Genomic DNA, 56,494 nt, shown 5'->3' on the forward strand with positions numbered 1-56,494 from the left:
CGAGCGGTAGCTCTCGAGAAAATCCAAAAGAACCCCTAAAGGCAAGAGTTCAGGAAGAAAGCGGCTCAGCAGTGGCGGAACGAAAGAGCAAATCCTTGATGGAAGAGAGGGTTAATCGCAATTCTCTCAAGGATATCCTGAAGGCGAGTTACGGCGTCATCGGGATCATCGGGGTCATCGTCCCCTGGATCGGCGGTTACGCCATCACCCTGCTCTTCGGGTTCGACCTCGCGAGCGCGATCTTCGTCGGGACGGCGCTCACGGCCACCAGTATCGCCATCACGGCAAACGTCCTCAAGGAGATCGGCATGCTCCAGACCGAGGCTGCGAAAGCGATCATCGGCGTTGCGATCATAGACGACGTCCTCTCCCTGGTTGCGCTCTCGATCACCGGCGACCTCGTGGGGGGGAACATCTCGGCGGTCTCGATCGGGATCGTGCTTGCCAAAGCGTTCGGGTTCATCATCATCGGGGGCGCCATCGGGCTCTTCGGCGTGAGCCGGCTCATCGAGCGGATGGACGCAACCGACCTTGCGAGGAAGTATCCCGAGTTCGTCTTCATCTTCGCGATGATGATCGCCTTCCTCTACGCGATGTTCGCCGACCTGATGGGGCTCTCCGGGATCGTCGGTGCGTTCATCGCCGGCGTCGCCTTCGAGGGCGTCGGCCTGCGGAACAGCAAAGACGTCAAGGAGGGCGCCGAGTACCTTCAGATCATCTTCGCGTCGATCTTCTTCGTCTCGCTCGGTATCCTTGCGGACTTCACGGCGCTCACCTCCGAGATCCTCGTCTTCCTCGTTGCGCTGACCGTCGTGGCCATCATCACCAAGGTGGTCGGCTGCGGCCTGCCGGCCCGGGCGATGGGGATGTGCCGGGAAGACTCGCTGATCGTCGGGTTCGGGATGGCGCCGCGGGGCGAGGTGGCGATGATCGTCGCGCTGATCGGGCTCGACCAGGGGCTTATCGGCCAGGGGATCTTCGTCGCCATCGTCTTGATGAGCCTCCTGACCACCGTCATCACCCCGATCGTCTACCGGAACTGGTTCTTCAAGGGCGCGTACTGCACCTACGAGTGAACTGACGGCACCCATCTTCTTTTTTATTCCTTCAGCACCGGGTGCTGGTTTTCCCGGCTCCCGAACGATACATGTCAGGGATGGAATCCGTACTCACCGGCATCTGCTCCACCGTCGCTCTTCGTCTCGTTCGGCATCATTTCAGCCATTTGCTTCGCTGAATCTGCACGAGGATGATCAGGGCGAGGATCCCATACCCGAGTACCCAGGCATAGCCTATCCCGACGATCCCGAACTGCATCATGAAGGTGTAGCTCAGACCTACCAGCAGTACGAAGGTGAGTCCGCTGATGGCAATCAGCTCCTTGATGTCCTTCTGGATCTTTTTGATGGAAAGGTAGGTCTGCTGGAACGCGACAAAGAAACTCGATATGACCATCACCTGCAGAAGATCGAGTCCCTCGACGTAGCTCTTTCCGAGCAGGGAGAGAAAGAATCCGCCGAAGACGTACAGGAGAATGACTGCGGGTGTCAGGGCTGCGAAGATGACCGCGAGCGATTTGACGGTTATCGTCTTCAGCGACTCTCCGTGGCTCCCCTCGACGAAATGGGACATCGTCACGGACTGCGGGATGATAAAGAGAACGCTGGTCATCGTGAAGGCGATATAATAGTCGGCCGCCTGTGTTGCTCCGAGGACATTCAAAACCAGGATGGGCAGGATCTGGGCCGGCAGCAGGGCGAGAAGCCCGGCGACATACGTGCCGGAGGAGTACTGGAACGACTCTTGCAGGAACGGCCTGTCGACCCTGGCGGGTCTGATTCCGAGGCGAAAGAGGAAGATGAGCGACACCGTGAACGCGAGCAGGATCGCAAGCCCGTAGGCTGAAAAGATCCCGAGAGCCGCCCCGAATGCCAATGGGAAGAGAAGGAGAATTCTCGTGCCTCCGAAGAGGTTTCGAAGGAACGTGTACTCCGACTTTCGCATGGCGAGAAATGAAAGCCCCACGTAATGCGTTGCCGATTCGACGCCGAGGATTCCGAGGAAGATCAGCGGATACAGCCTGACGATCTGCAATTCCGGTGACCAGATGTCGATGCCCATGATATAGACGACACCGAAGAACAGGGCAAACCCTGTCGATACCGCGATGGTAGTGCTGAGAATTTTATTCTTATCGCCGCTCGGGAAGAACCGGATGATGGACTGGTCGAGCCCGAACCGGGTGAGCAGGATGAGCAGTCCCGTTGAAGCGAGAAGTGCGGTGGCGACACCGACGTCCTCCTTCGGGTACAGCCTGGCTGCGACGATCCAGAAGAGGAAGCTGAAGACGGTGCCCATGATGTTGGACGCAAGGATGTAGGCCGAGTTCTTGAAGAGGGGATCGGTCAGCAGGAGCCGTACATCGTGGACGCTTCTTGGTATGAATATATTCATGGCTGTCTCAAACCTCCCCTTCCCTCTCTCAAAGCATGTATCTTACCGCTGCCGCACCGCATCCTGCGTGTCCCGTACATTCCCGGAGGTGTCCGGGAAGAACCTCCGGTTGGCGCCACCAAAGCCCGATCCGGAACCGAAAATGATGCATGCAGGTGCCTGGGCATCTGGACGGAGCAATTCCGCAGAAAGACAGATTCCTTTCTGATATCTTCCCCATCCGAACCGGCATCCCGGCGTGATTTGTCTCGTTGTAGTTCCGTTCGACTATATTAATGTTGTGTTGCGGCCTCTGCATGCCCTTCCGATTCGCCGGTCACAGATCTTCCGTTGGCCGGGTGGGGGATTCACACCGTACCGGCATGGCTCCGGAACTCCTCCATCCTGCCCGTCTCATCCGTGCTCCCCCATATAGTTTATCTCTCCTCCCGGGCAGGCGGAACGCCGGTGCCCCAGATTATCGAGGTGTTCCCGGCCCGGGAAATGACAAATGGGCGGGAAATGTGGTTTTTCCGGGCGATAAGAAGCATTAAATACTTTGTCCCGGTTACTGAATGTTCACCGGGCTTGTACCCGAAGGAGCATACATGGACGGAACGCAACGCGTGAGCGGAGTGATACCTTGGAGCAGAGCACCAGAGTGATACTCGTGATCGCTGCAGCACTCCTGATTCTTGGTCTGGTCATGGCGCCGTTCTTTGCGGGGCCGGCCGACGACGGCGATGATACCGATGCCGTGTTCGTGGCTGCGAGCGACAGCAGTGCAGCAGCGAAAGCCCAGGCCCGGTATGTCTGTGACGGGGTCGACGATCACGTGGAGATCCGGCAGGCGCTCGCGGCCCTCTCCGGGAGCGGCGGAACCGTCCGGCTTGCGAAAGGGACCTACACCTGTGCCGGGAACCTCGAACCGGGAGCGAATACCGTGCTCGAAGGAGCAGGGCCGGAGGAGACGACGCTCGAGTTCCCGAAAACCGGCGGCCTGCGAGCGTACAGGCCCTCGGTCACGTTCAAAGGTTTCACCGTCACGGGCGTTGCCGACCTGCTCATCACCGAGAGCCATGCCCGCGTCACCGACGTGACGATGACGGTGGACAACTCGCGGGTCGGGGCCTTCTACGTCTGGGCGGCGAACACGGTCATCGAGGATATCGTCTTTGAGAACTGCAGGGCAATCGACTGCGGCCGCTACGGGTTCCTGAACAGCGGCGAGGGTTCGCCGCGGCTGGTGAAGGACATCAAGTACGTGGGCTGCGCAGCGATCAACTGCGGCAGGGACAGTTACGTCTCTACGGGTCCGTGGGTGACGGGTTTTGATATCGTCGAGAAGAACGATATCGACGGTGCCGAGGTGATCGGCTGCTATGCCGAGGGCAACCAGGAGAGCGGGTTCCACCTGGAGGGCTTCTCGTACTTAAGCATCAAGAACGTCCGGTTCCAGGACTGCGTCAGCGTGAACAACGCCCAGAAGGGCAAAGATGAGGCCACGTTCGGTGGCGGGTATACCGTCTCGAAGGGGGTCACTTTCGAGAACTGCACCTCGGAGAACAACAAGCATGGGTTCCTGATCAACGGCGGCTCCAGTGTGCGGGGCCACGACGTGTCGTATCTCCGGTGCACCGACACCGGTTCCGACTACGGGTTCACCGTCGATCACGGATCGGGTTTTGTTCTTGAGGACTGTGAGGCGCTCGGGTCGAAGCTCCGCTCCCTGACCATCGACCGGTCGCATGACATTCTGGTAGAGGCGTTTACCAGTAGACCGGCGGCGGACGGAGCCGGAACTGCACCCGCCGGCAGCGGTGCCGACGACCGGCACGAGGTGCTGATCCAGGACTCGTTCGGTGTCGTCCTGAGCGGGGATATCACAACGTCCCGGCCGCACGGTCTGAGTGTCGCCGGAACCGAGGCCCGAAACATCACGGTTCAGGACACGTGCATCCTCTCCGACGGATCGCGGGGCAGCATCTTTGGTGTGTACGTAAGCGGTGATGTCGCCGATGCCGGCACCATCCTGGTCAGGAACAGCAAAATCGCCGCCCTGGCGGAAAATTCGCCTCTGAAGGCAGGGATAGAAAACCTGGCTTCACAAGCGGTGCTTGTGGAGAATGTCCTGGTGACCGGGGCGGGAGAGCCGTTCGTCAACTGCGATGTTCTGGCCGAGGCAGAGGTTCCGTCGCCGACGCCGACCCGGCAGCCCGGACCTGACACACTCGTGGCAATGATCGGTCTTGGCGTGGCAGTCATCGGTCTTGCCGTGGCAATCTTCCTCCTCTGGCGGCGGAGGAGATAACCCACCGTCCTTTTTTTGGGAGATCCGATCCTGCTGCAGTGATCTCTCCGGGGTCTTCCGGGTGCGGGACGGCGAACCCTAACCTCCGGTGCCAATACCTCTTCACTGGAGCGTCTGTCCGCAGGATAGGTGCGGCGCACGTGGTTGCAGCCCGGATACGGTGCTCTGCGTGTGTATCATAGAGGATCATGCCGCACAGCGGAAGGCGATTGGCGCGAATATTTAATGAGTTCGGTTTTAATCACCGAGGTGGTACATAAACCTTGTGCAAAAAAATATCGCTAATATAATAATGCAAAAATAAAAATCGGTTTGTGAGGATTACTACATTTAGATATTAAGGATTTTTATAAAACTTTTTTTATGGGCAAAATACTTATATCACTGTTCAGAGATGCAGATCTACCTCCATGTGAGGAGTGAACAGCATGACAGAGTCGCGAAACGTGAAACGATTGGTTGCAGTGCTCCTGGTGTTCTGCCTGATCCCGGTGTTTGTACCGGCAGGGGCGGCAGCAGAGTCCACCACGCTCGTCGTGGCTGCAAGTGACAGCAGTGAAGAAGCGAAAGCTCAGGCTACCTATATCTGCGATGGTTCAGACGATCACGTGGAGATCCAGCAGGCTCTCGACGCCCTGCCTGCTGGTGGGATTGCCCTTCTGATGGAGGGTACGTACAACTGTGCCGGCAACATCCAGCCCGGTGACTCCAGAATCCTGCAGGGTTCCGATGAGAACACGACGGTCTTGAGTTACCCCGGCTCCGGCGGGCTCCGGGTCCGTGCACCGTCCGTGACCTTTGCCGACTTCACGGTCACCGGAAAAGCCGACATGATCATTGAGGACGATCATACCCGGGTTCGCAACGTGACGATGACGGTTGACAACTCGCGGATCGCCGCCTTCTACGTCTGGGCAGCGAACGACGTCGTCGAGGACACCGTCTTCGAGAACTGCAGGGCGATCGACTGCGGCCGCTACGGGTTCCTGAACAGCGGCGAGGGTTCGCCGCGGCTGGTGAAGGACATCGCGTACATCAACTGCACGGCGATCAACTGCGGCAAGGACAGTTACGTCTCTACGGGTCCGTGGGTGACCGGGTTTGATATCGTCGAGAAGAACGATATCGACGGCGCCGAGGTGATCGGCTGCTACGCCGAGGGCAACCAGGAGAGCGGGTTCCACCTGGAGGGCTTCTCGTACTTAAACATCCAGAACGTCCGGTTCCAGGACTGCATCAGCGTGAACAACGCCCAGAAGGGCAAGGATGCGTGCATGTTCGGCGCCGGGTTCACCGTCCCGAAGGGAGTGACCCTCGAGAACTGTACGTCCGTGAACAACAAGCACGGCTACCTGGTCAGCGGCGGCAGCGTCAGCAAGGGGTTTTCCAACACCTTCACGAACTGCACCGATGAAGGATCCGACTATGGGTTTACCATCCGCCACGGCTACGACATCACCATGACCGACTGTGTCTCGAAGGATGCCGCCCGCCAGGGTCTCGTCCTCTCGAAGGCCTGGAACATCAAGGCAGAGGACTTCCGCCTGATCGGCGCTGCAGGCTATCCGCTCCATGAAGGCTCCTCGGAGCAGACTGCGGTGAAGATCGCCGGAACACGGTCGTCCGACGACCAGTTCGCCTACAACATGTGGGACGGGGCGGTCACCGACAGCACCCTCGATATCCATGCCGAGGGCTGCGGAACCGACACCGTCGTCTTCCTTGAGGACGCCCAGCGGGTCACCCTCACGGGGAGTACGGACTCTGCGGGTGCAAACCCGGTGAAGGTCGCCGGTGGAACCGCAGTCGACACTGCAGGCTTCACCACTGGTGCCGAAGTGTCCGCTCCCTCCGCATAAGGGACGCCCGAAAGGCTCCCCTATCCTTTTTTTGTATACCGTAAATCCCGTGCAGGGTGATTTCCGGCGATGCCGGGTTGTGCTCCGGAAGGGAAGAGAGATCCATTTCGGACGTCCTGATCGGGAGCACGTCCCAAAAAGTGCCTGGGGATCGAAGATCCGCCCGGGCCGCAGCACCCTTTCCGGATCTACCTGCTGAGAAGAGCGGCATCGGATGGCATGCCTGCGAACACGGTCGCCCCTGGGCTATATTGCATTGGGGAGTCCGGGAGGGGATCTCTTCCTCCTGCCGGAGAGTGTTGCGAAGTGCCACCCTTTCGGAGACTCCGACCGAATTGACGTTCATGCTTTTGGGGATCCTGGGGATCCGTGAGGGACATCTGCATGGAGGTACAGTCAGGGGAGGTGGCATCCCCCTCCTCCTGACGCGGTTGCCCTTGCGGTTTCCCGGATCGGGGACGGCCACGGAGGCACAAAACCTGCCGGTCACCTGCACGAAGCGTGTCGGGTGTTTCTCAACGGTACGCCACGATACCGCTCCACTGTCGATAGCGGATCGTTTTTCTGTTATCCGGAGTATGCCCTATTTAAACCCATCGTCCGGGCAGTCCTTCCTTGAAGCTCCCCTTTTCCTGGGGAAATATATCTCCAATCTCTGATTTGTCTTCAATGCAATAATATCTCCTCGTTAATTTTAAACAGATATTTATAATATTATTATTATATGAAGGAAGGTCACCCTTCGGAGGTGAAATCCTGAAATACAGACGAACCATACAACACGTGATAAGCATGGGTCTGATGCTGTGCATGGTAGCGGCCACGATGCCGGCCGGTGCAGCTGCAGAACCGGATGCCACGCCTATCGAAGACCTTCGCCTGACCGATGAACAGGTCTGGGAGCATGTGAACAACCTGCGTACCGACAGCTCCGGATGGGCCGCCGCGGAGGCGGGTACCATGACGCTTGTCGTGGCCGCATACGATGCCGATGACGCTGCAAAGGCTCAGGCAGAGTACGTCTGTGATGGAGTCAACGACCACGCGGAGATCCAGGCCGCTCTCAAGGCGCTGCCTGCCGGCGGAACCGTCCTTCTGACGCCGGGCACGTTCAACGTCGCCGGCAACCTGCAGCCCGGTGCGTACACCACGCTGAAGGGCTCGGGTGACGACGCCACGACCCTGAAGTTTGCGGGCGTTGGCGGGCCGCGGGTCCGGTCGCCGTACGTGACCTTCGCCGACTTCACGATCGTCGGCACCGCGGATCTGCTCGTTGCCGAAGATCATGCCCGCGTCCACAATGTGACCATGACCGTCGACAACTCCCGGGTCGGCGCCTTCTACGTCTGGGCGGCCAACAAGGTCGTCGAAGACGTTGAGTTCGTGAACTGCAGGGCGATCGACTGCGGCCGCTACGGCTTTTTGAACAGCGGCGAGGGCGATCCGAACCTGATCACGAACGTCCGGTACGTGAACTGCGAGGCGATCAACTGCGGCAGGGACAGTTACGTCTCCACGGGGCCGTGGGTGACCGGGTTTGATATCGTCGAGAAGAACAACATCGACGGTGCCTGGATCATCGGCTGCTATGCCGAGGGCAACCAGGAGAGCGGGTTCCACCTGGAGGGCTTCTCGTACTTAAGCATCAAGAACGTGTTCTTCAAGGACTGCGTCAGCATCAACAATGCCGCGAAAGGCAAGGACAAGTGCATGTTCGGTGCCGGGTTCACGACCCCCAAGGGCTGCACCCTCGAGAACTGCTACTCGTACAACAACAAGCACGGGTTCCTCGTCAGCGGCGGGAGTATCAGCAAGTGCTATGATATCACCATGAAGAACTGCACCGACGATGCCTCCTGGTACGGGTTTATGTTCCGCCATGGTTATGACAGTACGTTCGTCGACTGCGTCTCGAACGATGCCGAGCGCCAGGGGATCGTCCTCTCCAAGGCCTGGAACCTGAACGTGGACAACTTCACCCTGAACGGTGCTGCAGGCTACCCGCTTCATGCCGGTTCCCCGACCGTCACGGCGGCCAAGTTTGCCGGAACCAAGACCGCTGACGATCCCTTCGCCGGCGGGATGTGGCACGGCCCGGTCACCGACAGCGTGATCGACATCAACGCCCAGAACTGCGGCTCGGAGACCGTTCTCTGCCTGGAGAATGCGCAACGGGTCACTGTCACCGGGACGATCGATTCGAGCAGTCCTGATGCGGTGAAGGTCATCGGCGGGTCGGACGTCGACACAAGCGGTGTCGCCACCCTGAACGGGGCTGCTGAACCGCAGCCGACCCCGATCGTCATTCCGCTGATCGACTGACCGTGCATGGCGCAGAAAAACCTTCACATTTCTTTTATTCTTTTCGCGAGACCAGCTATTCTCCGGTCTTTGCACCCGTCCGGCTTTCGCGCCGGTGCGGCACGTCCCGGATCTTCTGCTTCTGCCGCCCCCGGTGATGCGTGGGGTTTGCCGGTCCCGGGACGATCCGGCGATCGGGTTATCGCCTCGCAGAGTGCCTGAAATTTCTGTCGGGTTGGAGAGATCCCTGGAAATCATCGGGGTGAGGCCGCGGTGATGCGGTGCAGTTCACTCTATTTCATATATAAATAACTATCGTATTTACCTCTGTTTCTGATCTTGCCCGGTTGGTTAAACTGACGATAATTATCGCCTCTTTAGAAAATATGTTCTTTTATAAAAATCCGTTATATTTGAGAAACTACTTATAGGATTCTCATCAGATAATGCATTATCTCCAGAAAGGAGGTGAGTAATGGGAGATCTGTTTACAGTAAAACGAGTGATTTCAGTAATCCTGATGCTATGCTTTGTATCGGTATGTATACCGAGCAGCACCGCAGCGGTGTCATCAACGACTGTTCAGGACCTTCGCCTTACCGAGGCCGAAGTTCAGGCAACCGTGATGGAGCTGCGGACCGCCACCGGTTCAAACTGGGCCGAGTCCGGCGGGAGCACCGCAACAGTGATCGTAGCAGCAAGTGACAGCAGTGCAGCAGCAAAAGCCCAAGCCCGGTATGTCTGCGACGGTTCGAATGACCACGTAGAGATCCAGGCAGCTCTCAGTGCTCTCCCTGCCAGCGGTGGAACGGTTCTCCTGAAAGCGGGAACCTACAACTGCGCCGGCAACCTGCAGCCCGGTGCGTACAAGACGCTGAAAGGTGAGGGAGAAGGGGCGACCGTTCTGAAGTTCCCCGGCGTTGGCGGACTGCGCATCCGTGCACAGTACGTAACCTTCGCCGACTTCAAGGTCACCGGAAAAGCCGACATGCTCATCGAAAGCAATCACGCCCGTGTTCGCAACGTGACCATGACGGTGGACAACTCCCGGATCGGCGTCTTCTACGTCTGGGCGGCCAACAAGGTTGTCGAGGACGTTGAGTTCGTGAACTGCAAGGCTATCGACTGCGGCCGCTACGGGTTTTTGAACAGTGGCGAGGGAAACCCGAACCTGATCAAGAACGTCCGGTACATCAACTGTGAGGCCATCAACTGTGGACGCTACAGCTCCGTCTCCACGGGGCCGTGGGTGACCGGGTTTGACATCGTCGAGAAGAACAACATCGACGGTGCCTGGATCGTCGGCTGCTATGCAGAAGGCAACCAGGAGAGCGGGTTCCACCTCGAGGGCTTCTCGTACCTGAGCATCAAGAACGTCCACTTCAAGGACTGCGTCAGCATCAACAACGCCCAGAAGGGCAAGGACAGATGCATGTTCGGCGCCGGGTTCACCGTCCCGAAGGGCTGCACGCTTGAGAACTGCTACTCGTACAACAACAAGCACGGGTATCTGGTCAGCGGCGGCAGCGTCAGCAAGTGCTATGATGATACCTTCATCAATTGCCGGGACGATGCCTCGTGGTACGGGTTTGTAGTCCGGCACGGCTACGACATCTCCATGACCGGCTGTATCTCGAACGATGCCGCCCGGCAGGGGATCGTCCTCTCCAAGGCCTGGGACATCACGGTCAACGACTTCTACCTGAACGGTGCCGCAGGCTACCCGCTCCATAGCGGTTCCTCGACCGTCACGGCAGCCAAGTTTGCAGCGACGACGTCGTCCGACGATCCGTTCGCCTACAGCATGTGGAAAGGGCCGCTGACCGACAGCAGCATCGATATCCACGCCCAGAACTGCAAGCCGTCGACCGTCCTCTGCTTTGAGAACGCCCAGCGCGTCAAGGTGACCGGTACGATCACAACGACCAGCACGAGCCCGATCCGGGTTATCGGCGGTTCCGCCGTCGACACGAGCGGTGTTGTCTTCGGCCCCGACGTGGTTTCGCCGTCACCTGCCCCGACCCCGGCTCCGGTCGAGAACCCGGAGTACCTCTGGTACGAGGCTGAAGCGGTCGGCGTGACCGCACCGATGACGGCAGCCGCCGATGCGGCCGCATCCAACGGGAACTACATCTGGGTCCCGCAGGGAACCGGACACGCGGTAGAGCCCCCGGCGACCGAGGGCACCGCGACCTACCCGATCAGCGTCTCTGAGGCGGGTACCTACGCCGTCTACGCCCGGTGCATCGCTCCGGACAGTGCGAGCGACTCGTTCTGGGTCTCCGTGGACGGAGCAGCAGGCTTCAAGTTCGCCCCGGTCACCAGTGAGGACTGGCAGTGGACGAAGGTCGGTACCTACTCCTTCGCCGCCGGTGAGCACACGCTCGACATGATGTGGCGCGAGGACGGCACGAAGCTCGACAAGATCTTCGTCACAAACGACCTCGCCTACCTGCCGACCGGCACGGGCGGCGAGGCGACCGGACCGGTCGTCATACCGACTCCGACGCCTACCCCGACGCCTACTCCGACGCCGACGCCCGCCAGTCCCCAGACCTGGATTGAGATGGAGTCTGCAGACCTCGTAAGCCCGATGGTCGCCGCATCGGATGCAGCAGCCTCCGGCGGCGCGTACGTCTGGACGCCCCAGGGCACCGGCAACCGGGCAACGCCCCCGGCCGACGGGGCGGCGACCGTGACGTTCACGGTTCCTGCCTCGGGCACCTATGCCATCTACGGCCGGACGATCGCTCCTGACAGCACGGCAGACTCGTTCTGGGTCTCCATCGACGGCGCTGCCGCATTCAAGTGGGAGCCCGGCAACAGTCAGGACTGGATCTGGAACAAAGTCGGGTCGTATCCCCTCTCCGCCGGCGAGCACACCCTGAAGGTGATGCTGCGTGAGGACGGAACCAGGATCGACAAGGTCGTTGTCAGCAGCGATCCCGCCTTCGTTCCTGAGGGCAGCGGCGACGGCACCCCGATCGTCGTCCCGGTTCAGCAGGATATCGTGATCGAGGCAGAGGGCGGAAGCCTGGCAGCCCCGATGCAGGCGCTCAATGACGTGGCTGCGTCCGGCGGGAAGTACATCGTTGTCCCGATGGGCAGCGGTGCACAGGCAACTCCTCCGGCGACGGGCACCGCGACCTACACCTTCGACGTGCCCGCAACCGGTGAGTACGCCCTGCACGGACGGACAATCGCTCCGGACAGCACGACGGACTCGTTCTGGGTCTCGCTCGACGGTGCTGCCGCATTCAAGTGGGAGCCCGGCAACAGCAAGGCCTGGACCTGGAACAAAGTGGGTCAGTACCCGCTTGCTGCAGGCAAGCACACGCTGAAAGTGATGTGGAGAGAAGACGGTACCAAACTGGACAAACTCCTCCTCACCGGCGACCTTGCCGCTGTGCCGACGGCATAACGGCACGGTAGCGTGTACTACCCGCTGGCACCCTCTCTTTGGGAACAGAGGCGGACCCGGGAAATCCCGGGTTCGCCTGACAGGGTCCGGGATGCGGAAGAGAACCCCGCATCCCCGTTTTTATACCGCTCTGCCGCTGGCAGGCTACAGCGTTCTGTAATAGAATCCGTCCTTTTCAGGAGCCTTCCCGGCAAAGATGCCCCGGATGTCGACCAGCACTTTGCTTGAGTTCATGAAACTCCCGATCTCTGCAAGGGACATATCCCTGAACTGGTCGTGTGCAACCGCGATAATGACGGCGTCCATCGGCACCGTGATCTCCTCAAGCGCCTGTACGCCGAAGGTCTCGATCGCGTTTGCAGGAAGCAGCGGGTCATAGCCGTAGAGCTCGACGCCGAACTCGCTCAGGTGCCGGACGATCTCCGTAACCGGGCTTTCACGGGTGTCGGGCACGTTCTCCTTGTAGGTGAGTCCCATGATCAGGACATTCGAGCCCTTGATAACCCTGCCCTGTTCGTTCAGCCCTTTGACGACCATGTCCGCCACGTGGCGCGGGATGTGATCGTTGATGGCTCTCCCGGCGAGGATGACCTGCGGGTGGTAGCCGAGCTCCTTCGCCCGGTAGACGAGGTAGTAGGGGTCGACCGGGATGCAGTGGCCGCCGACGAGCCCCGGGGTATACTGGTGGAAGTTCCACTTCGTGCCTGCAGCCTTCAGGACGGCGGCCGTGTCAATCCTCATCCGGTGAAAGATGATGGAGAGTTCGTTCATCAGGGCGATGTTCAGGTCACGCTGGATATTCTCGATAACTTTGGCGGCTTCGGCGGTTTTGATGTCGGGTGCGACGTACACGGTCGTTACGAGCCCGTAGAGGGCTGCAAGGTCTTCTGCCGTCGCTGCATCGTAGCCCGATACTATCTTGGTGATCCGATCCAGGGTATGGTCGCTGTCGCTCGGGTTGATCCGTTCCGGGGAATACCCGATGGTAAAATCGACACCGCAGACACCGCCCGACTCACGCTCCAGGATCGGCCTGACGACGTCCTCGGTCACCCCCGGGTAGACGGTCGATTCGAGGACGACGCATGCGCCCGGCTTGAGGTTCTTTCCGACCGTCTCGGAGGCGGAGATGACGTAGCGCAGGTCCGGTTCCTTCGACCGGGTGACCGGCGTCGGGACACAGATCAGGACAAAATCCGCGTCGGCAATTCGGGCGGGATCGGAGGTTGCCTGCACGCTGTTCGCGTCCCTGGCCGCAATGGCGGATACCTTCCGTGCATCGATATCGAAACCGATCGTCGTCAGGTGCCGGGCGAAGCTGTCGGCAAGCGGAAGGCCGACATACCCAAGCCCGGCGATACAGACTGTTTTACTCTTTATCTGTTTGGAATCCACGGTACTCGTCTCCCATCATCACTGCTGCCGGGCTCTGCGGGCGTGCGTCTCTCCTTCTTCGGTGGCGGATGGGCCAGCGGAGCCGCTGGTCCCGGCGCGGGGAATATGCTCTGATGAAGCGTACGCCGCTACTTAAACCTTTCTGCAGGTGCAGCGAACGGATCCGCCCTCCCGAAGGTGGTTTCGGAATCGTTCGTCTTCGGCGGCGCCTTGCGGTGACTGCATAGGGTTGCACACAGGCGTGTGGAAACAGTATCCTGCGAGACGAGAAAGACATTCCCGTTTCACGTTCCCAGGATGACGAGGAGTTTGTTCACCACGATGATGCCGAAGATGACAAGGCCGGCAGCGAGTGTTGCTCTGAGGTACTGGACAGACTGATGCTGCCGAAACGAGGTGCTGCCGAGAAGTTCAAGGGCGAATACGAGTCCGATCAGCCCGATCTCGTAGGCAAGCACAACGCCTGGATACAGGTACAGCAGTCCCAGCAGAACGGCGGCCAGCGCGAGTGCAAGGAGGCCGAGGGCGATTCTCTTCAGCCACGTTCCCATCTGCTGGGAATGGCCGGTTCTCATTTATAAATATGTCGCCTGTGCCGGTATGGCGCACGGGGCATCTCGGCGGCGGGAAAAAGGGACTGGGTGAAATAGAGATCCATTATACCGGCCGTGCGTCCACGTTGCGCGGGAGGAGTTCGTCGATCAGGAACGACGGGATCTGCGTTGAGGTTCGAACCATCAGGTAGAAGTCCGCCCGGTCACCCACCATTCCACGGTACACGCCGTCGATCTTGAAGTCAAACTCCAGTATCTGCATCCCGAGCGTGCTGATGACGGCATGCATTGCAGAGATCTCGTGCTCTTCCCCGATCGGAAGTTCGGTCGGTTGTTTGTTGACCGAGAGCGTCACTTTATCTGCCTGGGGGATCGCGAGGATCTCGACGTTCCCCAGTTTGACGACCTCCGAGTTCGGGAAGAGGACGTCGTAGGTGACGGTGTAAGGGTATGCTGCCGCGGAGTTCGACGGTGTCGTCACGATGGTGAGCGTTGCCATTGCGGCGACCACGAGCACGGCGATGACGACCAGAACGCCGACGGCAATCTTCAGCCCTCTGCGCTTCTTCTCTGGTTTCGCCGCACCGGTTGTCGGAGGGGCAGGTGCGGCTGGTTCAACGGTCTCGGCCATCGGCTTCTGCGGCTCTTCCGGTGGCGTCTCCTGTGGTCCGCCGGTGCCGGATGAGGAGGAGAGATCCTCCGTCTGCTCTTCCGGCACCGGTGAGCTGCTCGCTGTCTCTGGTTCTTCTGGCATAAGAAGGTTCCCACTTTGAAAGGAGGCATTTGAACTATTTAACAATATTGTGAGGATACTTCTGCCCTTCTTCGGTGGGGAAGCGGTCTGTCCCGACCCGGACTCCACTGCAAAACCCTCATTATACCTGGTGACAGACTAATGAAGGAGGATGTGAATGACCGCGATCCCGAAAGAAGAATATCTGCTAAAATGTACATCCGCCTGTGCAGGGTGCAGTTCTTCCCTCTGCCTGCGATATATTACAAAAGCGGCGGGGCCCGATACGGTTCTGGTGGTTCCCGCCTGCTGTACCAGTGTCATCCAGGGAATGTACCCGAACACGGCGATGGACATACCCGTGTACAACATCGCATTTGCGGCTGCAGCGGCCTGTGCATCCGGGCTGAGCAACGCATTCCGGGCGCTTCGGCGGGAGACCAACGTCATCGTCTACGCCGGTGACGGCGGCACGGTGGATATCGGTATCCAGGCTCTTTCCGGAGCGTTCGAGCGCGGCACCGATTTTCTCTATATCTGCTACGACAACGAGGCGTACGGTAACACCGGGATGCAGCGGTCCGGCGCAACGCCGCTCGGTGCGCGGACGACCACGACGCCCGGCGGAAAGCCGACGACGAAGAAAGACCTCGACCGGATCGTCGAGGCGCACGATCCGCCGTACATGGCGACCGCCTGCAGTGCATATCCGCTCGACCTCTTCAAGAAAGTGAAGAAGGCGCTCTCGATCCGGGGGCCGAAGTTCATCCATATTCTTGCACCCTGCCCGCCCGGGTGGCGCTACTCGGCAGAAAAGACCATCGAGATGGGGAAACTGGCGGTCAAGACCGGCACATGGGTGCTCTACGAGCGTGAATACGGAAACCTCACGATCAACGGCCCCTCAAAGGCCGCGATCAGAAAGCCGGCCCCGCTTGAGGACTATATCAAAGGGCAGGGCAGGTTCAAGGGTGTCACACCCGCGATGCTCGAACAGATGCGTCAGCAGATGCAGGCGAACATCACCCGGCTTGTCCGCGAGGAGGAAGGCATATGCTGACGATTGCAACCGGAAACAAGGCTGTAGCAGCGGCGGTGAAGGCCGCGAAGCCCGGGGTCATCGCCGCCTACCCGATCACCCCGCAGACGGAGATTGTGGAGCAGATCGCCGAGTACGTCACTGCCGGCGCTCTTGCGAGCGAGTACATTCCGGTGGAGAGCGAGCACTCCGCGATGGCGGCCTGCATCGGCGCGAGCGCAGCGGGTGTCCGCACCTTCACGGCGACGAGCTCGCACGGCCTTCTTTACATGCACGAGATGGTGCACTGGGCGGCCGGAGCCCGCCTGCCGATCGTCATGGCGAACGTCAACCGTGCGCTCGGGCCCGGGTGGAACGTCTGGGCGGAGCATACGGACGCCTTTTCCCAGCGGGATACCGGGTGGCTGCAGGTCTTCGTGAGCACCGTCCAGGAGGCCTACGACGCGACGCTGATGGCGTTCCGGATTGCCGAGCACGAAAATGTCCTGCTCCCGGTCATGGTCAACCTCGACGGGTTCACCCTGAGCCACATCACCCAGTCGCTCGAGGCCTTCGATCCCGGGGACTTCATCCCGCCGGTGCGCATTCCCCACGCGATCGACGTGGAGAATCCCTGTGTCTACGGGCCGCTGACCGGGCCTGCCGACTACTTCAGGTTCCGCTGGGACATTGAGCGCTCCATGCGTGACTCCGTCGGCGTCATCGCCGACGTCGAGCGGGAGTTTGCAGAACGGTTCGGCCGGAGCTACGGCCCCACCGAGGACTACCGGTGCGAGGATGCGGAGGTCGTCGTCGTCGCCATGGGCACGCTCGGCAAAGAGGCCGAGGTCGCCGTCGACCTGCTGCGCCAGGAGGGCGTGGCTGCCGGTTCCATGCGCCTGCGCTGGTTCCGCCCCTTCCCGAAACTCGACCTCGCCGGACGCGACGTCGTCGTCATCGACCGTGACTACTCCTTCGGTTTCGGCGGTGTGGTCGCGCACTCCATCCGCTCGACGACCGGTGCCGAGCCGTACAGCGTGATCGCGGGTCTCGGCGGCCAGGAGGTAACGCATGAGGATATTGCCGGGTTCGTGAAGACGCGACAGTCCGGCAAGGAGTTCTGGTTCGGGGTGAACGACCGTGTATGAGATACGCATCCATTCCCGCGGCGGGCAGGGAGGCGTCACGGCCGCACGGCTGCTGGCCCTTGCGGCGTTCCGCGACGGCAAGCATGCGACCGCCTGCCCCTTCTACGGTGCGGAGCGCCGGGGCGCACCGGTCGTCTCCTTCGTCAGGATCGACGATCAGCCCATCCGGGTCTACTCCCAGATCCAGAAGCCCGATCTGGTGATCGTCCTCGACACCAGTATCATGGACGTGGTCGACGTCTTCCAGGGTCTCAGAGAGGACGGCGCGGTGCTGCTGAACAGCTCGCACGATCTCGACGGGAGCGATCTTACCGCCTACCATGTCGACCTGACCGGGATCGCCCTCGCCCTCGACCTGGTCGTGGCCGGGAGCCCGATCCTCAACACGCCGGTGCTCGGCGCCCTCGCGAAGCTGGGCATCGTCTCGCTCCCGTCGGTGAAGGAAGCGATCAGCGAGACGTTTGCGGACGAGCGGAACGTACAGGCTGCGGAAAAGGCATACCAGGAGATGACCGTATGAGAGAGAGGCTTGCACTCAGCAGACCGACCGAAGCGTCGTCGGGCAAGACCGGGTCGTGGCGGACGTTCCGCCCCGTGGTTGACCGGGAGAAATGCAACGCGTGCGGGCTCTGCGCGCAGTTCTGTCCGGACAGCGTCATCGATGAGGACCTCGTCATCGATATCGAGTTCTGCAAAGGCTGCGGGATCTGCGCGGCCGAATGCCCGAAGGAAGCAATAACAATGGTACGGGAAGACCGTTAGTCTTCCGCCTCTTCTTTTTCTTCGATCGGGCACTGGGCGATATACTGGAGATTATACTTATAGAAGTGCGTATAGCCGCAGTTCCTGCACCGGGTCGTGAAGTGGTTGCACCCGATGATCAGGTCGTGCGGCCCGGTCACGCCGCAGCGTTTGCAGGGCGCTTCTGTCTCAAGTTCCCAGACATCGTAGCAGCCGATGGGAGTGTATGCTCCCTCTTTTCCGATCTCCTGAATCCGGGGGAGAAAGATGCGTGCGGCGCCGCAATGCGAACAGATTACCTGAGCCTGCGCCGAAACCGCTTTGATGATCTGATCCGCCACCTCGCCGCAGTTGTAGCAGTTTGTCCGGTGCCTGGTGAAGATGAACCGCTCGGTCATATAGGGTAGTACCGGACTTGCGCGATTTAATACATTCCCTGTTTCCCGCGGCCGGGGTACGCGAAATCCTCCCGGGTGCAGCGGCTCCGGGGGTGTTTTCCGTGTCGACTGGACAATCTTTAAGTATGTGGCAGCCATCTCTGGTGCGTTCTGTGAGGGAGTGGTATGGCGAGGGTGAACGTATCTCCAAGTGTCTGTGCATATTCGGATGAAAACTTTGAGAATCTCCATATCGAGGTTGAACTTCCCGGTGTCGACAAAAAAGATGTCTCCTTTCGGATGCAGGAGGACAGTTTCACGGTCGATGCATCGCGCGAGAACATCCGGTACGTCGGCACCTATGCGATCTATTGCCCCGTCGATCCGGATAAGGCGAAGGCAACCTTCAGAAACGGCCTCCTGGCCGTGGACGTCCCGTACAAAGAGGAGGTTCCCGAAGAGGCCCGGCAGATCCCCATCTCCGAATGATAGAGCCGGGTCTTCATTCTCTTTTTTGTCTCCTTCGCGTGCCGGGGGCATTCATACTTCTCCGGTATGGGCAGTATCTTTATTACCCTGTATATGGAGTTCAGGGTGTGAGGCGTATGGATCCGGCACGTGGAAACCCCGAAGAAACTGGAGCACGCAACCAGGCAGCCGAGCCGAACCGGCTTGTCCGGGAGAAGAGCCCATACCTGCTCCAGCATGCGTATAACCCGGTGGACTGGTATCCCTGGAGCGAAGAGGCGTTTGCAAAAGCGCAGGCCGAAAACAAACCGATATTCCTCTCCATCGGGTATTCGACGTGCCACTGGTGCCATGTGATGGCGCACGAGTCGTTCGAAGACCCCCAGATTGCAAAGCTCCTCAATGACGTCTTTGTCTGCATCAAGGTCGACCGGGAGGAACGCCCCGACCTCGACCAGGTGTACATGACCGCAGCACACCTGCTGACCGGGAGGGGTGGCTGGCCGCTCACCATCATCATGACGCCCGACAAAAAGCCGTTCCTTGCCGCAAGCTACATCCCGAAGGAGAGTCGGTACGGGATGACCGGCCTGCTCGACCTGATCCCGCGGATCCACAAAGCCTGGGTCTCACAGCGGGAGGCTCTCGAAGAGGCCGGGGATCAGGTGCTCGAGAACATCAGGCGTGCGGCGAGTACCGCCGAGAGGGAGGAGCTCGGTGTACAGACGCTTGAAAAGGCCTACAATACGCTGCTCCAGAGTTTCGACGGTCTTCACGGCGGCTTCGGAAGCTCCCCGAAGTTCCCTACACCGCACAACCTCTCTTTCCTCCTGCGCTACGGGAAGCGTGCCGATGCGGAGCCGGTATACGCCATGGTTGCAAAGACCCTCCACGTGATGCGGCAGGGCGGCATCTACGATCATATCGGGTTCGGGTTCCATCGCTACTCGACCGATGCGGAGTGGTTCGTGCCGCACTTCGAGAAGATGCTCTATGACCAGGCTCTGCTCGTCGTGGCGTACGTCGAGGCGTACCTGGCGCTCGGAGACGAAGCGTTCCGGCGGACGGCGGAGGAGACCATCACCTATGTCCTGCGAGATATGACCGACCCCGCCGGCGGATTCTATGCCGCCGAGGATGCGGACAGCGAGGGTGTCGAGGGGAAGTTCTATCTCTGGACGAAGGACGAGATCCGCGACGTGCTCGGGGAGGAGGACGGCGGCCGGTTTTCTGCGGTATTCGATGTAAAAGAGGTTGGGAACTTCAGGGTTGAGGCGACGGGCGAGAAGACGGGAAGTAATATCCTGCGGATGCGAAGAAGCCCTGCTGCCCGGGCGGCGGACCTCGGAATGTCGGAGGATGAACTCCGCCGTTTCGTCGAGTCGGCACGGCGGAAACTCTTTGCAGCGCGAGAGAAGCGTGTCCGTCCCCACAAGGACGACAAGATCCTGACCGACTGGAACGGGCTGATGATCGCAGCACTTGCAAAAGCTGCCAGGGCGTTCGGTTCAGTGGAGTACCGGGAGGCCGCCGAGAGGGCTGCATCGTTTCTTCTCTCCCGGCTGCGCCGTCCCGACGGGCGCCTCCTCCACCGCTACCGGGACGGCGAGGCGGGGATTACGGCGACCGCGGACGATTATGCGTTCCTGATCTGGGGGCTCTGGGAACTCTACGAGACCACGTTCGACGTCGGGTATCTCACGACTGCTCTTCTGCTCCAGAACGATATGCTTGCGCACTACCAGGACGCCGAGAACGGTGGATTTTACACGACCGCCGCCGACGAGATCGATCTCCCGGTGAGGCAGAAGGAGGTCTACGACGGAGCAGTGCCGTCGGCAAACAGCGTCGCCGTCACAAACCTGCTGGTTCTCGGGAGGATGACGGCGCACCTGGAGTTTGAAGAGGCTGCGTACCGGGCTTTGCAGGTGTTTTCGGGGACGATCAGTTCGATGCCGGCGGCGTATACGTTCTTCCTGACGGCGGTCGATTTCATCGCAGGCCCGAACTATGAGGTGATCATCACCGGCGTGCCGGGCGCCGGTGATACGGATGCGATGATCGGTGCAATCCGCTCCCGGTTCATTCCGAATGCGGTCATCCTCTTCCGGCCGGCAGGCGGGGAGCCGCCCCCGATCGCCTCCGTCGCGCCGTTTGCACAGGACGCCGTGCCGCTTGAGGGGCGGGCGACCGCGTATGTCTGCATAAACTACGCCTGCGACATCCCGACGACCGATGCAGATGAGATGCTGGACCTCCTCACGCTCCCAAAGCCTCCGGAGCCGTTTGTCTGACCGGTACCGGGCGTGGGGCAAGGTTCATAAGCATCTATGCGGAGGACGGCGCATGATGGTGAACGGGATCGATATGGAGAAGGTAGCGGCTACGGTGAGCAGACTTGAGGCGGACCCGCGCAAAGGCCGCCTGACGCTGAAGGGTATCACGGATTGGAACGGCGGGGCGCATTCGACCGGCATCTTCCGTAATTTTGTCATTGCCGCCGACGAGTCCGGGGGTGTCGGCGGGACGAATCGGGGGCCAGGGCCGTCCGAGCTCGTTCTGGCGGCGCTCGGCGCCTGCATCACGGTCGCCATTGCTTACAGTGCTGCGGAAGAGGGGATCGATCTTCGGTCGGTGGAGCTGGACGTCGAGGGCGATATCGATCTTGCAGGGTTCTTCAGACGGGATCTCTCCACCGATGCCGGACCCGGCTTTTCGGCGGTCCGGGTGACCGCCCGGGTCGACGCCGACGCAGAGCCGGAGAGGATCGCGGCGATCGTCCAGCGGGGTCAGGAACGATCGGCGGTACTGGATACGCTTTCTCACCCGGTTCCGGTCATGGTCAGGCTCGAGCAGGAAGTACCTGCGGATCGGTGATACGTGCTCTGGTTTTCGGGTCCTGGAGATGACCGTCAGTCCCGGGTGAGCGAGTATCCCGCACCCTCCCAACCGTGCGTTCCGCCGAGCAGGTTCGTGACGTTCTCGTAGCCGTTCTTCTGGAGGATGCTGGCCGCAAGGCTTCCCTTGTACCCCACGTCGCAGTGGGCGACGATGTGTTTGTCCCGCGGCACCCGCCCGAGGTTCTGGTCGAGGTTCCCGACGTAGATGTGGTGCGACCCCGGGATGTATCCGTCCCTTTCGCGGTGGGTGATGTCCCGCACGTCCAGAATGAAGACTGACGGATCGGTGAGATGTTCTGCAAGATCGCGAGGCGACCAGATGCCGGCGGTCTCGAGCTCCCTGCCCTGCCGGAACCATGCCGCAAACCCGCCTGCCAGATATCCGGTGATGGTGTCGTAGCCGAGGCGGACGAAGTGGCGGATCACCGGGTCGAGGTCGAGGTTGAAGTCGTCGATGAGAACGATCGGATCGTCGTACTTCAGGAGATAGCCGATGAACGCAGGCAGCCCCTCCCGCCAGATGTTGATGCTGCCGGGAACGTGGCCGCCGGCGAAACTTGTCGGCGACCGGATATCGAGGATCTGTGCGTTCTGCATCTCCCGGATCGCTTTGGGCGACAGCGCCGCAAGGTGCGGGATGGTGTAGATGAGCGGCGGGCCGTGCAGGTTCAGGTCTTCCATCTTCCGGAAGTAGGGCGGCACATAGAGGTGCTCATGCTTTTTGTACTCGACGAAATCCGCCTTCGACCACTGCAGGAGCGGCGTGTGCTCTTTTTCGTAGCCGATGGTGGTATACTCCCGGTCGCTGATATCGCCGCCGCAGACCGATCCTGCCCCGTGTGCCGGGCAGACGATCACGTCGTCTCCGAGCGGGAGGATCTTGTCGTGGAGGCTGTCGTAGAGCATCCCGCTCATCTTCTCCCGCATCTCGTCTCCGGCAAGGTCGGTCCGCCCCACATCGCCGGCGAAGAGCGCATCCCCGGTGAAGACCATCAGGGGATCGTCCGAGACGGCGGTGTCCGAGAGGACGTAGGAGAGACTCTCCTTCGTGTGCCCCGGAGTCTCGAGCACCCGGAGCCTGAGCGTTCCGATGGAGAAGGTGTCCCCCTCCCCGGCGGCGTTTCCGTAGCCGAAATCGATCGCTGCGCCGTGGTAGATCTCCGCTCCCGTGGGGCGGGCAAGTTCCCGGGAGCCGACGACGTAGTCTTCGTTCCTGTGCGTCTCGAAGATCCGGGTGATCGTCATGTTCCGGCTTTCTGCAATCTTCGTATAGATCCGGCAGTCGCGTCTCGGGTCGATGACGGCAGCCTCACTCCCCGAGCCGATCATATACGAATTGTGGGCGAGAAGATCGGATTTTACCTTTTCAAACAGCATAGACTCAACCTCGCCGCCGCTCACTGCTACGGCGAATCAGGGGTGCTGAAGGATGATATATAAATTGATCCCTCAGCGTGCACTCTTCTCTATTGGTGCTCGCTCCTCCGCTGGCTCCCGCCACATGCACTTCTCTTCGGGAGGCGGGTATTGCCTGCCACCGTCGGGATGAGCTCCCCGGGCGGCGAATATGCTGCCGACGGCCTTGAACGCGTCCTCGAGCTCCGAGAAGTTCGGGATGCTGCAGCTCCGCAGGATCCGCAGGCCGCTCTTCATGCTGTCGCCGCCGAGAACGCATCCCACGACCATCTTGCTTGTGTGGCGTGAAAACCGGACGATCTCGTTGGCGAGGTGTGTCGGGTTCGTGAGCATCGTCGGAACCGCGATGACGAATGCGACGTCCCAGAAGTCCTGGTGCTGGATCATGATGTCGAAGACCGCCGCGAACCGGTCGACGCCGGTATCTCCGAGGAGATCCATCGGGTTTGCACGGCTCCAGCACTTCGGCAAAAAAGCGTCGAGCTTCGCCCGCACCTCCTCCGGCAGGTCGACCATGGTCAGCCCGTACTTCTCGGCGTAGTCCGAGGCGAGGACACCGAACCCGCCTGCGCTGGTGATCGCGATCGCCCGTTTCCCTGCGGGATACCCTTCCGAGGCGAGGAGCTCTGCAAGCTGGAACGCCTCGCGGAGATCGGTCGCCGGGATCACGCCCGCCTGCCGGAACGCCGCCATGTAGACGTCGTGGCTGCCAGCCAGCGATCCGGTATGCGACGAAGCAGCCTGTTTTCCCTTCTGCGACGATCCGGACTTGATGACGATGACCGGTTTCTTCTCCGCGACCTCCCTGACGTCCTTCATGAACGAACGCCCGTTTTTGATCTCTTCGATGTACAGGGTGATCGCCCGCGTCACGGGATGCTCCTCCACGAACCGGAGGAAGTGCTCGAACCCGAGGTCCGCCTGGTTGCCGACGCTGAAGACCGCCGAAAACCCGAGGTCTTCGGGCAGGCTCCAGTCGACGATGGTGGTGATGATGGCGCCGCTCTGGGATATGAAAGCGATGTGCCCGGGTTTCGGAGAGACCGGGTCGAACGTTGCGTTGATGCCCTGGTGAGGCAGCATGATCCCGAGGCAGTTCGGGCCGATGACCCGTGTCCCGTAGCGTTTGGCGGTCTTCACGACCTCCTCTTCAAGCCGCTTTCCCTCCTCGCCGGCCTCGCGGAACCCCGCAGTGACGATGACGGCGAGTTTCACACCTTTCTTGCCGCACTCCTCCATGGTGGCGGGCACGTAGCGGGCGGGGACGGCGATGACGGCGCAGTCCACGGGCTCGGGAACGTCGGTTATCGAGGGATAGGCATCGCGCCCGAAGAGTTCCGTCCGGTTTGGGTTGATGGGGTAGAGCCGTCCCGGAAACTCGAGGAGGTTTCTAAAGACGGCGTAGCCGACCTTTCTCGGGTTCGATGAAGCACCGATGACGGCGATGGACTGGGGGAAGAAGATCTCTTCGGGCGCTTCGACCCGGGGCGGGATCCGTTCGGGGCCAATCGCGCCGTCCATGATGATCCGGGCGTCGACGACATGGGCGCCTTTTTCGTAGAGAATGACCGGGTTTAAGTCGAACTCGCGCATCTCCGCTCGTTCCAGAAAAGTCTGGCTCATGCTGGTGAGGATGTCGACGAGCGCTTCCTCGTCTCTCGGCTCTTCACCGCGGTAGCCCTGAATGAGACGGTAGCCTTCGATCTCCCGGATCATCTCCCGCGCATCCTCGCGCGAGATCGGAAGCACACGGATCGAGACGTCGCGGAGGAGCTCGACGAGCTTGCCGCCGAGGCCGAAGGTGATGATCTTCCCGAAGGCCGGGTCGGTCTTCCCGCCGATCAGCACCTCAAGGCCAGGGGGCATCTGTTTCTCGACGACGATCCCGGTGATCTCTGCCTCAGGTACCCGGGAGGTGCTCTTCTCCATGATGTCCCGGAACGCCGCTTCCGCCCGTTTCGGTGTCTCGATGTGGGTTATCACGCCCCCGACATCGCTCTTATGAATGATCTGCGGGGAGATGACCTTCATAACGACCGGGGTGCCTATGGATTCGGCGGCCACTGCGGCATCTTTGGCGTTCGTCACCAGACGGTGCGGCGGTACCGGAATACCGCGTTCGTCCAGCAGGTCGTATCCTTCAGTTTCACTCAACATCTTTTCCGCCATAGTATCCCTCGCAAAGACACGGTTCTGCGGTAGTGCCGCATGGCCGATGGTGCTGACACGAGAGCATGAACGATTGTCACTAATAATAGTTTCCGCCACCGGAGTGCCCGGATTGTACCGCCGTTCCGTCGTTTTTTCGGACGGCGGAGGTGCGCCTGCAGAGCCGGGAGGAGTCGCAGAGAAGCCGGCCGGCGGGGATGGGTAGTACCCTACGAAACAACTGATACTCCCTTTGTTGAGATCGCATCCGGGTGTTCCCGATTGACTGCAACCCGGGGCACGGCGTTCCATTGGGTATCGCCATGACTGCCCCCGCCCCTGGGGGGCGGGGGAGGAGGCCGGAGGCCGGGCGAGGTGGGGGGTGAGGTGTGCGGATCTTTGCGTAAGACAGGGGAGGGGGAGACCCCTCCCCGTCAGCCCCACCCCCATGGCGATAGCCACCACGGTCCGCGGCATGGGGGCATGCGTGAGAAAAAAGGCCGAACTTTGGGTACAGGCCAGGCCGGCACCAATCCCGTCAGGGAAGAATGACAGCCGGAAGAGAGTTTCACCAAATCCCGATAATGGAAATCTTCTCCCCATGGTATTTTTATCATGAATGCCGGTTGGTGGATAGCGTAATCCGGTCGGATTCTCTGAGATCAAGTATCAGGTATATGCTGGAGCACTACCTGAAGACGATTCCGATCCGGATGCCGATAGTATATGCCGTTGTCATCCACTGCGGGATTTTCAAAATCCGGGAAAAGTATCCCGGTAATACGGGGCGACGGCTCCGGGGATTACTACAATTGCCGGATCCCGATCGATTTATTCACACTCAAGAATAATTCCTGCTACGAATTCGGCGTTATATCGATACAGTTAATAATTGGTATTACCTTCTACTTGTTTGGTATTACAACTATCCGCAGGAGCTTCCCGATGAAAAAGAGTATGATACTTCCCCTTATGGCGCTTATGCTGGCACTCGTCCTGGTTGCCGCCGGTTGCACGGGCACGAGCACCACGCCCGAAACGGGTGCGGCAGCGGAGACGATCACCGTCACCGACGGGTTTTCGCGAGAGATCCAGGTTCCGTCCCCTGTGGAGAGCGTCGTCTGCTCCGGGTCCGGCTGCCTGCGCTACCTCGTCTACCTGCAGGGGCAGGACCTCGCGGTCGGCGTCGACAGCATCGAGAAGGATGACCGGGCGGTCGATGCACGGGCATATGTCCACGCAAACCCGCAGTTCAAGGACCTGCCCCTGATCGGCGAGTTCCGGGGCAAGGACGACCCTGAGAAGATCATCGGCATCGGGCCGCAGGTCGTCTTCAAGACCGGGTCGACCGGCACGTCATACGCGACCAGCGCCGACGACGCCGAGAAACTCCAGGCCAAGACCGGTATCCCGGTGGTCGCATTCCCGTACGGCTCTCTCAGGAACGACGCCGAGAAGGCTGAGATGTACGAAGGCCTCCGGGTGATGGGCCAGGTCACCGGGAAGGAGGACCGGGCTGAAGAGGTGATCGCTTACATCGAGGCGACGATGGCCGATCTCGAGAGCCGGACCGCGGACATCCCCGAGTCCGAGCGGAAGACCGTCTATGTCGGCGGCGTGAGTTCGGCAGGTGCGCACGGCATCGTCTCCACCGAACCGGCCTACCCGCCGTTCCTCTGGATCCATGCAGAGAACGTCGCGGCAGGCATGGGCGCGGCGCACGCAGATATCGCCAAAGAAGCCCTCGTCGACTGGGACCCCGACTACATCTTCGTCGATATCGGCACCGCGCAGCTCGGTGACGGCAGCGCGATCGGAGAGCTGAAGACCGACCCCGCACTGCAGGGTCTCTCCGCGGTGAAGGAGGGCAATATCTACGGTGTCCTGCCCTACAACTACTACAACGTCAACTACGGCTCGGTGCTTGCAGACGCCTACTTCGTCGGCAAGGTCCTCTACCCTGACCGCTTCGCCGACATCGATCCCGCGGAGAAGGCCGACGAGATCTACACCTTCTTCGTCGGAAAGCCGGTCTTCGGCGAGATCAATGACGATTACGGCGGTCTGGCATTTGCACGGATTCCCCTGTGAGAAGATGAACGATGATTCCGAGAGCAGCATACCGGAGGGCTAAGGGGCATGCACTTCGCTGACGGGACGGTGCCGGAGGACTACCTTACCTACATCCGCCACAAGCATCTGTGGATACTGGGCGGCCTCTGTGCCCTCTTTGTCCTCTTCATCCTCTCGATATCGGTCGGTGCTGTCGGTATTCCCGCCTACGATGTGTTTCTCACCCTCGTAAACGGTCTCATCGATCGGATCGACGGGGTGCTGCACCTCGGGATCCCCCACGTCAGCGACACTGTGTCGCATAAGTGGGATGCGATCGTCTGGAATATCAGGCTCCCCCAGGCGCTCGCGGCGGTCGTCGCCGGTGTCGGGCTCTCCGTCGCCGGTGTCGCGATGCAGTCGATCCTGCGAAACCCGCTCGGGTCGCCCTTCACCCTCGGCATATCGAACGCCGGCGCGTTCGGCGCAGCGGTCTCGGTGATCCTCCTCGGCACCGGCACCATGCAGTCGACGATCGCCGGCGCCGTCACGATCAACAACCCCTACGTGACGACGCTCCTGGCATTCTTCTTCTGCCTTCTGGCGACCGCGGTAATCCTGCTTATCTCAAAAGTGCGGGGGGCGTCACCTGAAGTGATGGTGCTTGCCGGCGTGGCGCTCTCTTCGCTCTTCACGGCAGGGACGATGTTTCTCCAGTACTTCGCGGACGATTCGCAGCTCGCCGCAGTCGTCTTCTGGACGTTCGGCGACGTCGGCCGGGCGACGTGGGAGACGGTCGGGCTCATGGCGGTGATCGTTGCCGCTGCGACGCTCTTCTTTGCGGTGAACCGCTGGAACTACAACGCCATCGATGCCGGGGACGAGACCGCCAAGGGTCTCGGCGTCAACGTCGAGAGCGTCCGGAACATCGGTATGGTTGTCGCGGCGCTGGTCTCCGCGGTGATCGTCTCGTTCCTCGGGGTCATCGGCTTCGTCGGACTTGTCTGCCCGCATATGGTCCGCCGTATCATCGGAGACGACCAGCGCTTCCTGATTCCCGGTTCCTGCGTCATGGGCGCCGTCCTGCTGCTTGCCGCAGACACCGTCGCACGGCTGATCGTGGCGCCGTACGTGCTCCCCGTAGCGGTTCTGACCGCGTTTATGGGCGCACCGGTCTTCATCTACCTGCTTCTGCGGGGGTATCGCTCGTGATCCTCGAGGTCGACGATGTGGCATTCACCTACCGGAGCGCCCCCGTCATCCGGGAGGTCACCTTCGCGCTCCGCCCCCACGAAACCCTGGCCATCCTCGGGCCGAACGGCGTCGGCAAGACGACGCTTCTGAAGTGCATGAACGCCATCTTAAAGCCGCGCTGCGGCAGCATTCTCGTGGAAGGTACGGATATGCTGCGTGCGGACCGGATGGAGATAGCCCGGAAGGTGGGGTATGTGTCGCAGAAGTGCGAGGCCGGCAGGCTCACTGCCTTCGATGCCATCCTGCTCGGGCGGCGGCCGCATATCGGGTGGAATGTCTCTGAGAAGGATTTGAAGATCGTCGAGGCGGCGATCCGGCGGCTGCGCCTCGAAGACCTCTCGCTGCGCTACATCGACGAGATGAGCGGCGGCGAACTCCAGAAGGTGAACATTGCACGAGCGCTGGTGCAGGAGCCGCGTCTGCTCCTGCTGGACGAGCCCACGAGCAGCCTCGACCTGCGCAACCAGCTCGATATTCTCGGGATTGTCCGGCAGGTCGTGGCCGACCACGACGTCTCTGCGGTCATGACGATGCACGACCTCAATCTCGCGCTCCGGTACGCGGACCGGTTCATCTTCCTCAGGGACGGCATCATCCACGCCGCCGGCGGCATTGAGGTGGTGACCCCTGAGACCATCGAGGCGGTCTACGGGGTGCCGGTGACAGTCGAGCGCTACAACGGTTTCTCCCTCGTCATTCCGCTGGCCGGGCACGAGGCCTGATCAGATCTTTTTATCCTCCGGCATCTCCTGCACTTCTTTCCCGAGGAAGTAACTCACAACGGTTCTGATGGCGACGATGGCGCCGAGGACGGCGAGATCCTGGAACGTCGGTTCGAGGATGGTTTTGAGCACGTCGGCGGCAACGAAGAACTCAAGCCCGATCAGGATCCGGGTGGTAAAACCCCACCGGATGTCGTGATAGCTCAGTTTCTGCAGGCCGGACTCGCGTTTCAGGAGCTGGACAATGGCGATGGCCGCCCCGTAGACGATGAAGAGGGCTCCGAAGATGCCGAGCACCGACTCGACGATCCCGATGGCCTGTTCGAGCACCATTGTTCCGGCGGCCATAGGGAGAGCAGATGGATAAGGTTTGTGCACGAGCGCGGCAGGAGTGTCACAGTGCGAAGGCCTAAATGGTATCGGGAGAAAAATCCCGATTACTGTGCCGGGACGCGAATGGTGATTGTATGAACCGCGAAATGGAAGAGAACGGGCTCCTCAGTTCACCCGTCCGCCGGGTGGCCGTCTACTCGCTGGCGCTCAACATCTCGCTGGTTTCCATCAAGTATCTGCTCTCGGTGGCCACGGGAAGCCTGGCGCTGCGGGCCGACGCGGTTCATTCGCTCGTCGACGTCTTCGCGTCGATCGCCCTGATCCTCGGCCTTGTCATATCGACGCGAAAGAGCCCAAAGTTCCCGTACGGCCTCTATAAGATCGAGAACGTCGTCTCGGTGGTCATCGCGCTGCTCCTCTTCCTGACCGCCTACGAGATCGTGCAGCAGGCGCTCTTTGAGGATACGGCTGCGGTATCCTACGACCTGCCGGTCCTCGTCGTGGTGGCGCTCCTGATCCCGGTCCCGTTCCTCTTCGGCCGCTACGAGATGCACGTCGGCCGCCGCTACAACTCCCCGGGCCTCGTCGCCGACGGCAACCAGTTCACCGCTGACGTTCTCTCGTCGGCGATCGTCTTTCTCGGCCTTGTGGGGAGCGCCTTCGGTCTTCCGCTCGACCGGATTGCCGCCGTCATCGTCGCCGTCTTCATCCTGCGGGCCGGGTGGGGAATCCTCGTCGACGGAATGCGAGTGCTCCTCGACGCATCGGTCGATCAGAAGACGCTTGAGGAGATCCGGGGGTTCATCCTCGCCGAACCGGCCGTCGCCGACGTGCGGCGCATCACCGGCCGCAACTCGGGCAGATACGTCTTTGTCGAGGCGGATGTCGCCTTCAGGATCGACGATCTCGAGCAGGCGCACCGGATCAGCGAGCGGATCAAGGAGACGATCCGGGATACCATACCCCGTGTCGACCGGGTCGTCCTGCACCTCGAACCGGCATCGGTGACGCATACGCGGTATGCCGTGGCCCTCGGCGATGAAGAGGGGACGATCAGCCCGCACTTCGGCGAAGCCCCGCTGTTCGCCATCATCGACTTCGACCGCTCTGCCGGGAAGGTGGACGAGATGCGGCTCATCACCAACCCCTACACGGAGGTTGAGAAGGGAAAGGGTATGCAGACGGCGCGGCGGCTCCTTACGGAGAAACCCGACGTCGTCGTCACCCGGGAGCGTATGGCCGGGAAGGGGCCGGCGTATCTCTTCGCGGAGGCCGGGGTCGAGGTTCTGCGGACAGAGATCCCGCTACTCAAGGAGTTCCTGCAGGCCGTCCGGTCGGGAGAGGGAACGGAACCGGATGAAATTTCCGCCGCGGCGAACCACGGGCAGGAGTAGTCTCGCGGTTACCTTTCGGACGGGATCTCCTGTTGCAGGCGTTCCTGCGCCTTTCGTACAACCTCCTGCGAATTTCTAAAGGTGATTGCCCGGATCGCCTGCCGGTACGGCAGCCACCGGTAGTCGATATGTTCGTCGGAGAGCACGACATCGTGCTGCCGTGTCTCTATCAGGTAGTAGATAACCTCCTTGTAGACCGTGTGCCCGCGGCGCCTGAAGAAGTAGTGCACCCCTTCGCGAAACTCCGGAACGAACCGTGCGTCGGTGATACCGGTCTCCTCTTCAAGTTCCCGCAGTACCGTCTCGACCTCTTTCTCGCTGCGCCTGCCGTGGCCCTTGACGAGGTCCCAGTGGCCGGCCTCGTACTGCAGGAGCAGATACTCGGTCTCCCGGTTTCTCCGGAAGACGACGGCACCACAGGACTTCTCTCTCGGCACCTCCGGTCACCCCCCGGCCACGGCAAGCTCCGCCCGGATCGCTGCAAAGTCCTCTTCGAGCCCTGTCCGGTATGCGGGGTTGTACAGGGCGGCTGCCGGGTGGAGCGTGGGGATGATGCGGACCGGATGATCGGCGATGGTTGCCTCGTAGACGTTTCCCCTGATATCGGTGATCCGGTCGAACGCGACCGGGATCCGGGAGAGCAGGTGCCGCGTCGAGTGCCTCCCGAGCGTGACGATGATCTCAGGCCGGACGATCCGGATCTGGTGGTCGAGGTAGGGTGTGCAGGCCGCGATCTCGTCCTCCCGCGGATCCCGGTTGCCGGGCGGGCGGTGTTTGACGATGTTTGCGATGAAGACGTCAGAACGCGCAAGCCCGATCCCGGCGAGGAGCGTTTCGAGGAGAGCCCCTGCACGCCCGACGAATGGTCTGCCGGTGAGGTCTTCCTGTCTGCCGGGGGCCTCGCCGATGAACATCAGCCCGGCGGTGACGCTCCCCTCTCCCGGAACGGCGTGATGCGCCTCCTTCCAGAGCGGGCACTTCCTGCATTCCCGGATCACCGCAGAGAGTGCTTCCATCTGCTCTCCTCTTCCGGGTGCCTCGTCCATAGAGTTCCTCAGTTTCATTCATTCGGGGAACTATGTTAAGTGTTGTGTTTCTTGTGCCGGCGTTCCCGGGATCGATCGCCTCATCACGGATGCGCGTGCATAGGTGGTGAGTATGTTTGTCAAGATCTGTGGCATGACGACTCCCGGGGATGCGACATTCGCCGTCAATTCAGGGGCGGACGCCGTCGGGATGGTCGTCTGCTCCGAATCGCTCCGGGAGATCCCGCTCGAACGGGCGGCGGAGATCATTGCAGCCGTCGGGTCGCGGGCGGCGACGGTCTGCGTCACGCATACGTCGTCGCGTGACGAACTTACGGCAATACTCGCCCTGCAGCCCACCGCGGTCCAGATATCCCACGACTTTTCGTTTCCGGATGAGCGGGCTGTCCGCGTCATCCGGGTGCTGGAGCCAGGCGACCCGCCACGGGCCGACTGCGATGCGGTGATCGTGGATGCGAGCCGGGGCACCGGGCGGCGATACGACGGCGAATACGCCCGGCGGATCGTCCGTGATTCGCCGGTGCCGGTGTATCTCGCCGGAGGGCTGACACCGGAGAACGTCGGGGAGGCGATCCGTGAGGTGCGGCCGTACGCCGTCGACGTCTGCTCGGGGCTCGAGGCAGCGCCCGGGATAAAGGATCGCCGGAAAGTCGTCTCGTTTCTGCGGGCGTGCCGGATTTGAAATGGCCGTTTGAACTGGTTTTCCCGTTTTTGGCGAGAATTGCGCCGTAAATGGGTCTGAAGGTATAAATAGCAATGAGCGTGAATATATATGGTATCGATCGCTCATCCCGAGCGATCCGCATCGTGCCCCTGGAGGCAGGGAGCCCTGCAGAAAGCCCGCTGCAGGACGGAACGGGAGCTGTTGACAATTATGGACGAGAATGAGAATCTCTGTTTTGAGAGATCAAAGATCGATAAAATAAACGATCTGCGGGAACGCGGCATGACGGTCTATCCGTACTCCTTTGCGAGGAACGATGCGATCACTGCGATCAAAGACCGGTTCAGCGACGCAGGTCACGAAAAGAGCGACGAGCAGGTCTCCACCGCCGGGAGGCTCTACCTTATACGCCGCCACGGCAAGACCATCTTTGCGGACATGGGCGATGCGGACGGGAGGATCCAGCTCTATATCCGGAAGAACGATCTCGGAGACGAGAAGTTCGATCTCTTCAAAGATTACATCGACAACGGCGACATCATCGGGGTGACCGGCCACGTCTTCCGGACGAAGATGGGCGAGCTCACCATCTGGGTGGACGACTTTTCCCTCCTGACGAAATCGGTCTGCGCTCTGCCCGAGAAGTTCCACGGGCTGAAGAACGTCGAGACGCGCTACCGGCAGCGCTACCTCGACCTCATCATGAACGAGGAGAGCCGCGAGACGTTTCGAACACGCAGCAGGATCATCTCCCACCTGCGCACGTTCCTCCTCGACCGCGAGTTTCTGGAGTTCGAGACGCCGACGCTCCAGCCGATCTACGGCGGGGCGAACGCACGGCCGTTCACGACCTACCATAACTTCCTCGAGCAGAAGCTGTATCTCCGGATCGCTCCCGAGCTCTACCTCAAGCGGCTCGTCGTCGGCGGGTTCGACAAGGTCTTCGAGATCGCCAAGAACTTCCGGAACGAGGACATCGACACCAACCACAACCCCGAGTTCACGATGGTCGAGATCTACGAGGCATACCGGGACTACTACGATATGATGGATCTCACCGAGGAGATCATCGCCTCGCTCGCCCGCGAGGTCCAGGGCTCGTCCACGATCGAGTATGAGGGGACGCCTCTCCACTTCGAGCGGCCGTGGCGGCGGATGAGCATGGACGAGGCGGTGCGTGAGTATGCAGGGATATCCGTCTTCGACCGGACGGTCGAAGAACTTGCAGCATTCGCCCGGGAGCACGGCGTCGAGGAGTACGAGTCGGCCGCGACCCGGGGCGAGTTCCTCGTCCTCTTCTTCGAGCACTTTGCCGAGAAGCAGCTCATCCAGCCGACGTTCGTCTACGACTTCCCGATCGAAAATTCGCCGCTCGCAAAGAAGCACCGCGAGCACGAGGGGCTCACCGAGCGGTTCGAGCTCTTCATCTACGGGATGGAGATGGCCAACGGCTTTTCGGAGCTGAACGACCCGGTCGACCAGAAGGCACGGCTTGAACTCCAGGACGCAAAGCGGCGGCGGGGAGATCTCGAGGCGCAGATGATCGACTACGACTTCATCAACGCGCTCGGTTATGGGATGCCGCCGACCGGGGGCGTCGGTATCGGCATCGACCGCCTAGTGATGCTCCTGACCGACAAGAGCTCTATCAAGGAGGTGCTGCTCTTCCCGCAGATGAAGGTGCAGCAGCAGGAGAGCGGCGCGGAAGAGTCGGAAGAATCCGTCGAGAGCGATGAAGGGAACGCAGCGTAGTTCGATCCGGCCGGGCATGACGGTCGAGATCGTCCAGAAGGCGGATCAGCGGACTGGCAGGCGCACCCGCGGCGTCGTAAAGGAGATCCTCACGAACTCGGCGCAGCACCCCCACGGGATCAAGGTGCGCCTGCAGGACGGCCGGGTCGGGCGCGTGCAGGCGATCGTCGACGGTGAATAACCCTATCCTGTATCCGCCTTCTGCAGCGTGAACCTGATTGCAGTACCCCGCTCCGGTTCTCCGGGAACCCTGTCCTCCACCCATATCCTGCCGCCATACCGCTCGACGAGCATCCGGCAGATGTAGAGGCCGAGACCCCGACCGCTCTTCTCTCCTCCCCCTCTGGTAAACCGGCTGAAGAGTTCTGTCTTCACCGCATCCGGGATGCCGGGGCCGGTATCCTCGACCGATACGACGACCTCGCCGCCGTGTTCCCGGGCGGCGATGGCGACCTCGACCTCCGGGCCGCCGAATTTTGCGGCGTTGCCGATGAGGTTTGTGAAGATCTCGGAGAGCAGGTCGTCGGCAAGGACGTGGGCACCGGTGCCTGCATACCGGATCCGGGTATCGGGGTAATGCTCGATCTCTGCCCGGATGACCGGGTCGAGCGCAACGGGGGCAAGGACGGTCTTCCCCTCGTGGATCTGCCTGATGGTGTTGACGTTTCTGATGATCTGGGCGTTCTTCTGGAGCGCTCTGTGCAGTTTCTCGGTGTACTCCCGCGGCTCGCCGTCGAGTTCCTCCAGCAGCAGATCGGCGTAGAGGATGGCCGTGTTCGTCGTGTTGTTGACGTCGTGCGCCATAATGTCCAGGTACAGGTTTGCCTTCTCCGTCGACTCCTGCAGCCGGACCGTCCGCTCCCGGACCTGCTCTTCGAGCCCCTCGCTGTACTCCCGGATCGTTTCTTCCGACTCTTTCAGCCGGCTGATGGTGGACTTCAGTGTTCCCACCATCCGGTTGATGCTCTGCTCAAGCACCCGGACTTCCCGCGCCGCCGCGACCCGGACGGTGTGATCGAGGTCGCCGTCTGCGATCACCTCGATATCGTCGACGATCTCCGCGATCGGCCGGGTGAGCCGGCGGGTCACCGCCAGTATGGCGATGCTGCAGAGGCTGATCGCCAGGAGCGCGATGGCCGACCGGTAGAAGAGCATCTGATCGAGCTCGTCCTGAATGAGCGCCGTATTGTAGGTCAGTTCGATGATGAGGCTCGTGTCGGAGGGATACGCGGGATCTTTCAGGTCGATGAAGAGGTAGCGGGTCAGTTTTCCGTCGCCCTGCACCTCGTAGTCCGAACGGGCGGGCACGATCACCTCCGTCACCAGCCGCTGCGCATCCGGGTTGATCGTTGTGTTCGTCTCGTCTACGGGATTGCCGAAGACGTCATATGCCTGGATCGATTCGAGGTACGGATTGAGCGCGACCAGGTTCTGCATATTCTCCATAGATCGCACCCGGTTGCGCTCGTCGGCAAACGCCTCCGGGACGAACCCGAGCTCAAGGAGGTAACGATGGTCCGGCGTCGGCATGTAGGCGAACTTCCGGATCTGCCCGGTCGCCTGCTCGTAGACGACGCGGTCGGCGGCGAAGGAGTCCCCCTGGCGCAGCTCGGTGATCTCGGCGTAAAATTCAGGGTTGTCCCGAAAGTCGCGTCCCTGGTCGGGCGGGTAGGTGGTGTACTCGATCACGCCCTCCTCGTTGATGACGTAGAGGTCGATCATCCCGCCCATCCGCTCTTTGATCCCTGCCAGATCCATCGCTGACGGATCTCCGCCGGTTCGGTTGTACTCCCGGAGAAAGAGATCGAACCCGGTCTCCAGCCTGGCGTTGAGAGCGTCGTCGAAGAGTTTCAGGCCTGCATCGGTGTTCTCGACCGAGGTGCGGATGCTCCGCTCCGTAACATTCTGCAGCGTACTCAGATCCGATGTCATCCGATTCTGCTCTTCGACGTAATCGTGGACCGAGATGAGTCCTATGGTGGGGATGACGATGAGGAGAATGGCCAGGATAAATATATGGGTGAACGGCCGGTCTTTCGTGTCACCATTGTTGGTTCTCTTCATGAGCCGGGTATATGCGGGCGCAGAGGCTACGGGCGCTGTCCGGGATCGGTGCGGCGGATATCACTCCGGCAGGAGACCCGCCTGTGGTCGGGATGCCTCCGGAGATCGGTCACCCGTATCGCATTCTCCGTGCTTAAGACTTCCTCCCATCTCCCTCTGCTCAGATACCGCGCTCCGGTGATGAAATGTCGGATTCTGGTGCCTTCTGCAGGGTGAACCGGAACGCTGCCCCTTTCTCCGGGTGACCGGGCACCCGGTCGTCGATCCAGATCCTGCCGCCGTAGCGCTCGACGAGCATCCGGCAGATGTAGAGGCCAAGGCCTTTCCTGGCAGGGCTCTCCTCTCCTGCCCGCGACCCGGTGACGAGACTCTCTTTCTGCCTGTCCGGAACACCCGGGCCGGTATCCGCGACCGTCACGACGATCTCGTTCCCTTCCTCCTGTACGGTGATGGTGATCCGGGTGTCGGAGCCGCCGTGTCTGACGGCGTTGCCGATGAGGTTCGTGAAGATCTCCGGCAGCAGTTCGTCGGCGAGAACCGTGACCGGGCGGGGTTCGTAGCGTATGGCTGCCGTTGGGTGGCCCGCGATCTGCATTGTGATGGTGCTGTCGAGATCGACCGCTCGCAGCGGTGCAGCCTCGTCCTGCACTTTTCTGATGGTTGCGACGCGGTCGATGATCTCCCGGCTCATCTGGAGGCGCCGGAGAGCCTTTTCCGCATGTTCGCGCCGCTCTCCCTCGAGGATCTCGGCGAGGAGCGCGGCGTAGCCGACAGTGACGGCGTTGGCGTTGTTGATGTCGTGGATGAGGATGTCGAGGTACAGGTTCGCCTCCTGGTTGGAGGACTCGAGCTCGGCCGTCCGCTCCCTGACTTTCTCTTCGAGGTCTTCGCTGTACTGCTGTATCTGCTTCTCCGATGCCTCGAGCCGCCTGATATTGTCCTTCAGGCTTGCGACCATCGCCGTGATGCTCCGCTCGAGCCTGGCGAACTCGGCGCCGCCGGTTGCGCCGACGGCGTGGTCGAGGTCGCCGCGGGCGATGGTATCGACGTCGTTGGCGATCCGGCGCACCGGGCGGGTGATGCGCTGTGCGACGGGGAAGGCAATCGCTGCGGTCAGGATGATGGCAGCAAGAGCGAGGAGGAGGTGATGCATCCGGGTCCAGTATAACGTCTCCATAAGGGGCAGGGTTGTGTAGGTCAGCTCGACGACACTGTCCACGGTAATGGCGTAATCCTGATCGCTGCAGTTGATGTGGATATAGCGGGTGAGCGTGCCGTTCTCCGGGTCAACGACCTCGACGTCGGTGCCGTCCCGGAGCACGGCCGCCACGATCGGCCACGCCGGCGGTTGGTGGATCGCTGCCCCGTCGCGCTCTACTGCGGCCTGCTGCCCGAATTCGCAATAGACCCTGATGCCGAGCAGGTCGGGATTCAGGTCGAGCGCTCTGCTGATGACGGAGGTATAGGTGAGATCGCCGGAGTAGGGAGAGTCGTCCGGGAGCGTCGTGCCGAGCTCGAAGAGGTAGCGGTGGTCCGGCGTCGGCATATAGGCATACTTCATAACCTGCCCGCTGCCGGGCTCTTTCACCATCCGCTCCGCCGAGAAGGCGTCGCCGAGGCGCAGCGCCGTAAGGGACGCGTAGTACTCGGGGTATATCCTGAAGTCGAGACCGAGATCCTGCTCGTCGGTCGTGTACTCGATGATTCCACTCTCGTTGATGATGTAGAGATCCATATCGCCGCCGATCCGCTCCCGGACGGCTGCAAGATCCATTCTTGCCGGGTCTCTGCCGGAACGCTCGTACTCCTCCAGGAACGGCCCGAAAGCCTGCCGCATCCTGCGGTCGAGAGAGGTGGCAAAGAGTTTGCGCCCGGTATCGATCAGGTGCATCGCCTGACCGATGCTCTTCTCGGTCTGCTCCTGCAGGAGGAGGTGCTCCGTCACGAGCTCGTTTTCGACCTCCCAGTTGTCCATCGCCGCGATGAATCCGATGGTCGGGACGGCGACCAGGATGATCGCAGCCAGCAGGTACCAGGTGAAGGAGAGCCCCTCCCGCCGTTCCGGTTCATCCGGCGTCATGCCGCGGGACCTCCCCGTCTGAGAGTGAACCGGAACGCTGCCCCTTCCTCCGGGCGGCCCGGCACCCGGTCGCCCGCCCATATCCTGCCGCCGTAGCGCTCGACGAGCATTTTGCAGATGTAGAGGCCAAGGCCGCTGCCGCTCGCTTTGGTCTCCCCCCGGCTGAGCCGGTCAAAGAGCGTCTCTTTCATGCCGTCCGGAATCCCGGGGCCGGTGTCTTCGACCGTGACCGTGACCGTATCGCCCTGGTCTTCGACGCGGATGGTGATCCGGACGCCGTCACCACCGAATTTGACGGCGTTTCCGAGGAGGTTGGTGAATATCACACTGATGAGATCGTCGGCGAGGACGCAGGCATCGGTTCCGGCATACCGGATGGCGGCACAGGAATAGTGGCCGATCTCGCTCCGGATAACGGGGTCGAGAGCGAGACTCGTCAGGGGGAGGCGGCTCTCCCGGATTTGCCGTATTGTGTTGACGTTTTTGAGTATCTGGGAGCTCTTCTGCAGCCCTTTCCGGATGTTCTGCACGTATGCCTCCTCCGGTTCCCCGGCGACCTCGGAGAGGAGATGATCGGCGTAGAGGCCTGCGACATTGTTGGCGTTGCCGATATCGTGGGTCATGATATCGAGATAGAGGTTGACCTTCTCGTTGCTCTTCTGCAGGTCCGCCGTCCGTTCCAGGACCTGTTCCTCGAGGCGCTCGCTATGCTCGCGTTCCCGCTGCTCCGCTGCCGTGAGACGATCGATATGCGTCTTCAGGGCGGCGACCATCGTATTGATGCTCCGCTCGAGCCTGACAAATTCGGCGCCGCCGGTTGCGCCGACGGCGTGGTCGAGGTCTCCGCCGGCGATCGTATCGACGTCGTCCGCGATCCTGCGGATAGGCTGTGTAACCCGGTGGGCTGCGATCGCCGTCAGCCCGACGGCGAAGAGGACTGCGATCACGGCGATGAAGGTATGCGTGAGCAGCAGGCGGTTGAGCTGTGCTGCTGCGAACCGGGTGCTGTAGGCCATCTCGACGATCAGGCTCAGGTCCGAGGCGTACTCGGGGCTTGTCAGGTCGACGAAGATGAACCGGATCACGTCCCCCGTCGTCTCGTTGACGGTCTCGAGATCCTGCTTCTGCTCGTACGCCTGCAGAACCATGGCGTGGCGGTGTTCTTCGCCCGGCACCGTCACGTTGGTGACCTGCTTTCCGCGCCAGTTGAAGATCCGGAGGTTCTCGACGTTCGGGTTGAGCGCGATCAGCGCTGCAACGGTATCGCTGTATTTCAGGATCGAGCGGTACTGCTGAAACTCCGACTCCGCAAGGCCGAGTTCGAGGAGGTAACGCCGGTCGGGTGTGGGCATGTAGGCGTATTTCCGCAGCTCTCCGGTCGACATCTCGTTGACGATCCGGTCCGCTGCGAAGCTGCCGTTCTGTCGGAGATCGGTGATGTACTCGTAGAAGTAGGGGATGGTGCTGAAGTCGAGTCCGCGGTCGGGTTCGCATGTGGTATACTCAATAACGCCGGACTCGTTGATGACGTAGAGGTCCATGATGCCGCCGAGTTCTGCTTTGACGGCTGCAAGGTCCATCTCTGCCGGATCGCTTCCTGCCCGCTCGTACTCGGCGAGGAACGGCACGAATCCCTCCCGCATCTCCTCGGTCAGGCTGTCGTCGAATGCTTTCAGACCTGCATCGACGAGCGAGATTGAGAGGACTATGCTCCTTTCGGTCTGTTTCCGGAGTATCTGGCTGTTTTCCACCTGCGTCTGCTCGACGTCGGTGTAGTCAATGAAGGAGATGAACACGATGATCGGGATCAGTATCAGGAGCATGGCGATGATCAGGTACCGGGTGAAGGAGAGTTGCCGTGCCGCAGGGGTCATGTGTTCCTTCATCGCCATCTCGCCGATCTTTTCTCTCTGGCTCCGCCCGGCAGACGGATCGCCGTCTTCCTCGTATTGTTGTATATATTCCTGTTTATTTAGGCTGTGCGGTTTGCCTATTGAGATCACCATTTTCGGGCTGTGAACGCTCCGGAATTATGACCTGGGGATGCGTGCCTGGTGCTCCCGGAAGTGACGATGGTCCTGCACTGCAGGTTTCGATGCGGGAATCGTTCGGAAAAATAAGGGGAGAGAGCCTCTCGAAGGCTCCTCGCAGTTGGTGTAGAGGGTTGGTGGGGTTTACATCATGCCGGGCATACCGCCCATGCCGCCCATGCCGCCCATGCCGCCGCCCATTGCGGCCATCTCTTCGGGGCTGGGTCCGCCGGACTTGGATGCGGCGATGACGTCGTCGATCCGGAGGATCATGATGGCTGCTTCGGCAGCGCTGGTCACGGCCTGGGTCTTCACGCGGAGGGGTTCAACGACGCCTGCCTTGAGCATGTCGTTGGACTTGGCGTTGAAGACGTCGAGGCCCATGTACTTCGCGTTCTTGCCGCCCTTCTCGTGGGATGCACGGAGCTCGACGAGCATGTCGATGGGGTCGAGACCGGCGTTCTCTGCGAGCGTGCGCGGGATGATCTCGAGCGCGTTTGCAAATGACTCGATGGCGAGCTGGGCACGGCCGCCGACGCTTGCTGCGTAGTCGCGGAGCCGGAGCGAGAGTTCGATCTCGGGTGCGCCGCCGCCGGCGACGAACTTCTTGTCCTCGACCGCAACGCTGACCACGCGGAGTGCGTCCTCGATGGCACGGTCGAGCTCGTCGACGACGTGCTCGGTGCCGCCGCGGATGATGATCGAGACCGCTTTCGGGTTCTCGCACTCGGTGACGAAGACCATCTCTTCGCCGGAGACCTTCTTCTCCTCGACAAGGCCTGCCTTTCCGAGCTCCTCGGATGCGATGGCGTCGATGCTGCTGACGACGGATGCGCCGGTCGCACGGGCGAGTTTCTCCATGTCGCTCTTCTTGACGCGGCGGATTGCGAAGATGCCTGCCTTTGCGAGGTAGTGCTGGGCGATGTCGTCGATACCCTTCTGGCAGAAGAGGACATTCGCGTCGCTTTCGACGATCTTGTCGACGATGCCCTTGATCATCCGCTCTTCCTCATCGAGGAACATCTGAAGCTGATCCGGGCTCGTGATGCTGATCTCGGCGTCGACCTCAGTCTTCTTGAACTCGACGGCTGCATTGAGGAGCAGGATCTTTGCGTTCTCGACCTTGCGGGGCATGGCGGGGTGGACACGCTCCTTGTCGACGATCATGCCTTCGATGATCTCGGACTCGTCGATGGAGCCGCCGACCTTCTTCTCGACCTTGACGTACTCCGTGTCGACGGTGCCGTCTGCGTCGGCAACCATGGTGATCGCCTTGACGACGAGGTCGGTCAGCTTCTCCTTGGCTGCCTCGGCGCCCTTGCCGGTCATGGCGGTGTCTGCGATCTTTCTGAGCATCTCGATATCGGTGGCCTTGACATCGATCGCAATGTCCTTGAGGATCTCCTGCGCCTTGTCAGCGGCCATGCGGTAGCCGTGAGCGATGACGGTAGGGTGTACGTCCTGCTCGAGGAGATCCTCGGCACGCTTCAGGAGTTCGCCTGCGACGACGACTGCCGTGGTGGTTCCGTCGCCGACCTCATCGTCCTGGGTCTTGGCGATCTCGACCATCATCTTTGCTGCAGGGTGCTCGATGTCCATCTCTTTGAGGATGGTCACACCGTCGTTCGTGATGACGACGTCGCCGATGGTGTCGACGAGCATCTTGTCCATGCCCTTCGGGCCGAGCGTCGTCCGTACGGCGCTTGCGACGGCCTTTGCCGCTGCAATGTTTGCTCCCTGTGCGTCACGACCGCGGGTACGCTGGCTACCCTCTTTCAGAATAAGAATTGGTTGTCCTCCTAGACTTGACATTGCTATCACCGTTTTACGCGGTAAAAATGTAGGTTTGTGGTTCTATATAAACGTTTCTAGTCTTGAAGGATATCGATGAGATCGGATCCTTCTTCAAGAGAGTGGAGGTGTTCTTCGCCGATAATGAGCGTCCTCCCCACCCTTTTCTGTTTTTTATAGTCGGTGATGATGCAGATCGCATGCGTCCGTGTGATCTGCGAGATATTTCCGATGAGCGAGGCGCGCTTGACGACCTTCTGTGCCGAACCGTATGCGGCCAGAATGGTGTGCCCTTCGAAGAGCGCGAGCGCCTGGAAGGGTGCCTGCCGCATGGCATGGAGCTCCATGCCCATTCGTTCGAGGTCGCCGAGGATCTCCGCCCTGACCCGGTCGGCCTCGCTCTCGGCAGGCGTATGGTACTCAATGATGTCGATGGATTCGACGAGGGGGGCGTTGAAGAGCTCTTCGAGCTTGATGGCAATGTCGAGCGTCGTTCCCATGCCGCTCTCGTACTTGCTTATCGTCCGCCGGGAGACGCCGAGCACCGATGCCAGGTCGCCGAGGGACATCTGCGAGCGTTCCCGCATCTCGCGGATCAGGTCGCCCTTGATCCTGACGTAGAGTCCGCCGGGTGACGCATAGACCATCGGGGAGACCCCCTCGACGAAGTAATCGTAGAGCGTCTCGGGGCTGAGTGCGAAGAGCCCGTACCGGAGGTAGACGACTCCCCGCTCGAGTTCTGCGTCCCGGGCACGTTCTCCGACGATAAGCGGCGTTGCGCCGATGTAGCGTGCGATCTGGTTGAGATCCCAGGCGATGTCGGCACTGACACTGTCGATGTGGGAGACGACTTTGAAGATGAGAAGCGTGTCGCCGCGTTTGGCAATAACGTCGAAGCTCCGTGGCCGGATATTGCACCGCTCGGATACGTCGTACTCGGCAAGGAGCATGACGCTGATGACCATCTGGGGTAGACGATCCTGTGACATTCCCGCAAGAATCGATATAGTGCGGGAACAATATAAAATATAGGGTTATGCGGATCGGGGTCGATGACACGGATTCTCCTGCAGGGATGTGCACGACATACCTCGGGGCAGCCCTGATCCGGCGTCTCCATAGCGCCGGGATCTCTGTCGGGGAAGCACGGCTGATCCGCCTGAACCCGAACGTGGTCTATAAAACCCGGGGCAATGCGGCCGTCTGTATCGAGGCGGAGGGCGACCCGGACCGTGCGTTCGCCGAGGCATGCCGGTGCGTCGAGGACCTGGCGGACTTTGCAGGCGCAGAGACCAACCCCGGGGTCGTGGTCTGCGAGACACCCCCGCCGCCCGACTTTTATTATGCTGCGCTCCGGGACTTCTGCGAGATCGATGATGCACGGGAGATGCTTGAAGCGATCGGTGCCCGCTACCGGGGGTACAAGAACGGCCGGGGGCTGATCGGAGCGGCGGCGGCGGTCTCGAGCGAGCTCCCTGACCGCACCTGCGAGCTCCTCGCCTACCGCCGGCCCGAGCGGTGGGAGACAGCCCGCGAGGTCGATCCGGTGAGCATCTTCCGCGCCGAAGAGGCGACGTGGCCGCATACCTGGGACTCGGTCGACCGGGAAAACGACGTCGTCGTCTGCGTGCCCCATACCCCCGACCCGGTGCTCTTCGGCATCCGCGGCGAGAGCCCGGAATGGGTCGGAAAGGCGCGGGGCTGCATCTCCTCCGAGGAGCCGCTCTGCGAGCAGGTCTACGTCACCAACCAGGGGACCGACGCCCACCTGATCCCGGGGGCAATCGGCAACCTGCTGGAAGGCCGCTCGTATATTCTCGCAGGCCGCGTCGCCGCCGTGCCTGCAACGGGCGTCGGCGGCCACGTCTCGGTCGCTCTCGAGGATGCGGGACAGACGCTGCGATGCATGGCCTATGAACCCACCAAGCAGTTTCGGGATGTCATCCGGCGGCTGATCCCCGGGGATGCGGTGGTCGCCGTCGGCAGTTACAAAGGCGGGAGCCTGAACCTCGAGAAGATCTGCATCCGCACCCTCGCCGAAAGGGTCGATCTGCGCCCTCCGATCTGCACGGCCTGCGGCAAACGGATGACCAGTGCCGGATCGCAGAAGGGATACAAGTGCAGGCGGTGCGGTGCGCGTGCGGCGGAGCCGGAGACGGTAGATCGGCAGCGCACCATCCGGCCGGGCTGGTACGAAGTGCCGCCGACGGCACGCCGCCACCTTGCAAAACCACTGGTGCGGGGCGTTCCCGATCTTCCCCGGGTCTGATTGGATTTTTTGCTCCGTGCTGTGATGGAGTTCCTCCTCTGTCGGCCCTGCCCGGGAGAGCCTGCCGGGGACGTTAAGCTGAAAAAGGTACCTTATTTAACTTATTCATATTTTAATCTGAATTGGCTAATGAGGTATGGTGATCCCGGAACGGGTGTATGTGACGGATCGGTCGGGGTGCTCTATCGCCGGCGCGAGACGGATCGGAACCCAGGATCGACGATCTCCCGGGCGTGCTGCCCGAACGGGTGCAGAGGAGGCTTCTGGATGCCCTCCGGAAGCTCTTCCGGTGCCAGCCTCCTCTGCACCCGCTGCAAAAGAGATGGTTCGTTCCAAACTCGATATTCCCGGTGCGGTGTAGACGGGATCGCCCCGTGCCGGGTGCCAACATCCCCTGTTGACACCCTTTTTTTTATGCCCTGACCGCTCTATTCCTGTGGTATCCCGAAAAGAATAGGGTTCCTCACGGTTGGCGGCCGCTCCGGAGTGCACATTCGTAGACCTTCGTCCCCTCTTCCGCCCCGTCTCCGGCGAGCAAAAACCCGTTCTTCTCGAGAACCCGTATCGATGCCGCCCGATGGGGGTAGGTGTGGGCGATGATCCGCCTGCCCGGGTATTCGCGCAGCATCCGGGCGACGAGCCCCCGGACTGCCTCCGTGGCATACCCGCATCCCTGGTGCTCCCGGGCGACGGAGTAGCCGATCTCGAGCGTTCCGTCGTCATGCACCAGGTATCCGCCGTTTCCGACGAGCTTTCGCGGTATTGTCTCACCCTCTCGCGCCACCCAGTAGTAGGTCTCGACGCGGGGGATCGCTTCGCTGAGTCGCTCGATAAACTCCTCGAGAACTTCAGGCGTCACCTCGTCCGGCGGCCAGGATGTCGGAATCCGGGCATTGAGTGTAATGCCCAGCGACTGGCGGTCAAAGCGATCACAGGTCAGGAGCTCGACCGTTGCCGGTACGAGATCCATTCGTTCGGTCTGTATGCATATAGGTTTCATGCGTGATCAACACGTACCAGTAGTCATATGGCAGGCGTGCGCCCGCAGCGAGGCGATCCGGTTCGTGAGGGGGAAATTCTCCTTAACGGTTCAGACGCCGTCGAACCTCTCTTCTCCGGCCGCATGCGGGCATGGTGGTCGGGAGCGAAGGTTCAACCATGGCATCACCGAAGAAAGATCTCCGCGCCTGTAATAAATACCCGCCGCTCTCCGGGAGGCGGTGTTATCGTTTATTGTATATGAACGCCAACCTTCCAGTGAACTGGTGCGACTCATCATGACAGTACACTGCGGGGATGCGGTAAAGCAGGCAGCGGTTCGCCCCGGGATGACGGTCGGCGAACTCCTGGAGCAGCTCGGGCGTGCCGGCGCCTATAATGCCGGTTCGCTCTGGACTGCGGCGAATATCTACGAACGAATGCTCCGGGACGAGGAGGCCACCCGGTTCTTCGGGCTTGCGGGTGCGATGGTCCCGGCGGGGATGGGCGGCATCGTCGCCGACCTGATCCGGCGGGGGCATGTCGATGTCCTGGTCTCGACCGGCGCCAACCTCACCCACGACATCATCGAGGCGATCGGATGCCACCACTATCACGGTACCGCCGCCTGCTCCGACGTCGAACTGCGGGATGAGGATATCAACCGGATCTACGACGTCTTCCTGCCGAATGAGGCGTTTGTACGCTTTGAGGAGTTTCTCCAGGGGGTCTACGGAGACCTTGCAGAGGGGAGCGTGATCTCGATCAGCGGTCTTCTGCGCATGATCGGCGAACGCCTCGACACCGGTATCCTCGCGGCCGCTGCGGAGAAGGAGGTTCCGATCTACTGTCCGGCGGTCCAGGACTCGATGATCGGGCTGCAGTACTGGCTGTTTTCCCAGACGCACCGCGTGGTCGTGGACGCCTTCGCCGATATGCCCGCACTCCTCGATCGCTGTTTTACCGCGGAGCGTGCCGGGGCGGTGCTCGTCGGCGGCGGTGTCCCGAAGAACTACATCCTGCAGAGCATGCTCATGACCGAGAAGGGATTTGAGTATGCCGTCCAGTTGACCGGGGATAGGCCGGACCTCGGCGGGCTCTCCGGGGCGACGCTCGACGAAGCCCGATCCTGGGGCAAGATCACCGGCGAGGCGACGGCGGCGACGGTCTACGGCGATGCGACCATCAACCTTCCGCTGCTCGTCGCTGCGGTGCTCGAGAGGCTGGAAGCATGACCGAACTGATCCTTTCCCTGGACGTCCTCGACCGGAAGCGCGCAGTCGAGATTGCGGAGGCCGCAAGCCCCTGCATCGATGCCGTCAAGATCGGGTATCCGCTGGTGCTCGCCGCCGGTCTCGGGATCGCCCGCGACCTTGGCGGCCTCGGCCTTCCGCTGATCGCAGACTTCAAGGTGGCGGATATTCCGAACACCAACCGGTTGATCTGCGAGCAGGTCTTTGCGGCCGGGTTTGATGCGGTCATCGCTCACGGGTTCACCGGGACGGATGCGGCACGGGCGTGTGTCGCCGCAGCCCATGACTCCGGGGGAGCATGCTACGTCGTCGTCGAGATGAGCCACCCCGGAGCGACTGAGTTCTTCCACGGCGGGACCGCCGAACGGCTCGCGAACCTTGCGGTCGACTGCCGGGCCGACGGCATCATCGCGCCTGCGACCCGGCCCGACCGGATATCCGTCCTCCGCGAGATCGTCGGTTCGAAGGCTATCTATTCGCCCGGTGTCGGCGCACAGGGAGGCGATCCCGAGATTGTGGCGCGGCTCGTCGACGGCATCATCGTAGGGCGCAGCATCTATGAGGCACCCGACCCTGCCGTAGCGGCACGCGAGTTCGCCCGCATCCGCCGATGATGAGAATTCCGTTCCGATCCCGCCTGCCGTTAGCGGCGGTGGGAGACGACGAACCCTATGAGTTGCCTGAGGCGGATGCAGGCCCCGGCCGCATCTGAAAGATTAAATAAGCAGTCTGACAAGGTGATAGTATGAACTGGAATGCCGAGCAGCGTGCACTGGCCGAGAAATATCAGCGGCTTGATGATATTCCCGTCGGAGAGCGGAGATACAAGTGCCATTCCTGCCACTATGTTGTGGCTGAGACACCGTGCCCGCACTGCGGCGAGACACACCTTGAGATCATGTGCCCGCTCGATCACTGCTCATGCCCCCACACCGTCATTGAGCGGATCGAGTACTGTCCGCTCTGCGGCCAGGCGGTCTGCCCCGAGTGCGGAAGCCACGACGTGGTGCAGATCAGCAGGGTGACCGGGTATATGCAGGACGTTGCAGGCTGGAATGCGGGCAAGCAGCAGGAACTGAAGGACAGAGTCCGTTACTCCGCAGTATGAGATATTTTCTCCGGGACGGCACCCTTTTTCTCCGCGGTACCTTCAGAGCCGCGAGCACCGGTGTCCGCGGCGGCCTTGCGGATATCACGACGATCTACAATCACACTGTGCCGCAGAACTTCGATCATGAGGAGCTCTCCCGCTACATGGACGGGATCGCTGTACAGCGCGGGTTCTCGAACGAGTATTTCGGACTGCTGACCGCGGTTGCGATGCAAAATCTCTGCATTCTCCAGTACGACTTTGTCACGGTCTTTGTCACTGCCGGTGTGACCAATCCGAATCCGGATCCGCCGCATACGATCAACGTCATCGTCTTCTCCCGTGAGGGCATGGCCGATTCTGCGCTCCTCGAGACGATCGTCACGGTGACGGAGGCGAAGGCGCAGGCGCTCCGGGACATGGGGTACGCGTTCACCGGCACGACGACCGATGCGGTGATCGCCGCGTGCGAGGGTCAGCCCGTGCAGCATACGTTTGCCGGGACGCTGACCGAGGTCGGCCGGCGTGTCTACGCTGCAGTGCACTTCGGCGTTCAGGAGGCGCTGAAGCGCCAGGAGGGCGTGGTTCACCGCAAAGAACCTTCGTTCTTCATCTTCAGCAGATACGGCGGGGAGCGCTGGGTGGAGTGGATTGCAGAGGGGTGTCCGTACTACCCGTGCCATTTTGCCGGGCAGCGGTGCGATTTCTGCTACTGCCCCTACTACCCATGCGGCGACGAAGATCTCGGAGACTGGGTGGAGAGTTCGAACGGCGGCCCGGTCTGGGCGTGTACGCGCTGCACGCTCCTGCACGTCCCGGAAGTGGCAGAGTATGTAAAAAGAAATCCTGAAGCGTCACTTGCCGAGGTGAAGCGCTTCAGGGATACGCTGTAAAAACTTACTTTTCAGGGATTCCAAGCGCGGAGAGCATCTCGTCGAGCGGGATGCCGTGAGCCTGTGCCGCTTCCCGGACCGTCTCGTTGTTTGCGATGGCGCATCCGAGGCAGCCCATGCCGAACCGGAAGAGTACCTGAGCGGATTCGGGCTTTTCGCGCAGGAGTTCTGCAATTGTACTGTCTGCGTTCAACGTCATGCCACTGATCTTGGCTTTCCCTGTATATATACTTGGAGTGAATCGTGCTCTGCCTGACGGAGAATGCGCTGGAGACGCCCGGCGGCGTTCTCTGCCGACGTTATGCCGTAACCCCGTTCATCCCCGGCCGCGATCGTTCGGTTCATCTGGTAGTGCCCTACGAAACAACTGATACTACCTTTGTCGAGATCGCATCCGGGTGTTCCCGATTGGTTGTAACCCGGGGCACGGCAGATCCCTCCCCGTCAGCCCCACCTCCATGGCGATAGCCACCACGGTCTGCGGCATGAGGGCATGCGTGACAAAAAGGCCGAACTTTGGGTACAGGCCAGGCCGGCACCAATCCCGTCAGGGAAGAATGACAGCCGGAATAGGGCTTCACCAGAGCCCGATAATGGAAATCTTCTCCCTATGTTCTTTTTTGTCATGTACGCCGGTTGGTGCGCAATGTAATTCGGTCGGGTTCTCTGAGATCAAGTATCAGGTATATGCTGGAGCACTACCGTTCATTTTCGCACCGCGCAACGATGGTTAATACATAATCAGTGCGAAGAGATCACCGGAGATGTAGTATGACATTGTCAGAAGTAACAGAGAGAATCTCCCAGAAGATAGAAGCAAACGGTGTCTCTGCCGACCGGCAGAAGATTGAGTCCAAACTCCGGCGCCTCGTGGAGGAGTTCGGCGTCAACGTCGCCGAGGCGGAGCGGACGGTCATGAGCGACCTTGCCCGTGAGCATAATATACCGCTGACGGGCAGCGGTGGCGGTTCTTCGTCCGAAGAGCGCCGGATCCGTGATCTTGCCCCCGAGGAGTGGGTAACGATCGAGGGCAAGATCGTTGCACTGAGCCCGTCACCCTCTCCATCCATCGCCCAGACCGGCATCATCGCCGACTCGTCGGGCGCCATCCGGTTCGTCGCCTGGAGCCGCGGCAACCCGCCTGTGATGGAGTACGGGCAGTGGTACCGGATCGAGTCCGCCGTCGTGGACGAGTACCGGGGTGCGCCGAACCTGAAGATCCACTCCGGCACGACCATCTCGACGGTGGAGAGCGACACGCCGCTGATCCCGTCGATCACCCCGGTTGCCGAGCTCAAAACGGGTGTCGGCAGCGTCCGTGCAAAGGTTGTGCAGAACTGGGACGTCACGCACGACCGGATGCTGCAGGTCGGCATTCTCGGTGACGAGACCGGGACGATCAAGTTCGTCATCTGGAAGGAAGACGGCAAAGAGAAACTCGAACTCGATACCGTCTATAACATCTACTATGCCGTCGTCGACGAGTACAACGGCAGGCTCTCCCTCACCCTGAACACCGCGATGTACATCGCGGACGAGGGCGACATCGAGGTCGGCAGGAACGAGACCGAAGCGTCCGGCGCAATCGTCCACGTCGCACCCGGCTCGGGACTGATCAAGCGCTGCCCGGTTGAAGGGTGCAGCCGCACGCTCTCGCGGCAGAACTACTGTCCCGTGCACGAGATCCAGCCGGACTTCCGCTACGACCTCCGTCTGAAGGCCGTCGTCGACGACGGTCTGCGTGCCCGGAACGTCCTGATGCAGCGTGACCTGGTTGAAGCCCTTACCGGCCTTTCGCTCGACGATGCGGTCGAGATCGCGGAGAGCAGCCCTCTCGGTATGGACGACGTCTTCGACCGCGTGAAGAATGCCGTCCTCGGCCGTTACTATACCTGTAGCGGCGGCGAGATCGATGGCCGGCTCCTGGTGAACCGGTGCAGCCCGGTGACGTTCGACTCTGCAGAGCTTGCTGCGCTGCTGAACCGTGCGGGAGGTGAGGCAGCATGAACCGCCGGCAGATATCCTACGAACGTGAGCCTGCACGCAGGGTCTTTGCATCGGAGTTTCGTGAAACCCGCGTCCAGTTCAAGGCGAGCGACGACGAGAAGAGCCCGAACTACGCCCTGCTGCCGAGCGGCGTCCGGGCAAACCGCATCCTCGTCGTCGGAACGCTCACCGAGAAGCAGCGCCAGGGTGACCAGAACATCTTCTACCGCGGCCGGATCATCGACCCGACGGGCACGTTCTTCATCATGGCAGGGTCGTATCAGCCCGAGGCGATGCAGCAGATCGCCAAGATCGAGGTGCCGGCGTTCGTCGCCGTGATCGGGAAACCGAATATCTACCAGACGCCCGAAGGTGCCTACCTCGTCTCTATCAATGCCGAGTCGATATCAACCGTCGACCGGGAGACCCGCGACATCTGGGTGCTCGACACCGCCCGCGAGACGCTCGACCGCCTCGACGCGATCGGGACGACCGACGATTCACGGAAAGCACAGGAAGAGTACGGCATAAAGCCTGAGATCTACCGGAAGATGGTCTACGACGCCCTTACGCAGGTGCAGCTCTAAAAGACCTGTCTTCTCTTTTTTGTGTGGTATATCGCACGACCGCGCCTTTTCCGGCAGCCGTGAAAAAGTATATGGGGATACCCTGCAGTCGCCGCTCACTCGTTTTCCGAGGGGGTTTCGGTTCTGGTTCCTTTCCACTCACCCTTGAGTTCCGGATACTCCGAGAGAATTTTGCTGACGGTGCTCCTGCTGACGTCGAACATCCTGCAGATCTGGCTGATGCTCGTGCCGGTCCGTCTGACGGTGAGCAGTGCCTCAATCTGCCCCTCATTCAGCGCCTTCGGCCTTCCTATGGTTTTCCTTCCCTTCTTGACAGTCTTTTTTGCTCCCGACGGGGTAGGTTTCCCTGCTGCATCCCGGTACTGGCTCATGAAGTCGAGGAAGTTGGCGATGAGTTCCTGCCGCTGCTCCGGATCGTCCACCGCGCCGAAGATGTCCTTTGTCGCACAGTGGACGACGTAGTCGTCGTCAATCAGGCTTTTGAGCGCTGCAAGGCTGTGTTCGGGATTTTTTGCAAGTTCGCAGAGATTGTGCAGGATGATATGCTGCATGCCGTATGCATCGCAGTATTCCATCATCTCCCGGAACGACTCGCGCTTCTCCGGGGGCACTCCGCTCATCCGGTGGTCGTGGTAGATGTTGATGATGTTAAATCGGTATTTACAGTAGTTCTCGACTTCGCTCTTCTGAACCTCAAAATCCCCCTTTCTTTTTGTATTCAGATACACGACTGCATCTTTTTTCATTCATCAATTGATACTATAGGCTACTATATATGGTTTTTGAAGTTGTATGCCGGATCTCTCTCCGGGAGGCTCTTCCCGGGATATCGGGCACTAGCCGGGACGATCCGGGAGATAAAAGGTATGGGTGTCGGGAATTAGCGTGAACTCCATTTTTCCACAACGTCTTTGCCTTCGATGAAGACGAGCCCGTGTTTTCTGGCATACGCCCGGGCATCCTCTTTCGAGAGTGCAAGGCCGGTCTCGTCGTCGAGCATCTCGCAGACGGTGACCGCCGGTGTGATCCCGGCAAGGTCCGCGAGAGCGACGGAGAGTTCGGTCTGCCCGCACCGCTCGTCGAGCAGCCGCTTTGCAGCCCGCAGGAGCGGCATATGGCCGGGTGTCCGGAAGTGAGCCCCGAAATTATGCCCGCCGCCGTTGAGCGAGCGTTGCACCTGCTCGGCAACGGCAGTGATCGTGAGTGACCGGTCACGGTCGGTGATGCCGGTGAACGTCTCCCGGTGGTTGACCCAGAGGGAGAAGGACGAATGGTTCTTCGGGTCGTAGGGGATGTCCCCGTCCTGCTCCACGAGGCTGCTTGTGCTCAGGATGTCGCGGGCGAACGGAAGGCCGAGCCGTTCCGCCGCTTCCGGATGCACCGCCGTGCATATCAGTCCGCCTGCATCTTTTCGCATCTGCCGCACGTGAGCGGGCGTGACCGCATCCGCCCTGATCGTCAGGTCCGTCTCACCTTCCCGGTCGTCAAAGTCGTAGAGCAGAATAAATTCGCCGTTTGCCAGTGCACGTAATGCTTCTTCAATCATGGGCTACCTCCACCTCGACGGTATCGTTATCGGTGAGATTCAGGGCTTTGCGAAGCTCGCACCCTGCGATAACTTCGATGATATCCTCGGGGTAATGGGTTCTGGTCGGAACAACGATCGCGCAGGGGTGCCCGCCTATCCGGCATGGGATGGCCCGGGCAGCTCCGAACGTCCTGTTGTCTGCAGTAAATCCTTCAATATCTATCCAGTCGTGTGTATCGAGTTCTTTTCGGATCTGGATGCTCAGCGGGTTGAGTTTGATATTCAGCGTGCCGGGGTAGGGTGTAAATCCGAGACTCCCGGCAAACTGGTCCCGGTAATGGGGGATGCTCATGTAGTAGCGCCCTTCTCCAAGGCCGCTGATCACGGTGCCGGTGAGAATTGAGCGTTCTTTCTTCTGACTGAATATCCTGCTGTATTCGGCATACTCCCGCTGGAGTTCGGCCTCCCCCTGCGGCGTAACCGCGACGTACTGGCCGTCGGCCCGCATCGAGCGGACGATAAGGTTCTGACGTTCCAGGGAGATCAGGCGGCGCGAAGCTGTCTGCGGACTGATGTCCAGTGATTTGCCGAATGTCTGGGAGGAAAGCCATACGGATCCCGCGCACCCGCCAAGGAGAGCAATTGCTTTGAGGCACTGCAGATCTTCTGCCACGACCATATATCAGAATTGAGAAGCATACTATATATGGGTTGTTATCTGTCAGCATCCTGCAATCTCAACCGTGGCGTTCGTGAAATGTCGATGTGGAATACGCTAATTTTTTAAGTATCGGTGCCGACATAGGAGGCATGAAATCCGGACTGCGTCATCAGCTTGCCGAGAAAATGGCGGGTGAGATTACGCTTTCGGACTCTCCCGGAAAGGCTTTGAAGAAATGGCGGATGAGTTTCGGTATTCCCCAGGGGGTACTGGCAGAACGCCTCGAGGTCTCCCCTTCCGTCATCAGCGACTACGAAAGCGGGCGGCGGAAAAGTCCGGGGACTGCCATTGTCGGAAAGATCGTCGATACCATCCTTGCTATCGACGAGGACAACGGCGGAAAATACATCAACAAATTCTCAAAAATTCTGTACAGCGAATTTGACGAAGACGTCATCTACGACATCCACGAGTATGCATCGCCGGTCGCTCTCGAAGACTTCGCCCGGGTGACACGCTGCACCCTGCTCTGCGGTTCGCCTGACCAGGTGATCTACGGGTATACGGTCATCAACAGCCTGAACGCGATCATGCAGCTCTCAGCCAGTGAGTTCAACCGTATCTACGGCTGGAGCACGGAGCGAGCCCTGATCTTCACCGACGTCTCCAACGGAAAATCCCCGATGGTGGCGATCCGGGTGACACCGTTCAAACCCCGCTGTGTCGTCCTGCAGGGGATCGAACCCGAACAGATGCATCCGCTGATCCCGAGGCTGGCGGAGCGGGACCGGATAACGGTGCTGTGCACGCAGCTGGATGTCGAGACGATCATCAGTTCCTTACGAGGAGAGTTATGGTAGGCATTTATTCCTATGGTGTCTATATCCCGCGGTTTCGGATAAAGATCCCCGAGATCGCCCGGGTATGGGGCGCCAACGCGGATGATTTAACGAAAGGGCTCGGTGTCTTTGAAAAGTCCGTCCCCGATCTGGATGAGGACACCGCCACGATCGCCGTTGAAGCCGCGCGGTCGGCGATGCGGCGGCGCAGCGTCGATCCCGAGAAGATCGGTGCGATCTATGTGGGGAGCGAGTCGCACCCCTACGCAGTCAAGCCTACCGCATGTACCGTCGGCGAGGCGATCGGTGCGACGCCGCACATGACCGCCGCCGACTATGAGTTTGCGTGCAAGGCCGGGACGGCGGGCATTCAGACCTGCATGGGTCTTGCGAAGAGCGGCATGGTCCCGTACGGCATCGCCGTCGGTGCCGACGTGGCGCAGGGCGCCCCCGGCGATGCGCTCGAGTATACCGCGGCGGCGGGAGGGGCTGCGTTCGTGATCGGAAATGACGACCCGATAGCGGTCATCAACCACACCTGCTCGTTCACCACCGATACGCCCGACTTCTGGCGGCGCGAAGGCCAGAACTTCCCCCGGCACGGCGGCCGGTTCACCGGCGACCCCGGGTACTTCAAGCACGTTCAGGGCGCGGCACGGATGATGCTCGAACAGATGGGCAAAACGCCCTCCGACTACGATTATGCGGTCTTCCACCAGCCGAACGCCAAGTTCCCCCAGCGGGTCGCAAAGATGCTCGGCTTTTCGGCAGACCAGATCCGCCCCGGACTCGTCGTTCCCCGGCTCGGCAACACCTACAGCGGGTCGTCCATGGTCGGCCTCGCCGCGACGCTTGACGTCGCAGAGCCGGGGAGCCGGATCTTCGTCACGTCGTTCGGGTCGGGCGCCGGGAGCGACGCCTTCGACATCGAGGTGACCGATGCCATCGCATCGGGCGCATTCGACCGCTCTGCGGCCCCCACCGTGGAGCAGCTGCTGGCGAACCCCATCTACGTGGACTATGCACTGTACGCCAAACACAAAGGAAAGATCGTGATGCAGCGATGAGAGACGTAGCAGTAATCGGAATCGGGTGTACGCAGTTCGGCGAGCACTGGAGCACCTCGTTCCGGAACCTCTTTGTCGAGGCCGGTGCTCTGGCGCTCGAGGATGCCGGGGTTACCGGGGAGCAGATCGATGCGCTCTATGTGGGCAACATGAGCGCCGGCCGTTTCGTTGAACAGGAGCATATCGGGGCGCTCATCGCCGACTACGCCGGCCTTGCCAGCAACCACATCCCCTCGACCCGCGTGGAGGCGGCCTGCGCATCCGGCGGACTCGCGTTCCGGCAGGCGGTGATCTCGGTTGCAAGCGGCATGGAGGATATCGTGGTGGCGGCAGGCGTCGAGAAGATGACCGACGTCGGCACGGGAGCGAGCGTGGACACCCTGGCCGGCGCCGCCGACCGCGAGTGGGAAGGGTTTGCCGGCGCGACGTTCCCGGGCCTCTACGCGATGATCGCCAACGACTACATGCACCGCTACTCCCTCACCCGGGAGCAGCTGGCGCAGGTGGCGGTGAAGAACCACGCCAACGGCGCCAAGAACCCTATCGCGCAGTTCCGGCAGCAGATCACGGTCGACACCGTGCTGAAGTCGTCGCTGGTCGCCGATCCGCTCCGCCTCTTCGACTGTTCGCCGATCACCGACGGTGCGGCGGCAGTCGTCGTGGTGCCGCTCGAGCGCGCCCGCGAGTTTACGGACACTCCCGTGCGGGTGCTGGCGAGCGCCCAGGCGAGCGATACCATCGCGCTCCACGACCGGCGTGAGATCTCCACCCTGGACGCGACCGTCGCCGCCGGCCGGCGTGCGTTCCAGCAGGCGGGCATCGAGCACCGGGACATCGACATGCTCGAGGTGCACGACTGCTTCACCATCGCTGAGATCTGCGCCATCGAGGACCTCGGGTTCTGTGCCAAGGGCGAAGCCGGAAAACTCACGGAGGAG

Annotated in this window: 49 protein-coding genes (1 of these 49 cut by a window edge); 29 read left to right on the top strand and 20 right to left on the bottom strand. The window is 61.0% G+C overall.

The genetic code is table 11. The annotated features are described in order from the left end of the window. The first annotated feature begins 98 nt into the window (after positions 1–98). Complete coding sequence (locus FGU65_RS13755; protein WP_301665071.1) at positions 99–1,076, top strand: cation:proton antiporter; 978 nt, start codon at positions 99–101, stop codon at positions 1,074–1,076. 136 nt (positions 1,077–1,212) lie between these two features. Here the strand turns inward: FGU65_RS13755 and FGU65_RS13760 are convergent, their stop codons facing one another. Then, positions 1,213–2,454 (bottom strand): oligosaccharide flippase family protein, encoded by a 1,242-nt coding sequence (locus FGU65_RS13760; protein WP_301665072.1) that lies wholly within the window; start codon positions 2,452–2,454, stop codon positions 1,213–1,215. 622 nt (positions 2,455–3,076) lie between these two features. Here FGU65_RS13760 and FGU65_RS13765 point away from each other — a divergent pair. From FGU65_RS13765 to FGU65_RS13780, 4 genes are all read left to right on the top strand, one after another. Next, positions 3,077–4,744, top strand: a complete 1,668-nt coding sequence (locus FGU65_RS13765; protein ID WP_301665073.1) for a right-handed parallel beta-helix repeat-containing protein — start codon at positions 3,077–3,079, stop codon at positions 4,742–4,744. Positions 4,745–5,172: 428 nt separating this feature from the next. Next, entirely contained in the window at positions 5,173–6,603 is a 1,431-nt protein-coding gene (locus FGU65_RS13770) for a right-handed parallel beta-helix repeat-containing protein (protein ID WP_301665074.1), read from the top strand. A 792-nt stretch (positions 6,604–7,395) separates the two neighbouring features. Beyond that, positions 7,396–8,925, top strand: coding sequence for a right-handed parallel beta-helix repeat-containing protein (locus FGU65_RS13775; RefSeq protein WP_301665075.1), 1,530 nt, complete (start codon positions 7,396–7,398; stop codon positions 8,923–8,925). A 544-nt stretch (positions 8,926–9,469) separates the two neighbouring features. After that, positions 9,470–12,325, top strand: a complete 2,856-nt coding sequence (locus tag FGU65_RS13780) for a right-handed parallel beta-helix repeat-containing protein (protein ID WP_301665076.1) — start codon at positions 9,470–9,472, stop codon at positions 12,323–12,325. Between the two features lie 144 nt (positions 12,326–12,469). Here the strand turns inward: FGU65_RS13780 and FGU65_RS13785 are convergent, their stop codons facing one another. The 3 genes from FGU65_RS13785 to FGU65_RS13795 all read right to left on the bottom strand — a co-directional run bounded on the left by FGU65_RS13785 (position 12,470) and on the right by FGU65_RS13795 (position 15,028). Next, positions 12,470–13,720, bottom strand: a complete 1,251-nt coding sequence (locus tag FGU65_RS13785) for a nucleotide sugar dehydrogenase (protein ID WP_301665077.1) — start codon at positions 13,718–13,720, stop codon at positions 12,470–12,472. A gap of 284 nt (positions 13,721–14,004) precedes the next feature. After that, positions 14,005–14,271, bottom strand: coding sequence for a hypothetical protein (locus FGU65_RS13790; RefSeq protein WP_301665078.1), 267 nt, complete (start codon positions 14,269–14,271; stop codon positions 14,005–14,007). Between the two features lie 106 nt (positions 14,272–14,377). Beyond that, complete coding sequence (locus FGU65_RS13795; protein ID WP_301665079.1) at positions 14,378–15,028, bottom strand: hypothetical protein; 651 nt, start codon at positions 15,026–15,028, stop codon at positions 14,378–14,380. Positions 15,029–15,185: 157 nt separating this feature from the next. Between FGU65_RS13795 and FGU65_RS13800 the strand changes: the two genes are divergently transcribed. The 4 genes from FGU65_RS13800 to FGU65_RS13815 are packed head-to-tail and all read left to right on the top strand — an operon-like array spanning position 15,186 to position 17,935. Then, complete coding sequence (locus FGU65_RS13800) at positions 15,186–16,067, top strand: thiamine pyrophosphate-dependent enzyme (RefSeq protein ID WP_301665080.1); 882 nt, start codon at positions 15,186–15,188, stop codon at positions 16,065–16,067. After that, the gene (locus tag FGU65_RS13805; protein WP_301665081.1) at positions 16,061–17,173 is read left to right on the top strand and encodes a transketolase C-terminal domain-containing protein; all 1,113 of its coding nucleotides are present in this window, start codon (positions 16,061–16,063) and stop codon (positions 17,171–17,173) included. The genes FGU65_RS13800 and FGU65_RS13805 overlap by 7 nt, the downstream gene beginning before the upstream one ends. After that, a complete protein-coding gene (locus FGU65_RS13810) occupies positions 17,166–17,693 on the top strand; it encodes a 2-oxoacid:acceptor oxidoreductase family protein (protein WP_301665082.1) in 528 nt (175 codons plus the stop codon). Before FGU65_RS13805 ends, FGU65_RS13810 begins: the two co-directional genes overlap by 8 nt. Next, positions 17,690–17,935, top strand: a complete 246-nt coding sequence (locus FGU65_RS13815; RefSeq protein ID WP_301665083.1) for a 4Fe-4S binding protein — start codon at positions 17,690–17,692, stop codon at positions 17,933–17,935. The genes FGU65_RS13810 and FGU65_RS13815 overlap by 4 nt, the downstream gene beginning before the upstream one ends. Here FGU65_RS13815 and FGU65_RS13820 read toward each other — a convergent pair. Further along, on the bottom strand, positions 17,932–18,312 hold the full coding sequence (locus tag FGU65_RS13820; protein ID WP_301665084.1) for a hypothetical protein: 381 nt from the start codon (positions 18,310–18,312) through the stop codon (positions 17,932–17,934). The genes FGU65_RS13815 and FGU65_RS13820 overlap by 4 nt on opposite strands. Positions 18,313–18,477: 165 nt before the next feature. On the opposite strand from FGU65_RS13820, the gene FGU65_RS13825 reads away from it, so the two are divergent. The 3 genes from FGU65_RS13825 to FGU65_RS13835 all read left to right on the top strand — a co-directional run bounded on the left by FGU65_RS13825 (position 18,478) and on the right by FGU65_RS13835 (position 21,636). After that, complete coding sequence (locus tag FGU65_RS13825; RefSeq protein ID WP_301665085.1) at positions 18,478–18,780, top strand: Hsp20/alpha crystallin family protein; 303 nt, start codon at positions 18,478–18,480, stop codon at positions 18,778–18,780. A gap of 116 nt (positions 18,781–18,896) precedes the next feature. Further along, a complete protein-coding gene (locus FGU65_RS13830; RefSeq protein WP_301665086.1) occupies positions 18,897–21,053 on the top strand; it encodes a thioredoxin domain-containing protein in 2,157 nt (718 codons plus the stop codon). Positions 21,054–21,105: 52 nt separating this feature from the next. Continuing rightward, positions 21,106–21,636: an OsmC family protein gene (locus tag FGU65_RS13835; protein ID WP_301665087.1), complete on the top strand. Its 531-nt coding sequence runs from the start codon at positions 21,106–21,108 to the stop codon at positions 21,634–21,636. A 35-nt stretch (positions 21,637–21,671) separates the two neighbouring features. Here the strand turns inward: FGU65_RS13835 and FGU65_RS13840 are convergent, their stop codons facing one another. Further along, positions 21,672–23,036 (bottom strand): MBL fold metallo-hydrolase, encoded by a 1,365-nt coding sequence (locus tag FGU65_RS13840; protein WP_301665088.1) that lies wholly within the window; start codon positions 23,034–23,036, stop codon positions 21,672–21,674. A gap of 72 nt (positions 23,037–23,108) precedes the next feature. After that, on the bottom strand, positions 23,109–25,232 hold the full coding sequence (locus FGU65_RS13845) for an acetate--CoA ligase family protein (protein ID WP_367652390.1): 2,124 nt from the start codon (positions 25,230–25,232) through the stop codon (positions 23,109–23,111). Between the two features lie 948 nt (positions 25,233–26,180). Between FGU65_RS13845 and FGU65_RS13850 the strand changes: the two genes are divergently transcribed. Genes FGU65_RS13850 through FGU65_RS13860 form a run of 3 tightly spaced genes read left to right on the top strand, consistent with a single transcriptional unit; the run spans position 26,181 to position 29,251 of the window. Continuing rightward, positions 26,181–27,314, top strand: coding sequence for an iron ABC transporter substrate-binding protein (locus tag FGU65_RS13850; RefSeq protein ID WP_301665090.1), 1,134 nt, complete (start codon positions 26,181–26,183; stop codon positions 27,312–27,314). Between the two features lie 48 nt (positions 27,315–27,362). Next, positions 27,363–28,487, top strand: a complete 1,125-nt coding sequence (locus FGU65_RS13855) for a FecCD family ABC transporter permease (RefSeq protein ID WP_301665091.1) — start codon at positions 27,363–27,365, stop codon at positions 28,485–28,487. Further along, positions 28,484–29,251, top strand: coding sequence for an ABC transporter ATP-binding protein (locus FGU65_RS13860; RefSeq protein ID WP_301665092.1), 768 nt, complete (start codon positions 28,484–28,486; stop codon positions 29,249–29,251). The genes FGU65_RS13855 and FGU65_RS13860 overlap by 4 nt, the downstream gene beginning before the upstream one ends. On the opposite strand, the gene FGU65_RS13865 is transcribed toward FGU65_RS13860, so the two are convergent. Beyond that, positions 29,252–29,599 (bottom strand): DUF1622 domain-containing protein, encoded by a 348-nt coding sequence (locus FGU65_RS13865; protein ID WP_301665093.1) that lies wholly within the window; start codon positions 29,597–29,599, stop codon positions 29,252–29,254. It lies immediately after the preceding gene. A gap of 119 nt (positions 29,600–29,718) precedes the next feature. On the opposite strand from FGU65_RS13865, the gene FGU65_RS13870 reads away from it, so the two are divergent. Then, on the top strand, positions 29,719–30,978 hold the full coding sequence (locus tag FGU65_RS13870) for a cation diffusion facilitator family transporter (protein WP_301665094.1): 1,260 nt from the start codon (positions 29,719–29,721) through the stop codon (positions 30,976–30,978). 8 nt (positions 30,979–30,986) lie between these two features. On the opposite strand, the gene FGU65_RS13875 is transcribed toward FGU65_RS13870, so the two are convergent. Continuing rightward, on the bottom strand, positions 30,987–31,415 hold the full coding sequence (locus FGU65_RS13875) for a bis(5'-nucleosyl)-tetraphosphatase (RefSeq protein WP_301665095.1): 429 nt from the start codon (positions 31,413–31,415) through the stop codon (positions 30,987–30,989). 6 nt (positions 31,416–31,421) lie between these two features. Then, entirely contained in the window at positions 31,422–32,024 is a 603-nt protein-coding gene (udg, locus tag FGU65_RS13880) for a type-4 uracil-DNA glycosylase (protein ID WP_301665096.1), read from the bottom strand. Positions 32,025–32,136: 112 nt separating this feature from the next. Between udg and FGU65_RS13885 the strand changes: the two genes are divergently transcribed. From FGU65_RS13885 to FGU65_RS13895, 3 genes are all read left to right on the top strand, one after another. Then, complete coding sequence (locus tag FGU65_RS13885) at positions 32,137–32,706, top strand: phosphoribosylanthranilate isomerase (RefSeq protein ID WP_301665097.1); 570 nt, start codon at positions 32,137–32,139, stop codon at positions 32,704–32,706. A 192-nt stretch (positions 32,707–32,898) separates the two neighbouring features. After that, a complete protein-coding gene (lysS, locus tag FGU65_RS13890; RefSeq protein ID WP_301665146.1) occupies positions 32,899–34,440 on the top strand; it encodes a lysine--tRNA ligase in 1,542 nt (513 codons plus the stop codon). Next, positions 34,421–34,621 (top strand): YwbE family protein, encoded by a 201-nt coding sequence (locus FGU65_RS13895; RefSeq protein ID WP_301665098.1) that lies wholly within the window; start codon positions 34,421–34,423, stop codon positions 34,619–34,621. The genes lysS and FGU65_RS13895 overlap by 20 nt, the downstream gene beginning before the upstream one ends. 2 nt (positions 34,622–34,623) lie before the next feature. Here the strand turns inward: FGU65_RS13895 and FGU65_RS13900 are convergent, their stop codons facing one another. From FGU65_RS13900 to FGU65_RS13920, 5 genes are all read right to left on the bottom strand, one after another. Further along, entirely contained in the window at positions 34,624–36,504 is a 1,881-nt protein-coding gene (locus FGU65_RS13900; protein ID WP_301665099.1) for a sensor histidine kinase, read from the bottom strand. Between the two features lie 160 nt (positions 36,505–36,664). Further along, positions 36,665–38,584, bottom strand: a complete 1,920-nt coding sequence (locus FGU65_RS13905) for a sensor histidine kinase (RefSeq protein WP_301665100.1) — start codon at positions 38,582–38,584, stop codon at positions 36,665–36,667. After that, on the bottom strand, positions 38,581–40,470 hold the full coding sequence (locus FGU65_RS13910; RefSeq protein ID WP_301665101.1) for a sensor histidine kinase: 1,890 nt from the start codon (positions 40,468–40,470) through the stop codon (positions 38,581–38,583). Before FGU65_RS13910 ends, FGU65_RS13905 begins: the two co-directional genes overlap by 4 nt. 288 nt (positions 40,471–40,758) lie before the next feature. Beyond that, positions 40,759–42,426, bottom strand: a complete 1,668-nt coding sequence (thsA, locus tag FGU65_RS13915; protein ID WP_301665102.1) for a thermosome subunit alpha — start codon at positions 42,424–42,426, stop codon at positions 40,759–40,761. Between the two features lie 56 nt (positions 42,427–42,482). Beyond that, positions 42,483–43,394, bottom strand: a complete 912-nt coding sequence (locus FGU65_RS13920; RefSeq protein WP_301665103.1) for a transcriptional regulator — start codon at positions 43,392–43,394, stop codon at positions 42,483–42,485. 47 nt (positions 43,395–43,441) lie between these two features. Here FGU65_RS13920 and FGU65_RS13925 point away from each other — a divergent pair, with 47 nt between their 5' ends. Then, positions 43,442–44,674 carry a tRNA(Ile)(2)-agmatinylcytidine synthase gene (locus FGU65_RS13925; protein WP_301665104.1) on the top strand — a complete coding sequence of 411 codons (1,233 nt, stop codon included), beginning with the start codon at positions 43,442–43,444 and terminating at the stop codon, positions 44,672–44,674. Between the two features lie 463 nt (positions 44,675–45,137). On the opposite strand, the gene FGU65_RS13930 is transcribed toward FGU65_RS13925, so the two are convergent. Further along, positions 45,138–45,644 (bottom strand): GNAT family N-acetyltransferase, encoded by a 507-nt coding sequence (locus FGU65_RS13930; RefSeq protein ID WP_301665105.1) that lies wholly within the window; start codon positions 45,642–45,644, stop codon positions 45,138–45,140. 307 nt (positions 45,645–45,951) lie between these two features. On the opposite strand from FGU65_RS13930, the gene FGU65_RS13935 reads away from it, so the two are divergent. The 4 genes from FGU65_RS13935 (at position 45,952) to FGU65_RS13950 (ending at position 48,888) form a co-directional block, all read left to right on the top strand. Beyond that, positions 45,952–46,887 (top strand): deoxyhypusine synthase, encoded by a 936-nt coding sequence (locus FGU65_RS13935; protein WP_301665106.1) that lies wholly within the window; start codon positions 45,952–45,954, stop codon positions 46,885–46,887. Beyond that, positions 46,884–47,519: an orotidine-5'-phosphate decarboxylase gene (gene pyrF / locus FGU65_RS13940; RefSeq protein WP_301665107.1), complete on the top strand. Its 636-nt coding sequence runs from the start codon at positions 46,884–46,886 to the stop codon at positions 47,517–47,519. The genes FGU65_RS13935 and pyrF overlap by 4 nt, the downstream gene beginning before the upstream one ends. A 131-nt stretch (positions 47,520–47,650) precedes the next feature. Then, entirely contained in the window at positions 47,651–48,013 is a 363-nt protein-coding gene (gene nrdD, locus FGU65_RS13945) for an anaerobic ribonucleoside-triphosphate reductase (RefSeq protein ID WP_301665108.1), read from the top strand. Continuing rightward, a complete protein-coding gene (locus FGU65_RS13950) occupies positions 48,010–48,888 on the top strand; it encodes an adenosylcobinamide amidohydrolase (RefSeq protein ID WP_301665109.1) in 879 nt (292 codons plus the stop codon). The genes nrdD and FGU65_RS13950 overlap by 4 nt, the downstream gene beginning before the upstream one ends. Before the next feature lie 4 nt (positions 48,889–48,892). On the opposite strand, the gene FGU65_RS13955 is transcribed toward FGU65_RS13950, so the two are convergent. Next, entirely contained in the window at positions 48,893–49,087 is a 195-nt protein-coding gene (locus FGU65_RS13955; protein ID WP_301665110.1) for a DUF1858 domain-containing protein, read from the bottom strand. A gap of 572 nt (positions 49,088–49,659) precedes the next feature. Between FGU65_RS13955 and FGU65_RS13960 the strand changes: the two genes are divergently transcribed. Beyond that, a complete protein-coding gene (locus FGU65_RS13960) occupies positions 49,660–50,895 on the top strand; it encodes a nucleotide-binding protein (protein ID WP_301665111.1) in 1,236 nt (411 codons plus the stop codon). Next, positions 50,892–51,461: an RPA family protein gene (locus FGU65_RS13965; RefSeq protein ID WP_301665112.1), complete on the top strand. Its 570-nt coding sequence runs from the start codon at positions 50,892–50,894 to the stop codon at positions 51,459–51,461. The genes FGU65_RS13960 and FGU65_RS13965 overlap by 4 nt, the downstream gene beginning before the upstream one ends. Positions 51,462–51,556: 95 nt before the next feature. Here the strand turns inward: FGU65_RS13965 and FGU65_RS13970 are convergent, their stop codons facing one another. From FGU65_RS13970 to FGU65_RS13980, 3 genes are all read right to left on the bottom strand, one after another. Continuing rightward, the gene (locus FGU65_RS13970; RefSeq protein ID WP_301665113.1) at positions 51,557–52,207 is read right to left on the bottom strand and encodes a recombinase family protein; all 651 of its coding nucleotides are present in this window, start codon (positions 52,205–52,207) and stop codon (positions 51,557–51,559) included. A 134-nt stretch (positions 52,208–52,341) separates the two neighbouring features. Further along, positions 52,342–53,007 (bottom strand): 3,4-dihydroxy-2-butanone-4-phosphate synthase, encoded by a 666-nt coding sequence (ribB, locus tag FGU65_RS13975; protein ID WP_301665114.1) that lies wholly within the window; start codon positions 53,005–53,007, stop codon positions 52,342–52,344. Next, the gene (locus tag FGU65_RS13980) at positions 53,000–53,668 is read right to left on the bottom strand and encodes a DUF120 domain-containing protein (protein WP_301665115.1); all 669 of its coding nucleotides are present in this window, start codon (positions 53,666–53,668) and stop codon (positions 53,000–53,002) included. The genes ribB and FGU65_RS13980 overlap by 8 nt, the downstream gene beginning before the upstream one ends. A 131-nt stretch (positions 53,669–53,799) precedes the next feature. Here FGU65_RS13980 and FGU65_RS13985 point away from each other — a divergent pair, with 131 nt between their 5' ends. The 3 genes in view from FGU65_RS13985 to FGU65_RS13995 are tightly spaced (each overlapping or abutting the next) and all read left to right on the top strand, a layout consistent with a single transcriptional unit that may run on beyond the window. After that, positions 53,800–54,510: a helix-turn-helix domain-containing protein gene (locus FGU65_RS13985; RefSeq protein ID WP_301665116.1), complete on the top strand. Its 711-nt coding sequence runs from the start codon at positions 53,800–53,802 to the stop codon at positions 54,508–54,510. Continuing rightward, positions 54,504–55,556, top strand: coding sequence for a hydroxymethylglutaryl-CoA synthase (locus tag FGU65_RS13990; RefSeq protein ID WP_301665117.1), 1,053 nt, complete (start codon positions 54,504–54,506; stop codon positions 55,554–55,556). Before FGU65_RS13985 ends, FGU65_RS13990 begins: the two co-directional genes overlap by 7 nt. After that, positions 55,553–56,494, top strand: partial view of an acetyl-CoA acetyltransferase gene (locus tag FGU65_RS13995; RefSeq protein ID WP_301665118.1) — the 5' portion only. 222 nt of this gene lie beyond the right edge of the window; 942 of the gene's 1,164 nt are visible here — the first part of the coding sequence; its start codon is at positions 55,553–55,555; its stop codon lies beyond the right edge, outside the window. Before FGU65_RS13990 ends, FGU65_RS13995 begins: the two co-directional genes overlap by 4 nt.

The organism is Methanoculleus frigidifontis (assembly GCF_030464345.1).
Taxonomy (GTDB): Archaea; Halobacteriota; Methanomicrobia; order Methanomicrobiales; family Methanoculleaceae; genus Methanoculleus_A; species Methanoculleus_A frigidifontis.

What these genes read in the sequence shown, in the direction of transcription:
- FGU65_RS13755 (WP_301665071.1), top strand. Translation starts at nt 99, where the DNA reads ATGGAAGAGAGGGTTAATCGCAATTCTCTCAAGGATATCCTGAAGGCG.
- FGU65_RS13760 (WP_301665072.1), bottom strand. Translation starts at nt 2,454, where the DNA reads ATGAATATATTCATACCAAGAAGCGTCCACGATGTACGGCTCCTGCTG.
- FGU65_RS13770 (WP_301665074.1), top strand. Translation starts at nt 5,173, where the DNA reads ATGACAGAGTCGCGAAACGTGAAACGATTGGTTGCAGTGCTCCTGGTG.
- FGU65_RS13775 (WP_301665075.1), top strand. Translation starts at nt 7,396, where the DNA reads ATGGGTCTGATGCTGTGCATGGTAGCGGCCACGATGCCGGCCGGTGCA.
- FGU65_RS13790 (WP_301665078.1), bottom strand. Translation starts at nt 14,271, where the DNA reads ATGGGAACGTGGCTGAAGAGAATCGCCCTCGGCCTCCTTGCACTCGCG.
- FGU65_RS13795 (WP_301665079.1), bottom strand. Translation starts at nt 15,028, where the DNA reads ATGCCAGAAGAACCAGAGACAGCGAGCAGCTCACCGGTGCCGGAAGAG.
- FGU65_RS13800 (WP_301665080.1), top strand. Translation starts at nt 15,186, where the DNA reads ATGACCGCGATCCCGAAAGAAGAATATCTGCTAAAATGTACATCCGCC.
- FGU65_RS13805 (WP_301665081.1), top strand. Translation starts at nt 16,061, where the DNA reads ATGCTGACGATTGCAACCGGAAACAAGGCTGTAGCAGCGGCGGTGAAG.
- FGU65_RS13815 (WP_301665083.1), top strand. Translation starts at nt 17,690, where the DNA reads ATGAGAGAGAGGCTTGCACTCAGCAGACCGACCGAAGCGTCGTCGGGC.
- FGU65_RS13820 (WP_301665084.1), bottom strand. Translation starts at nt 18,312, where the DNA reads ATGACCGAGCGGTTCATCTTCACCAGGCACCGGACAAACTGCTACAAC.
- FGU65_RS13825 (WP_301665085.1), top strand. Translation starts at nt 18,478, where the DNA reads ATGGCGAGGGTGAACGTATCTCCAAGTGTCTGTGCATATTCGGATGAA.
- FGU65_RS13830 (WP_301665086.1), top strand. Translation starts at nt 18,897, where the DNA reads ATGGATCCGGCACGTGGAAACCCCGAAGAAACTGGAGCACGCAACCAG.
- FGU65_RS13835 (WP_301665087.1), top strand. Translation starts at nt 21,106, where the DNA reads ATGATGGTGAACGGGATCGATATGGAGAAGGTAGCGGCTACGGTGAGC.
- FGU65_RS13840 (WP_301665088.1), bottom strand. Translation starts at nt 23,036, where the DNA reads ATGCTGTTTGAAAAGGTAAAATCCGATCTTCTCGCCCACAATTCGTAT.
- FGU65_RS13845 (WP_367652390.1), bottom strand. Translation starts at nt 25,232, where the DNA reads ATGTTGAGTGAAACTGAAGGATACGACCTGCTGGACGAACGCGGTATT.
- FGU65_RS13850 (WP_301665090.1), top strand. Translation starts at nt 26,181, where the DNA reads ATGATACTTCCCCTTATGGCGCTTATGCTGGCACTCGTCCTGGTTGCC.
- FGU65_RS13855 (WP_301665091.1), top strand. Translation starts at nt 27,363, where the DNA reads ATGCACTTCGCTGACGGGACGGTGCCGGAGGACTACCTTACCTACATC.
- FGU65_RS13865 (WP_301665093.1), bottom strand. Translation starts at nt 29,599, where the DNA reads ATGGCCGCCGGAACAATGGTGCTCGAACAGGCCATCGGGATCGTCGAG.
- FGU65_RS13870 (WP_301665094.1), top strand. Translation starts at nt 29,719, where the DNA reads ATGAACCGCGAAATGGAAGAGAACGGGCTCCTCAGTTCACCCGTCCGC.
- udg (WP_301665096.1), bottom strand. Translation starts at nt 32,024, where the DNA reads ATGGACGAGGCACCCGGAAGAGGAGAGCAGATGGAAGCACTCTCTGCG.
- FGU65_RS13885 (WP_301665097.1), top strand. Translation starts at nt 32,137, where the DNA reads ATGTTTGTCAAGATCTGTGGCATGACGACTCCCGGGGATGCGACATTC.
- lysS (WP_301665146.1), top strand. Translation starts at nt 32,899, where the DNA reads ATGGACGAGAATGAGAATCTCTGTTTTGAGAGATCAAAGATCGATAAA.
- FGU65_RS13895 (WP_301665098.1), top strand. Translation starts at nt 34,421, where the DNA reads ATGAAGGGAACGCAGCGTAGTTCGATCCGGCCGGGCATGACGGTCGAG.
- FGU65_RS13900 (WP_301665099.1), bottom strand. Translation starts at nt 36,504, where the DNA reads ATGAAGAGAACCAACAATGGTGACACGAAAGACCGGCCGTTCACCCAT.
- FGU65_RS13905 (WP_301665100.1), bottom strand. Translation starts at nt 38,584, where the DNA reads ATGACGCCGGATGAACCGGAACGGCGGGAGGGGCTCTCCTTCACCTGG.
- FGU65_RS13910 (WP_301665101.1), bottom strand. Translation starts at nt 40,470, where the DNA reads ATGAAGGAACACATGACCCCTGCGGCACGGCAACTCTCCTTCACCCGG.
- thsA (WP_301665102.1), bottom strand. Translation starts at nt 42,426, where the DNA reads ATGTCAAGTCTAGGAGGACAACCAATTCTTATTCTGAAAGAGGGTAGC.
- FGU65_RS13920 (WP_301665103.1), bottom strand. Translation starts at nt 43,394, where the DNA reads ATGTCACAGGATCGTCTACCCCAGATGGTCATCAGCGTCATGCTCCTT.
- FGU65_RS13925 (WP_301665104.1), top strand. Translation starts at nt 43,442, where the DNA reads ATGCGGATCGGGGTCGATGACACGGATTCTCCTGCAGGGATGTGCACG.
- FGU65_RS13930 (WP_301665105.1), bottom strand. Translation starts at nt 45,644, where the DNA reads ATGGATCTCGTACCGGCAACGGTCGAGCTCCTGACCTGTGATCGCTTT.
- FGU65_RS13935 (WP_301665106.1), top strand. Translation starts at nt 45,952, where the DNA reads ATGACAGTACACTGCGGGGATGCGGTAAAGCAGGCAGCGGTTCGCCCC.
- pyrF (WP_301665107.1), top strand. Translation starts at nt 46,884, where the DNA reads ATGACCGAACTGATCCTTTCCCTGGACGTCCTCGACCGGAAGCGCGCA.
- nrdD (WP_301665108.1), top strand. Translation starts at nt 47,651, where the DNA reads ATGAACTGGAATGCCGAGCAGCGTGCACTGGCCGAGAAATATCAGCGG.
- FGU65_RS13950 (WP_301665109.1), top strand. Translation starts at nt 48,010, where the DNA reads ATGAGATATTTTCTCCGGGACGGCACCCTTTTTCTCCGCGGTACCTTC.
- FGU65_RS13955 (WP_301665110.1), bottom strand. Translation starts at nt 49,087, where the DNA reads ATGACGTTGAACGCAGACAGTACAATTGCAGAACTCCTGCGCGAAAAG.
- FGU65_RS13960 (WP_301665111.1), top strand. Translation starts at nt 49,660, where the DNA reads ATGACATTGTCAGAAGTAACAGAGAGAATCTCCCAGAAGATAGAAGCA.
- FGU65_RS13965 (WP_301665112.1), top strand. Translation starts at nt 50,892, where the DNA reads ATGAACCGCCGGCAGATATCCTACGAACGTGAGCCTGCACGCAGGGTC.
- FGU65_RS13970 (WP_301665113.1), bottom strand. Translation starts at nt 52,207, where the DNA reads ATGAAAAAAGATGCAGTCGTGTATCTGAATACAAAAAGAAAGGGGGAT.
- ribB (WP_301665114.1), bottom strand. Translation starts at nt 53,007, where the DNA reads ATGATTGAAGAAGCATTACGTGCACTGGCAAACGGCGAATTTATTCTG.
- FGU65_RS13980 (WP_301665115.1), bottom strand. Translation starts at nt 53,668, where the DNA reads ATGGTCGTGGCAGAAGATCTGCAGTGCCTCAAAGCAATTGCTCTCCTT.
- FGU65_RS13985 (WP_301665116.1), top strand. Translation starts at nt 53,800, where the DNA reads ATGAAATCCGGACTGCGTCATCAGCTTGCCGAGAAAATGGCGGGTGAG.
- FGU65_RS13990 (WP_301665117.1), top strand. Translation starts at nt 54,504, where the DNA reads ATGGTAGGCATTTATTCCTATGGTGTCTATATCCCGCGGTTTCGGATA.